The sequence below is a fragment of the Rhizobium leguminosarum genome (assembly GCF_010668065.1).
Lineage (GTDB): Bacteria > Pseudomonadota > Alphaproteobacteria > Rhizobiales > Rhizobiaceae > Rhizobium > Rhizobium leguminosarum_S.
Window position 1 is genome coordinate 225,507 of the sequence record NZ_WUEN01000002.1, and the last position, 57,671, is coordinate 283,177.

General features: G+C 56.8%; 38 protein-coding genes and 1 pseudogene (1 of these 39 only partly in view). 15 read left to right on the forward strand and 24 right to left on the reverse strand.

All coding sequences use genetic code 11. The features are described from left to right. Positions 1-152 precede the first annotated feature (152 nt). Complete coding sequence (locus GR198_RS05670; protein ID WP_164067790.1) at positions 153-500, forward strand: hypothetical protein; 348 nt, start codon at positions 153-155, stop codon at positions 498-500. Positions 501-760: 260 nt separating this feature from the next. Here the strand turns inward: GR198_RS05670 and GR198_RS05675 are convergent, their stop codons facing one another. After that, entirely contained in the window at positions 761-2,011 is a 1,251-nt protein-coding gene (locus GR198_RS05675) for a YncE family protein (RefSeq protein WP_164067792.1), read from the reverse strand. Between the two features lie 429 nt (positions 2,012-2,440). Next, positions 2,441-8,572, reverse strand: a complete 6,132-nt coding sequence (locus GR198_RS05680) for a hypothetical protein (protein WP_164067794.1) — start codon at positions 8,570-8,572, stop codon at positions 2,441-2,443. Between the two features lie 713 nt (positions 8,573-9,285). Between GR198_RS05680 and GR198_RS05685 the strand changes: the two genes are divergently transcribed. After that, positions 9,286-9,570 (forward strand): DNA cytosine methyltransferase, encoded by a 285-nt coding sequence (locus GR198_RS05685; protein ID WP_164067796.1) that lies wholly within the window; start codon positions 9,286-9,288, stop codon positions 9,568-9,570. A gap of 295 nt (positions 9,571-9,865) precedes the next feature. Continuing rightward, a complete protein-coding gene (locus GR198_RS05690) occupies positions 9,866-10,378 on the forward strand; it encodes a hypothetical protein (RefSeq protein ID WP_246711047.1) in 513 nt (170 codons plus the stop codon). Positions 10,379-10,461: 83 nt separating this feature from the next. On the opposite strand, the gene GR198_RS05695 is transcribed toward GR198_RS05690, so the two are convergent. The 6 genes from GR198_RS05695 to GR198_RS36335 all read right to left on the reverse strand — a co-directional run bounded on the left by GR198_RS05695 (position 10,462) and on the right by GR198_RS36335 (position 22,880). After that, on the reverse strand, positions 10,462-11,772 hold the full coding sequence (locus tag GR198_RS05695; RefSeq protein WP_164067800.1) for an HlyD family type I secretion periplasmic adaptor subunit: 1,311 nt from the start codon (positions 11,770-11,772) through the stop codon (positions 10,462-10,464). Continuing rightward, complete coding sequence (locus GR198_RS05700) at positions 11,769-13,520, reverse strand: type I secretion system permease/ATPase (protein ID WP_164067802.1); 1,752 nt, start codon at positions 13,518-13,520, stop codon at positions 11,769-11,771. Before GR198_RS05700 ends, GR198_RS05695 begins: the two co-directional genes overlap by 4 nt. 13 nt (positions 13,521-13,533) lie before the next feature. Continuing rightward, complete coding sequence (locus GR198_RS36075; protein ID WP_164067805.1) at positions 13,534-20,013, reverse strand: calcium-binding protein; 6,480 nt, start codon at positions 20,011-20,013, stop codon at positions 13,534-13,536. Then, positions 20,010-20,228: a hypothetical protein gene (locus GR198_RS35685; protein WP_246711048.1), complete on the reverse strand. Its 219-nt coding sequence runs from the start codon at positions 20,226-20,228 to the stop codon at positions 20,010-20,012. Before GR198_RS35685 ends, GR198_RS36075 begins: the two co-directional genes overlap by 4 nt. A 510-nt stretch (positions 20,229-20,738) precedes the next feature. Next, on the reverse strand, positions 20,739-22,010 hold the full coding sequence (locus GR198_RS05715) for a hypothetical protein (RefSeq protein ID WP_312876436.1): 1,272 nt from the start codon (positions 22,008-22,010) through the stop codon (positions 20,739-20,741). A 465-nt stretch (positions 22,011-22,475) separates the two neighbouring features. Continuing rightward, entirely contained in the window at positions 22,476-22,880 is a 405-nt protein-coding gene (locus GR198_RS36335) for a hypothetical protein (protein ID WP_409514050.1), read from the reverse strand. 407 nt (positions 22,881-23,287) lie between these two features. Here GR198_RS36335 and GR198_RS05725 point away from each other — a divergent pair, with 407 nt between their 5' ends. Both GR198_RS05725 and GR198_RS05730 read left to right on the forward strand, forming a co-directional pair. Continuing rightward, a complete protein-coding gene (locus tag GR198_RS05725; protein WP_037063579.1) occupies positions 23,288-23,551 on the forward strand; it encodes an AbrB/MazE/SpoVT family DNA-binding domain-containing protein in 264 nt (87 codons plus the stop codon). Then, complete coding sequence (locus tag GR198_RS05730) at positions 23,517-23,867, forward strand: type II toxin-antitoxin system PemK/MazF family toxin (protein ID WP_164067809.1); 351 nt, start codon at positions 23,517-23,519, stop codon at positions 23,865-23,867. The genes GR198_RS05725 and GR198_RS05730 overlap by 35 nt, the downstream gene beginning before the upstream one ends. Positions 23,868-23,974: 107 nt before the next feature. Here GR198_RS05730 and GR198_RS05735 read toward each other — a convergent pair whose 3' ends face one another. The 3 genes from GR198_RS05735 to GR198_RS36080 all read right to left on the reverse strand — a co-directional run bounded on the left by GR198_RS05735 (position 23,975) and on the right by GR198_RS36080 (position 26,905). Continuing rightward, entirely contained in the window at positions 23,975-25,090 is a 1,116-nt protein-coding gene (locus GR198_RS05735; RefSeq protein ID WP_164067811.1) for a DUF4238 domain-containing protein, read from the reverse strand. A 145-nt stretch (positions 25,091-25,235) separates the two neighbouring features. Beyond that, a complete protein-coding gene (locus tag GR198_RS05740) occupies positions 25,236-26,360 on the reverse strand; it encodes a hypothetical protein (RefSeq protein ID WP_164067813.1) in 1,125 nt (374 codons plus the stop codon). A gap of 419 nt (positions 26,361-26,779) precedes the next feature. Further along, positions 26,780-26,905 (reverse strand): hypothetical protein, encoded by a 126-nt coding sequence (locus tag GR198_RS36080; RefSeq protein ID WP_281412126.1) that lies wholly within the window; start codon positions 26,903-26,905, stop codon positions 26,780-26,782. A gap of 443 nt (positions 26,906-27,348) precedes the next feature. On the opposite strand from GR198_RS36080, the gene GR198_RS05750 reads away from it, so the two are divergent. After that, the gene (locus GR198_RS05750; protein ID WP_164067817.1) at positions 27,349-28,335 is read left to right on the forward strand and encodes a hypothetical protein; all 987 of its coding nucleotides are present in this window, start codon (positions 27,349-27,351) and stop codon (positions 28,333-28,335) included. Further along, the gene (locus GR198_RS05755; protein WP_164067819.1) at positions 28,329-29,006 is read left to right on the forward strand and encodes a hypothetical protein; all 678 of its coding nucleotides are present in this window, start codon (positions 28,329-28,331) and stop codon (positions 29,004-29,006) included. Before GR198_RS05750 ends, GR198_RS05755 begins: the two co-directional genes overlap by 7 nt. 188 nt (positions 29,007-29,194) lie before the next feature. Here the strand turns inward: GR198_RS05755 and GR198_RS05760 are convergent, their stop codons facing one another. The 6 genes from GR198_RS05760 to GR198_RS05785 form a co-directional block, all read right to left on the reverse strand. Continuing rightward, positions 29,195-29,437 (reverse strand): hypothetical protein, encoded by a 243-nt coding sequence (locus tag GR198_RS05760; RefSeq protein ID WP_164067821.1) that lies wholly within the window; start codon positions 29,435-29,437, stop codon positions 29,195-29,197. A gap of 4 nt (positions 29,438-29,441) precedes the next feature. Next, positions 29,442-29,891, reverse strand: a complete 450-nt coding sequence (locus GR198_RS05765; RefSeq protein WP_164067823.1) for a hypothetical protein — start codon at positions 29,889-29,891, stop codon at positions 29,442-29,444. Then, a complete protein-coding gene (locus GR198_RS05770) occupies positions 29,845-30,351 on the reverse strand; it encodes a hypothetical protein (RefSeq protein WP_164067826.1) in 507 nt (168 codons plus the stop codon). The genes GR198_RS05765 and GR198_RS05770 overlap by 47 nt, the downstream gene beginning before the upstream one ends. Before the next feature lie 20 nt (positions 30,352-30,371). Next, positions 30,372-30,914, reverse strand: coding sequence for a hypothetical protein (locus GR198_RS05775; RefSeq protein ID WP_164067828.1), 543 nt, complete (start codon positions 30,912-30,914; stop codon positions 30,372-30,374). Positions 30,915-31,810: 896 nt separating this feature from the next. Continuing rightward, complete coding sequence (locus GR198_RS05780; RefSeq protein ID WP_164067830.1) at positions 31,811-33,568, reverse strand: ATP-dependent nuclease; 1,758 nt, start codon at positions 33,566-33,568, stop codon at positions 31,811-31,813. Positions 33,569-33,646: 78 nt separating this feature from the next. Next, the gene (locus GR198_RS05785) at positions 33,647-34,789 is read right to left on the reverse strand and encodes a hypothetical protein (RefSeq protein ID WP_164067832.1); all 1,143 of its coding nucleotides are present in this window, start codon (positions 34,787-34,789) and stop codon (positions 33,647-33,649) included. Between the two features lie 425 nt (positions 34,790-35,214). Between GR198_RS05785 and GR198_RS05790 the strand changes: the two genes are divergently transcribed. The 4 genes from GR198_RS05790 (at position 35,215) to GR198_RS05805 (ending at position 43,749) form a co-directional block, all read left to right on the forward strand. Beyond that, on the forward strand, positions 35,215-38,151 hold the full coding sequence (locus GR198_RS05790; RefSeq protein ID WP_164067833.1) for a UvrD-helicase domain-containing protein: 2,937 nt from the start codon (positions 35,215-35,217) through the stop codon (positions 38,149-38,151). Positions 38,152-38,546: 395 nt separating this feature from the next. Beyond that, entirely contained in the window at positions 38,547-41,537 is a 2,991-nt protein-coding gene (locus GR198_RS05795) for a GTP pyrophosphokinase (protein ID WP_164067835.1), read from the forward strand. A gap of 3 nt (positions 41,538-41,540) precedes the next feature. Further along, the gene (locus tag GR198_RS05800) at positions 41,541-43,148 is read left to right on the forward strand and encodes a hypothetical protein (protein ID WP_164067837.1); all 1,608 of its coding nucleotides are present in this window, start codon (positions 41,541-41,543) and stop codon (positions 43,146-43,148) included. 67 nt (positions 43,149-43,215) lie between these two features. Continuing rightward, positions 43,216-43,749 carry a hypothetical protein gene (locus tag GR198_RS05805; RefSeq protein ID WP_164067839.1) on the forward strand — a complete coding sequence of 178 codons (534 nt, stop codon included), beginning with the start codon at positions 43,216-43,218 and terminating at the stop codon, positions 43,747-43,749. A 1-nt stretch (position 43,750) separates the two neighbouring features. On the opposite strand, the gene GR198_RS05810 is transcribed toward GR198_RS05805, so the two are convergent. After that, positions 43,751-44,002 (reverse strand): hypothetical protein, encoded by a 252-nt coding sequence (locus tag GR198_RS05810; RefSeq protein WP_246711051.1) that lies wholly within the window; start codon positions 44,000-44,002, stop codon positions 43,751-43,753. 289 nt (positions 44,003-44,291) lie between these two features. Between GR198_RS05810 and GR198_RS05815 the strand changes: the two genes are divergently transcribed. Further along, positions 44,292-44,744 carry a hypothetical protein gene (locus GR198_RS05815; protein WP_164067640.1) on the forward strand — a complete coding sequence of 151 codons (453 nt, stop codon included), beginning with the start codon at positions 44,292-44,294 and terminating at the stop codon, positions 44,742-44,744. 37 nt (positions 44,745-44,781) lie between these two features. Here GR198_RS05815 and GR198_RS05820 read toward each other — a convergent pair. Both GR198_RS05820 and GR198_RS05825 read right to left on the reverse strand, forming a co-directional pair. Further along, positions 44,782-44,862, reverse strand: a pseudogene (locus GR198_RS05820) (transposase domain-containing protein); the annotation flags it as partial. A 304-nt stretch (positions 44,863-45,166) separates the two neighbouring features. Next, positions 45,167-47,590 carry a DUF4238 domain-containing protein gene (locus GR198_RS05825; protein ID WP_164067841.1) on the reverse strand — a complete coding sequence of 808 codons (2,424 nt, stop codon included), beginning with the start codon at positions 47,588-47,590 and terminating at the stop codon, positions 45,167-45,169. Positions 47,591-48,027: 437 nt separating this feature from the next. Between GR198_RS05825 and GR198_RS05830 the strand changes: the two genes are divergently transcribed. Further along, positions 48,028-49,236 (forward strand): hypothetical protein, encoded by a 1,209-nt coding sequence (locus GR198_RS05830; RefSeq protein WP_164067844.1) that lies wholly within the window; start codon positions 48,028-48,030, stop codon positions 49,234-49,236. A gap of 424 nt (positions 49,237-49,660) precedes the next feature. Here GR198_RS05830 and GR198_RS05835 read toward each other — a convergent pair whose 3' ends face one another. From GR198_RS05835 to GR198_RS05850, 4 genes are all read right to left on the reverse strand, one after another. Continuing rightward, positions 49,661-50,323, reverse strand: coding sequence for a hypothetical protein (locus GR198_RS05835; protein WP_164067846.1), 663 nt, complete (start codon positions 50,321-50,323; stop codon positions 49,661-49,663). Between the two features lie 546 nt (positions 50,324-50,869). Continuing rightward, entirely contained in the window at positions 50,870-51,490 is a 621-nt protein-coding gene (locus tag GR198_RS05840; protein WP_164067847.1) for a hypothetical protein, read from the reverse strand. Between the two features lie 212 nt (positions 51,491-51,702). Further along, positions 51,703-52,095, reverse strand: a complete 393-nt coding sequence (locus GR198_RS05845) for a hypothetical protein (protein ID WP_164067849.1) — start codon at positions 52,093-52,095, stop codon at positions 51,703-51,705. A 442-nt stretch (positions 52,096-52,537) separates the two neighbouring features. Continuing rightward, complete coding sequence (locus tag GR198_RS05850) at positions 52,538-54,403, reverse strand: hypothetical protein (RefSeq protein ID WP_164067851.1); 1,866 nt, start codon at positions 54,401-54,403, stop codon at positions 52,538-52,540. Positions 54,404-55,018: 615 nt separating this feature from the next. On the opposite strand from GR198_RS05850, the gene GR198_RS05855 reads away from it, so the two are divergent. Further along, a complete protein-coding gene (locus GR198_RS05855) occupies positions 55,019-55,663 on the forward strand; it encodes a hypothetical protein (RefSeq protein ID WP_164067853.1) in 645 nt (214 codons plus the stop codon). Positions 55,664-55,957: 294 nt separating this feature from the next. After that, positions 55,958-57,671 carry the 5' portion of a DNA cytosine methyltransferase gene (locus tag GR198_RS05860; protein ID WP_164067855.1) on the forward strand. 323 nt of this gene lie beyond the right edge of the window, so 1,714 of the gene's 2,037 nt are visible here — the first part of the coding sequence; its start codon is at positions 55,958-55,960; its stop codon lies beyond the right edge, outside the window.

The following is a 57,671-nucleotide window of genomic DNA, read 5'->3' on the forward strand; positions in this document are numbered from 1 at the left end:
AGAAGGATGCTTGGACGGACGTCGAGTTCTTGTCCAGGACGTTGACGCCGGCATCGTGCGGTACCAGCATTCTTGAAATGAACGGAGATGATCATGGATAAGCGCAGTGAGGGCACAGGGCTGGTGCAAGCCGTCGGGAAACGATAGGCGGGATGTTCGAAGATGTGGCGAAACGTCGAAGTGAGATCGTTTCCGAAATGTGCTGGACAAGGGAAATCTCACGACTTTCTTTGGCTTCGCTCCTAGACATGTTGTCGATCCTTGCCTTCGACCGGAACGCGACGCAACGCTCGACACTCAACGAGTTCTATGGCGGAGATGACGAGCGTGGCAGGGCCACTGAAAAGGAAGTCATCGAAAGGCTCTACCGCGAATATGACTGTGACAACAACGACATCAACAGTGCTATCGGCCGAGGCTGCAGCTTGAAGGACGGCTATCTTCGAGTGGACGAGGTTTGGCAACGCGACGTTCGTGCTGAACTTGCCCAAGCCACCTAACCGGTGCGGCCGCATTTCTCTGGCGTACCTCCGCGTGATTTCCGGGCGTTGCCCTTCCCATCAGCATATTTTTCGCCGTCCTACTCAACGGATGGCGCAACGCCCATGCCCCACGATTCGACCTATTGCCCGTACAAGGGCGAGTGGGCCTATCCATCCCTTCATGGGCGAACGCGCGATCAACGCCGTCTGGACCACGAAAGCCCTTATGAAGCCGTAGAGGACATACTTTGATATCTTGCCTTCTATCCAAACGACACTTATTCGATCACGGCGTATGTAGCCACAATCGTTCCACCAGTGACGAATGCGAACTTACTGTCAGCGGAGAATGACAGGCCTATCGGCCCCCAACCCGGCTGCCGGATTTTCTGAATCACTTTACCAGATGTCATCGAAATCAATGCAAGTGCGGCTCCTTGCTCGTCCGGGAGCGATATCAAACCCCAGCGGCCATCTGGGCTGACGGCCGGGTGTAAACTCCGGGAAAAATACGAAGCAGTGCCAAAAATCTTCCACTTCGCGAGACCGGTTGTGAGGTCCCGGAGTTCGGCGATCATTCCCGATTGTGGCGTCGGCTGAGGGCAACGGCCTGGTAGTTCACAACTCGAACCAGTCGCGCTCAAATTGCCCATCATCAGGACGCTCGAGGCATCGCTCGAAAGAACGAACGGCGACCAGTGGGCAGTCTGCGGCAAAGGAACGATTTTCGGTGATTGACCTTGAACCCAGAGCAACCATTTGCTGGGTTCCCATTTCACGAGAACGTGTGCCTTCCCGGATGGGTCGATCTTGGATTTAACAGCTTCCAGGCTTCTTTGATCGGCTAGCCCTGGCACGCTTGCCTTTTCCACTGCTTGTAAAATCGCTCCGGTATGAGCGTCAACGAAAGCGAGCGTTTGTCTATGCTGGTCTTCCTTTTCGTCGCCACGCTCGTCCATCCCAAAGCCCGCAAGTGCTAACCCCGAACCATCGATCCAGTAAATCTTATCGAGTGAGCCACCTGGATGAGTGAGTTCGGGCAGCTTCGTCTGTGAGCCGTCCACGCTGAAGAGATATGGCCGCAGAGAACTATTCGAGACGCTGCCGGCCACGGTCGTCTCACGCTTCACGCCGATGACTGACGAGGAGTCATTCAGCCAGGTAAAGGGAGCCGTCAGTGTGAAGAGGTCTCCAGGAAGTCTTTCATTCACCGTGTGAGCGCGACCACCACGCGTCACATCACCGAGCCACAAACCTTTCCAGGAACCGAACGCGTAGACAAGCTCGCCGTTTGGCGACAGCGCAGGCGGGACCATCCTCGGCCAGCCTTCTGGGATCGGCGTGCACCGCAGGGTCTTGAACTTCATCGGACCGGCGGGCGTCGGCTCAAGCATGGCGAGAGTGGGACGCCAATTGTCGCCGTAGCAGCCAATCCGTTCAGGAGCAGCGATGACCGCATCGACAGCCCCAAATGCCGCGATTGCTGATCCTATGGTAACGGCAATTACTGACGCTGCTTTCAAATTCATCCAATCCCCGCTCCGAGCCGAATCGCAAACATTTCGCCGTTACCGACTGAGTTTCAAGGCTTCCTCGCTCGCCGGTGAGCCATCAGCGCTGTTGTTCCAAATAACTGTTTGCGGGACGTCTTCGCAACGGCAACCTGCAGGCCAGCGATCAAATGCCTGCTCAACTAGCATTGATAATCCCAGACGGGTCGTTTCCCTGATCTCGGAAAATCTTAACGCAGAGGGACAACGTGGGGACAGAACACCGGTTACGCTGAACGGCAGCTTCGCAAAAGTGACTGCAAATTGCGCGTTTGATAACAACCTGACTGCCCGCGCATCTCCGGCAGGAACATGCCCTGAAGATAGTCATGGGACAAAAACGGGATGGAAGCTGGCTGTCGATATCAAATTATCGTTTGCGATTTCTGAGTTATGTCGACTTGCGGATTACCGCGACCGTAGTTCGAGGAGCGTTGGCAGCAACGACTCCGACGCGACCTCGACCGTCGCCTGCTGAGATAGGATGTCGAGACAGGAGATCATGACGCCGGTCGTTCCAGGCCATGCGTTCGCAATCACAACCAGGAGTTCGCAAAGGGTGCCGACTCGTTCTCTTACGGATTCGCCTCCGGTCCAAGCGAACACGTAGCATGCGTTGACGAGCGCTGCGAGTGCGACCCCGGCTTCGCTCTGTGTACTCAAGCGGACCGTCCTGCCTGGCCACCTTTCGTCGAGGCCGCTTGCAGATTTTCCGATCCATGCGCTGAAGCCCGCGCTGTCATCACGAAGACGGCACACCTTTGCCCGAACGATCGCGAAGGCGTCATACCTCGGATCGGAACTTTTGATCCCGTCTGTGTTCGCGATGAAGTCCAGCAGCTTTTCTAGCGCCGACAAAGCCTCAGCGTCGACCCGCTCGAGATCAACGAACATCTCGATCATAGATACCAGCACCGACCACTCGAGTTCCTTTCCCTGCGACAGGGCCTGGAGTAGGAGCGCAGTAGGATCGCGCTCGACAAATGGATGGTCTGTACTGAGCCAGCCGCAAGCAACCAGCTCGGGAACGTTGTCCTGTGCCACCCAGTAGTTGGAACTTGCAGGTCGTCGTGGCACAAGCACGTCGGTGTGAATGATGAATTCGGCAGGCCCGTCCTGTCCAATGAGATGCTTGAATTCATCTGGCAGTGTTGCGCCCCTGCGCATCAGCTCGCAGAGAGCCGCTGCGATGAATGTCGGCGCCGACATTCTCGTCGCGCACTGCACGATCCAGTCGGAGCGTCGGACCTCCTTTTCTCGATCAAGCACCGGCGTAGGCGTTCGCTCGGCGATCCATTTGGCGACCTCAACAGCATCCAGACCGTCGACGGAGAGGTTTTTCGCCATTTCGTTGGCATGAACCCACACGAGACACAGCATCATCTCATCGGGAAGTGCAGACCATTGGACGTTCTGGAAAGTCTGGCGTGCCACATGCCGGAGGATCGTGAGAAAGAGCCACGTGCGCTCTTGCGAAAAAAGCGCCTCGGCGCCGTTCGGAATTTGCTTGCCGGAGAGAACTATGCCCGCCATCAGCGACAGGGACATCATAGGAGAGAGGAAGTCTGTCTCCATTTCGTCTTCCGCTTCGATTTGCTCTCCCAGCTCACGCAGGAGGTCGTCTGGAAGGCGCAGAGGCAGCCCCGACAGCCTGGAGACGGCTTCATCGATCCCGAGTGCGTCCTTCAGGATCGGTAGCGCAGCGGATAGCAGCTCGCTTCCATCGCCTCGAAAATCTCCTGGCAGTCCGAGGAAGTTCAGGATGTCTTCCGGAGGCGGCACCGCGAGGTCGGTGATATGTATGGCTCCGCCCGTGGATACCTTCTCCCACAAGGTTTCCCGCGTCCTTGCATAGTCCGCCTTGATACGTTTATGAAAGATATCGACGCGCCGGTCCACATCCTGCTCGCGGGCCACCTCTGTGAGGAACTCACGCGTCATCGGGTTGCCGACATTCGTGCCCGCGGTCAGCGCTAACAGCAGACTCTCACGCTCTTCCTCGTCGGGACTGAGAAGCGCAACCGTACTCTCATGGAGACGCCATGTTCCCTCGCTGGAAGCGATGACGATCACGGGCGATCCTTCGGAACTGCCTGTGGCCGTTAGCATGGCTTGCAGACCTCTCGGGTACAGTTCAATCGGCGTTTGCTCGCCCTTCCTACGGCTCTCGGCGATGGCGTATGATATGTCGCGAACGACAACCTGGTGTCGCGTGTCTAGATCGACGAGGAGCATGGTCTCGCGACCAAGGATGCCTCTGAGGCCCATCAGCGATGTTATACGAGTGTCCCACTCGTGCGGAAGGAGATCGAGGAAGCTGCCCACCATCCGGCTGAGGTGGTGCCGAAGGTCGTTCTCGAATGCAGGATCTTCCTCGCCCGCGAACTTAAACAAGCTTGCGATGGTGCTAGCCGCCATGCGGACCACCTCGTCTCCGGCTTCCTCGTCCGCTAAGTTCAACGGCCTGACGATCTTGCCCATCGCCCAATCGACGAACGGCTGCTGTGCGTTCTTTGGAAGGCGATCATTTCTCAGATCCGCCTGGAGTGGAATCGTCAGCACCTGCATCGCCGACAGGCTTGCCATCTGACGTCGGGCGGTGTCGGTGCCAGCGAACGGAGGGGATGGCACGAAGTCAAGCCGCAGGGCCGTCCAAATCCAATTCGAACGCGCCGTCTTCTCCTCGGTGGACGCTTGCTCCGATTTCCAGACCAGCTCGATGAGATCTGCTGCGAAATGGCTCAAATCGATCGTACGACGCCCCTCGCCGACAAAGCGTCCCTCCTCGTCGACGACCGGAGTCTGATCTAGGTATCGGAGGTGCAGGACGTCTCGTGCGAACCACCTGCGTAGATCCGCGAGCTCCACGTTTTCCACGAGAGAGCTTCGATCGACGGCGGCTCGTTCAATCGTCGCCACGACTTCCTTCGCATCCATTGGAACGAACAGATACCCTATGCGACGCAGTTCCAGTGAAAGCTCGTCACGCCTGCGTGGTTCTATGGCGCCCGCGTCCGCGAGATAGGCGATCACGCCCGGAAGATCGAGACCACCTCGCAGCTTCTGCTTCGATATGGCTCGGTCTTCGATCCAGAACAGCCCTCCCTCCGGTCCTTCCTCCTTCGGGAGCGTTTCCAGCAGGCACCGCATATGGGCAGAAAGACCTGCTGCATCGTCGAGGTCACGATTGGGAGTAATCGACTTCCACTTGGAAGAAGAGAGCCGATCCGCCACGATCTTCCGCAGCGCGACCAGACGCCCCTTCACTCGGGCCTCCTCTTCAAGCCGGTCGATCGTCGTCACCAACAATTTAAGCTCGGACATGCGCATCTCGACCGGGAAACCACGAACGATGTCGTCCAAGACACCAATGCGCGCCAAAATGGCGACGACGTTCCCCGAAAGGAGGATCTTGTCCACGCGTCGCCGAGTATCCGTCTTCTCAATCTTGAATTCTTCGAAGATCGTTTCAGCACGCGTTCTTGTTAGATGACCGGCGCGGAATGCCTCGTCGACGACGTGTGCAAATGCCGCCTTGTGATCTTCGATAATTCCTTTCGGAGAAACCATGATTTCATCCGCATGGACGACTTCATCGTTGATGAGCACGGCGCGGTCCCCGCCGGTCAGCGACCGGACGGCGAGCGCGGCGGCCTGATTGAATTCCGCGATAGCGCCCGCCGCCTCCATCAGGGCTTCGGGAAGCGATTCTGGTACCTCAATGTCGAAGCAGCTTTCCAGCGGCTCCAGCAGTTCCAGACGGTCCGAAAGCAGCAGGCCGCTCAGATCAAGCCGAAGTCGTCTCCGGATCGCGCCAACCGGTTCGACGTCGCGGGCCGAAATGCCCGAACGCAACATCAGTGGGATCTTGTACGGAACCCCGTCTAACCGAGCACTAAGCGGAGAAAGGAGCAGCATTGCGAACTCCTTGCCGTCGCCGCCCATTGCCGAGACCGCCGGCAGACGCCCTTGGAGCCATTCCTCGACTCGCTGGAGCTGGTCTGCGGCAGCCTGTTTGACCATGGCGATGGCATCTTCAACTCTATCGAATTTGCGGAACATCGGTGTTCCGTCTCCACGGGAAAAGATCTTTTGCAACATCTCGTCCTGTAGCCCGGTGAGCCCCAGCTTGATGGAGACCTGGAAGATCGCTGCCGCCATCTCGTCCGTAATCTTCTCCTTCGGGACGGACTGAAGAGCGCGTCGGGCCGTATCCGGCGCGAAGTCGCGCAGCACCCACGCAAGCTTCACTGCGTTCTGAATGGCGATCGTGCCGGCCTCGATCCCAAGTTCCGCATGTTTTTTCAACTTGTCGAGATCGCCGACGCGCAGGTACGCGTTGAGAAGCTTGTCTCGTAAGAATTCGTCGTGCTCTTTTGAAAGTCGATGTTCGAGTTCGCGGATGACTTCCGCATGATTTCCAAGGGCCTCGTTTGTCATCAGTCGCAACCGGTGAAGTCGCGGATTCTCCTCCATTCCAACCGCAAGGGCTTCGTCGAGGAGCCGTTGACTACCTTCCGGATCATCGACATTAAGAGCCGCCGTAGCAGCGAGTTCCACGCCTCGATCGGTCCTGGTCGCCGCCAATCGATTGCGAAGGCTGTCGAGTTCCGCAAAGGCGTTTCGTCGTGCGAGCACCTCGGCGCCCGCGATGAGGTTTTCGATGGTCGCTCCGTCTGAGTAGAGAAAATCTACCAGCGGCATGACATCGCCAGCCTGAAGTGCGGTACGGACCGTCGCAGCGAAGTTCGAGACGCCCTCGGAGTTGACGGGAGCGAACTGATCTCGCCAGTGATCGAAGAAAAGGGACGCTTCCGGAAACTTCGGAGCAAACCGTTCAACGACGGCTAGACCCTTGTCAGGCCGGTCTGAAGCGGCCGAAAGGAGGGCGAGAACAGCCACATGGCCGGGCGAGCCTGTGCCGTTGCGCAGAATATCCCAGAGCTGCTTCTTGATATGGCCCTTCTTCAGCGGAACGCCGTATTGCATGCACCAGACGACGACAGCAGGCTCTAGCTCGTCTCGTGCTAATAGCCCTCTCGCGAACGACCGCGCCTCGGTGAAGGTTTCACGATTGAGAAGGAGCGCCGCCAGCTTCCAGACCTCGACGTTGCGCCTGAATTCGCCCTCAACGTTGGATCTAACTCGCTCGAATTCCTGCGCGGCAGCCGCGAGCTCCACTCGGGCCTCTCGTGCAGGCCGCACGAGCGCGCGGCTGATGGGATTGGGTACAGAACCGAATTGGAGATTGAGGCCACTTACCAGGGCGGACGCGAGACGGATCTGACCGAGCGCCATCCGTGCCATCGGCGAATCCGGATCCTTCGCGACGGCGGAGTTCGCAAGGCTCAAGGCGTCTCCGACCGAGCCGCCGGCGAGAAACTTGGCGATAGCTCGTAACCGCATGACGTCCGAGGAGGCGTCGTCGCCAACCATCGGAAGCAGCACTTCCAGGGCATCTTTCGGTCGATTGGATTCGATCAGAAATCCGGCGAGCGTTTCCCGCTCCTTCCTATCGGCGGGATCGGTCAGATAGGAGACGGCGGCGGCCATTCCTTCGGTCGCTCGAAGCAACATCGCCCTCGCCGTCCTGTCGGGAAGTTGCTGAAGGGTTTCCGACTGGTCGAGGAGCGCGCTGGCCTCTTTTACGTCGCCATCGGCAAGCGCGACCATGGCTGCTGCCCGCAATGCTTTGGACCGGATCTTGTTCGACGTGCCCGCCCATACGACATCGTTCCCTCTGGCGTCAGCAAGCCACTGAACGAAAGCCGAGCGACGGCCCTCCCTTAGCTCCTGGAGTGCATGCTCCAGGGTTTTCGCAGCGAGGTCGTTGAGCTGCGGAAGGTACTGCGCTTCTATCTGAGCAAAGATCCCTCCGACTATGACCGGGTTCTGTACCGCAAACGGCGCCGACGTCGTCTGGGTTGGAGCGCCTTCCGGAAGGTCTCCGGCGATCGCCTCGCGCCAATACTTGTTGAAGTATTTTTCGACCGTGGCCGGATCCCTTCGCAGCATCTCTGATAGCTCGACCGAATCCCAGATCCAGAACCGGATGCCTCTTTCGTGGAGTTCTTCCGCCAGCGCCCGCGCGGAGCCGTTCATGTCGTCGTCGTTGAATTCAACGCTTACGGCAAGTACGAAATGCTTGACGCCTTTCTTGGCCCAGTGGTCGTCCAGGTGCTTTCGAAAGTCTTCGATCCAGAGTCGGACTTCGAACGCATCGATCGCGCGATAGCATTTGCAGGACACGACGACTACCGGCCTCTGCAGTTCGTCAAATCCTTCAATGTCCGCTCCGAACTGTTTGAAACCGCTCCGCCTTTTCAATGCGACGCGACGTACGTCCTCCTTAAAGGCGTTTCTCAACAAGTCCTGACAAAGGTGCTCGAACTTGATGCTGCCGACGTCAACGATCGGCAGCAGTCGGTGGCGGGCGAGCGAGGGCTGCGAAATCGGATCGGTGGCAGGCGTGTCCTGAAGCCCATGCCACCTCGCCGACTTGGCCTGCTTCTTCTTTCTCGGGCTGGGACTGCGCACCATGACGACTTCCGGATTTCAATGAAGCGAATCCTTATGGGAACGCCGGTGTATTGGAAGAGGCATACCTGTACCGTATCGTATTGGACACAGGATTTGATGCGGCAGTTGCCATGCAGGCGCGGTCGGACCAGATTTCGCTACGGGAATTTCGGGTGCCGCTGATTGGGGTCGACTAGCCGTGACGCTATCGCGCAGCCTCAACTGACGCCACGCTTATGAGAGGGGCTGATTGAGCGGCGCATGGAACTCTACGTATAACTCGTCGGCACATCTTAGAGCCATACGCCAATCGCCGACATCTGTTTCTGTTGCCTGGACAGATGATCTGTCGGTCCAAGAAGTCCGGCCGCAGCGCGACGCGCGAGACTCATGTGCTGATCTGAATGCCCCCCCTTCGCCATGATGGATGCCAAGCCCATGCCCGGTGTTTTGGTCACGCTCGGCGTGGGCTGTGAGAAAGTCACGGTTCTCCCAAAAGCCGGCGGCTTTGGCGGAATCGGCAATCGCGTGGTGGAAGGAGGTGCCCTGTCCTCAACAGGCTTGATTTCTCCATCCTCATTTAGGCGATATCGTCTTCCCCGTACATGAGCCTGTATGGATTCATTAAGACGGTAAGCGAAGTGAATCCTTTGAGATCACTCACATTTTACCGATCCGATTACCGGCCTCGAAATATCCGGTCAGCTAAAGCGTCCCGAAAGGGGACACTCCGTATGGCCGACATCGACGCAAAGGCGCAGGCGCTTTCCGCCGCCCGAGCACGCATTCTGAAACTTCAGCAACAGATGACCGACCGCGTCCTGCAGATGGCAGCCGAAGTTGACAAGATGATGGAGATCGCCTGCCCGACCGGCGAGGACGCCGTGAACAAGAGATTCGTCCCCGGCTTGATGTTGCCCATGCGTGCGCGACTACAGGACTTCCCCGATGATTGGCACTTTGTTGGGGGCTTTGAAAAGGTAGCCGAGCAGATCGACAACGCAGTATGCTCAGGGTAGCAAAGGTGGTCGGCCTGGCAATGGTGGCGGCACTGAAAGGCCTGGAAATGGACTGGCAGAATTTGATCGGGCCGCCGCAGGGAACTTGGCGCCCAGTTATCGAAAGTCCACCTCTGTCTCCCGCCGACCACGCTGAAGAACAGAAAAACCATCGTAGCTTCACAACGGACCTGAATAGGATAATTTGATGCCAAGATTTTTTCCTGCAATCATTCTCCTTGTGTCGCTTTGGGCTGTATCCGCTGAGAGATCATCCGCAGCCATGTGGCTTGTGAGGGGGCCAGCCAATACTAGCATGGCTGCCGACCCCGCATGTAAAGTTCGCGACAACGAGCGCAGCGCGCCTGACGACCACCATCTGTGGATTGACTGCGGGATTGGCGAAAAGCATGTCACTCTTTTAATCTCTTCGGTCGCGCCTTTCGTTGCAAAGGACTTCACCTTCAAAAACGCAGTCCCGATGTTTGAGAAGATTACCGCCGGAACAGAATGGTCGGCCTTCAAGGACAAGGTTAAGTTTATAGGCGGTACATCTTTCGCAGGTTTCGAGCCTTTCGCTCAAATGAGATTGATTGGCAGGCTGTGTGACGTCGGGGAGCAATGCCCGAACCCACGGGAAAGAATCGTTGCCCTCAAGATGCTGGGAACTTCCAGGGTGACGGTTTCGCTGATTGTGATGGGAGACGTCGAGCCAAAAGACTACATTGTGCATGGGAAGCGCGTTGCAACTTACCGGTATTTCCCAGACCCCATTGCTACCATGGTTGACACATTTAACTTTGCGACGATACAAAACGCGCCATACTAGACGCAGCGCACTCGAATCCCGCGAGGCAAAAATTGCCGTGAATCTGGCCTTAAGGGTCCTGCTCAGATTGCTGCAAGCCACTGTCATTCCTCTCTAAACGCCCGAACTACCTGATCGGTAAGAGGCTTCGTAAGATAGGCGAGTGCCGTCCTCTCCCCCGTCTGAACGAAGGCTTCCACTGGCATGCCGGGCACAGGCGTAAGATCGTCAAGACGGGTCCATTCAGCGACGGGAATGGAAACTCTGAGGCGATAATAACTCTGGCCGGTCCGTTGATCGACGGTCAAGTCTGCTGCGATCTTAGTCACGTGGCCATTTAACTCCGGCGTCGTTCTCTGGCTGAAAGCGGAGAACCGCAGCGTGACATCCTGTCCAACTGCTACCTGGTCGATATCCTGAGGTGAAAGCCTAAGCTCCGGCGTCAGGGCATCATTGTTGGGCACGATCTGCGTGATCGCTTCGCCTGGTGTCACGACCGCGCCCGGCGCGTGGACAGCTAGTTCATGGACGATCCCGGCCTGCGGCGATCGGATATCGATATGCCGTAACTCATCCTCGGCTGCGATGAGCCGTTCGGAATATTCTCCAATCTCACTTTCCGCCTGGCGCAGTTGGTCCGATACCTCGGTTCTCTGATCATCATCGACCTGAATGATCTGCAGCTCGGTTTCGGCTATTCTTCCTTTTGTTTGTGCTTCGGACGCGATGAGATTTCCAAGCTCGCCGGCGAGGTCGGCAGCATCCCGCTGCAAAGCGTAGACGCGTGTTGCTGGGATGATGCCCTGATCGAGCAATGGCTGTAGGCTGGCCAACTCTTTATCAATGATGGCAATCGCCTCCCGTTTGCCTTGCTGTTGCGCCATCAGCCCCTCCGCCTCCTTTGAAAGTTGCCGAACGCGTTCGGCGAGTTGCGCCTTGCGTCCCCTCGCCGATGAACGTCGATCGTTGAACAGACGCTGTTCACCATCGAGCATCGCAGCGACTTCGGGATCTTCTTGATGCGTGAGGAGCGCCTTTGGAAAAGATATCGCGTCGCTCGCATCCCGTTCCGCCGTCAGTCGTGCGGTCCGTGCGGCCAGCTCTTTCAGCCGCTTCGAGACAATCGCCAGACTGGCGCGCGTCTGCGTGTCATCAAGATGCACGAGTATCTGGCCGGCTTCGACAATGTCGCCGTTTTTGACGAATACCTCACCAACCGTACCACCCTTCTGATGCTGGACGGGTTTTACGTAGCTGTCGACCACAAGCGTCCCGGCGGCGATGACGGCACCCTGGAGCCGGATGGTCGCCGCAAGACCGCCGAGGACGCCGACCAATAGGACGATTGCTGCCAGAGCAAACAGCGTCAAATGGCGGATGGCCCGTTCTGCCAATGGCGCGTTGCCGGATTTCATTGAGCCATTCCCTCACCTGACACCATCAACCGAACAGGAGTGGACACTGCTGTGGGCGGTGGCGTTACCTTTTTCAACACCTCGTCTTTCGGACCGAACGCCTGGGCCTGACCATTGGCGAGAATGAGAACCAAATCGACACCCGCAAGCGCGCTCGGACGATGAGCGATTACGATCGCAACGCCGCCCCGTGCCCGGACACCAAGGACAGCCCTCGTCAGCGCTGCTTCTCCCTCCGCATCGAGGTTGGAATTCGGCTCATCGAGAACGACCAAGAAAGGATTGCCGTATAGGGCTCTTGCCAACGCAATGCGCTGACGCTGGCCGCCTGAAAGCGTGGATCCTTGATCACCGATTTTGGTGTCGAAGCCATCGGGGAACTGAACGATCATGTCATAGACGCCTGCCGCCCTTGCTGCGGCAATGATCTTTTCGGAAGATGCTTCAGGCTCGAAACGAGCTATGTTTTCTGCGATCGATCCGCCAAAAAGCGAAACATCCTGGGGCAGATATCCGACATGCTCACCGAGTGCCGTTGGGTCCCATTGCGACAGCGAAGCGCCATCCAGGCGGACCGCACCCGCAAGCGGCTGCCATAGTCCGACGAGGCCACGCGCAAGCGAGGACTTTCCCGAGGCGCTGGGACCGATGACGCCGACCGCATCCCCCGCCCGCAGCTCGAAGGAGATTCCGCGCAGGATTGGGCTCTTTGAGCCGGGCGCGCAGAGGTGCAGATTCTCAACCTTCAACGCGCCCGCGGGGGCAGGCAGACATACTTCACGCTCACTGCCCGGCATAAGTTGGGAAAGCTGTACCAGGCGTGACCAACTACTTCTTGCCGCGGCGAATCCCTTCCATTGGCCGATCGCCAATTCGACGGGCGCGAGAGCGCGACTGACCAGGATGGAACTGGCGATCATGATCCCACCGGAAGCTTCCTGACGGATCACAAGCACAGCCCCTACGGCCAACACCGCAGACTGCAACATCATTCGAAGGATCTTCGAGAGTGTTCCAAGTGTACCGGTGACGTTCGATGCGCGCAGGTGGTTGCTGAGATACCGCTGATTGACTTCACGCCACCTCCCCCCAAGGCGATGGCCGAAACCCATTGCCAGGACAGCTTCGGAGTTCCGGCGGGTCGCTTCTGCAAGAGCAATTCGTTCGGATGCGATTTTCGCTGCTTCCTTCGCGGGCTCACGGGATTTTTGTTCCGCCAGGAACGTAAGCCCAACGAGCACCAGAGCACCCGCGAGAGCGGTCCATCCGATCCAGACATGGAAGAAAAAACAAAGGCCGAGATAGAACGGCATCCAGGGAATGTCGAACAAAGCGGTTGGCCCAGGACCTGATAGGAAACCTCGCACCGTATCCATGTCGCGCACCGACTGGAGCCCGTCGCCGGGTACCTGCATGCGCGATGGAAGAAGCACAAGGGAGTCGTGAACTGTCTCTCCGAAGCGCTCATCGACAGAAAGCCCGATACGCACCAGGAGCATCGAGCGAACGAGTTCGAGGACACCCTGAAAGACATACAGAGTGGCTGCGATGATGGCGAGGCCAGCCAGGGTCGGAAGACTTCGGCCGGGAATGACGCGGTCATAGACCTGCAGCATGAAGAATGAGCCGGTCAAAGCCAGGATATTGACGATGGCGCTGGTCGCCCCGATGCCTAGAACGGCCTTCTTCAGCGAGAAAAGCACCGCCACAAGAAAAACCTGTGGCGGCTTTGAGTTACCTGTCGACAAACTCGGACTCCGCTTATGCTGCCGCGACGAAGCGGAAGTCGTCCTGATGCAAATTCGTCAGAGCAATATTTTTCAGCACTATCGAACTGTCGCCGTCGTTCGTGATTAGCGTGTCAGAACCCGACTGCGCGGCGGCCGCGATCACGGATGCGAAGTCAGCGAAGATGTCACTCTCGATTTCGATGACGTCGGCCGATCCGGCGCCTGCGGAAAAATCAACGATCGTATCGTGGCCGAAATTGCCCCGGAAGATGAAGGTGTCGTCGCCCTCCGTTCCTACAAGGACGTCGTCGCTGCTGGACGGGGATGCCGGGCTGGCCGGAGCGACCATTGCGCTCGGCGAACCGATACCCATGATCGCATCGCGATCCCAGACGGTACCGTCCGCGAACTCGATCTTTTCGAAGCCCCAATAGTCGGTGTCGGCATAGTATTGCTCGTCGAGCGTGATCGTATCCCCAGTGCCGACCACTGTTAGCTTCAGGTTGATGCCGTCGCGTTCAGCAACGATGTCCGACTGGTTTAGATCGGTGAATTTCAGAACATCGATCTGATTGGCGGCATTGGCTTCATCGTCGATGTAGTCGGTACCGTCTCCCGCTGCATAAAGATAGGTGTCGCTACCATAACCGCCGAGAAGGAAATCGTTCCCGACGCCACCATCAAAAACGTCATGATTCGAGGTTCCATAGAGCGTGTCGTCACCGCTTGTGCCAACGACTGTAATCTTGTCGATGGCATTCATACCGAATTCGGTAATCGCATCGCGGTCCCAGGAACTGCCGTCGGCAAATTCGAACTTGTCGATACCCCAATAACCGGGATCCCCGAAAAGCTGGCTCTTCAGCGTAATCACGGCGCCTGTCGGCACGACCGTCAGCTCGACGTCATCTCCGTGACGAGCAGCCGCAAGATCGGATGCGTTCAAATCGTTAAAGCGCAGAACGTCCAAAGCATCGGTGAAACCGACATAGTCGTTCAGGGTGTCGCTGCCATCGCCTTGGTTATAGATATAGACGTCACCCCCCGCGCTGCCATTGATTACATCGTCGCCCTGACCTCCGAAGAAGTAGTCCTTGCCCCAGTTGCCATCAATCGTTTCATCAGAGTTGGTGCCATAGATCCAACTGGTGTCGGGTAAGTGATCCAGGGCAAGCGAAGTTCCGTCGGCGAACTCCAAGGTCTCGAGCGACCATCCCTGTGCCTCGTTATAATACTGCGTGTTGATTGTGATCACGTGACCGGTTGCATTGACGGTAATGAACAGGTCTTCCCCAGTGCGCGATATGGTCAGATCGCCGATGCTGAGATCGGTGAAGCGAAGCACGTCGGTATCGCCCAACGCAATCGCCTCGTCCGATATCGTGTCATTGCCGTCGCCAGCAGCATAGTAATAGGTATCGTTGCCTTCCAGGCCATCGAGCAAATCGTTCCCGACGCCGCCATAGAGAGAATCGTCTCCTAGGAAGCCATTGAGAACATCGTTGCCGGCCGATCCTTTGATAGTGTCATCGCCCGTCGTCCCGGTGATAGCGTCGTCACCTGCCGTCCCCGAGTAGGTCAGGGAGCCATCGGCACCAACCGAAACGCTCATGTCGCTGAACTGCAGTTTCTCGACGTTGGTGATTGTGTCCGTGAACGAGCCATCGACGACCAGGACCCGACCATCCGCCACCGAGATCGTGTAGGCGCTGAGATCGTACTCGAAGAGTGCCACGTCGGATCCGGCGCCGCCATCCATCCGATCGCTACCATTGCCGCCCTGAAGCTGATCGTCGCCGGCGAGACCAGAGATGACATCATCTCCCCCCGTACCGAGTAGCGTGTCACCCACACTTGTACCGATCGTGGGTGCAACGGTATTCGTAATATTCATAAGGACTTCGCGATTCCAGGAGGATCCGTCCGCGAATTCAATTTTCTCGAAGCCCCAATAGGCAGCATCGCTGTACCACTGTTCATCAAGTGTGATGACATCGCCGGTCGCAAGGACCGTTATATCCAGGTTGACGCCGTTGCGTGCTACGGAAATATCCGACGCATTGATATCGGTGAAGCGAAGCGTGTCGACCGCGTCGGACTCATTAGCCTCATCGTCGATGTAGTCTGTCCCATCACCCGACGTATAGACATAGACGTCCGCGCCCTGGCCACCGAGCATACGATCGTTACCCCGTCCACCGATAAAGGTGTCCGCGCCAGACGTTCCGGAGAGCGTATCGTTTCCTGCCGTTCCAGTGATCGGTCCCACCGGAGTGGCACCAATGGCCATAATGTCAGACCGGTTCCAGGAACTGCCGTCTGCGAATTCGATCTTCTCGAACCCCCAATAGCCGCTTACGTCGTACCACTGCTCATCGATGGTGATGACGTCGCCGGTCGCCAGAACGGTTATGTCCAAATTGACGCCATTGCGCGCTACGGAAATGTCCGACGCATTGATATCGGTGAAGCGAAGCGTGTCGACCGAGTTCGGTTCGGTCGCTTCATCGTCGATGTAGTCGGAACCATCGCCCGATGCATACACATAAACATCTGTTCCCCCCGCGCCATACAAACGGTCGTCGCCCAGTCCGCCATTGAACACATCGTCGCCGGAGGTACCGTTCAAAATGTCATTTCCACCCGTCCCGGTAATCTCGCCGCTTTCCGCCGCCATGATAAATGATCGGTCCCAGGAACTTCCGTCAGCAAACTCAATTCGCTCGATGCCGGCGAAGTCGGACTGGCTAGAGAATTGCTGCCAGACCGTAATTTCGTGCCCTGTGCTCAGGATTCTGACCCTGAGATCCGGGCCGGCGCGCACCAGGGCGACGTCGGATGCGTTCAGATCGGTCAGCCGAAGAACGTCGACATCGCTCACCCGGTCATCTTCCCTGTCGGTGATGTTGTCATTCCCATCGGCCGACGCGTAGATGTAGACATCGGATCCGGCCTTGCCATCCAGCCAATCGTCACCTTGTTTGCCCTGAAGTGTATCGTTTGTAGATCCGCCATTCAGAAAATCCACTGCGCTTGTTCCAATCAGCGTCTGACTAGGTTCGTTGACCGCCAGCAAGTCAGCGCGAGACAAATAGCTGCCATCGGCGAACTCGACTTTCTCGAGTCCGTAAGACCCGGCTGGATCGAACTGGTCATCGACAGTGATTATTTCGCCGGTCGCCAGAATCGTAATCTTGAGATCCAGACCGCTTCGAGCCAACGAGATACCGACTGCGTTGATATCCGCCAGCCGCAGGACATCGTTGTCTGAGGAAGAAGAGTAGAAATCGTCGATGCGATCGTTACCGTCTCCCGAGCTATAGACGTAGGTGTCGCCGCCGGAGCCTCCCCTTAGCAAGTCGTCACCCAGGCCGCCGCTGATCGTTTCGTTGAACCAAATGCCGTCCAGAGTGTCGTCTGCCGACGTTCCCACGATATTGGGAATCCGCCCAAGCTCCATGAGAGCGTCGCGGTTCCAGGAGCTTCCGTCAGCAAATTCGATCTTCTCCAAGCCATAGTAGTCGTACTGAGATGAATACTGCTGCTCGATTGTGATGACGGCATTCGTACTGATGACTCGGAGCGTAAGGGCCAAGCCGTCACGCGTAGCGACAATGTCGGCGACGTTAAGATTTGTCAGTCGAAGGACATCGACACCTCCAATATCGCTTCCTTTATCATCAAGAACATCGTTGCCGTCTCCAGAACGGTAGACATAAACGTCGCTGCCAAGTCTTCCACTCAGATGGTCATCACCGAGGCCGCCAGTGATGTTGTCGTCGTCTGTCGTTCCTTCAATCGTGTCATTACCATTGGTGCCGACGATAGGGATCGCTTCGATCGCCATGATTGTTTCACGGTCCCACGTCCCGTCAGCAAACTCGATCGACTCGAGACCGGCATTCCCCCAGGTCGTGTACCACTGATCTTTGACGGTGATGACGTCGCCCGTGCTGGTGATAGTGATCTGGAGGTTCACACCGTTATGTACGGCGACGACATCGCTCGATCTGATATTGATCAGTTTCAGGGTATCGACGTCGAACGGCCAGTCCACATCGTCGATGAGATCGCTGCCATCGCCCAGGTAGTAAAGATACGTGTCGCTACCCCTGGCGCCAACCAGCACGTCATTTCCCAGCCCGCCGTCGAAGATGTCGTCATCGTACGAGCCATTCAGGGTTTCGTCCGCACTTGTGCCAACGATCGTCGGCACATCGCCGTTGCTTTCAGGAATTGCCAGAAGTGCAGCTCTGTCCAAGAAAGTGCCGTCAGCGAAGCGAACTTCCTCCAATCCTGCACCATTCGGAGAGGCGAGGAATTGACCGGTGATCGTTAGTAGCTCTCCGCTTGCAACAACGGTTATCTGGAGGTCATTTCCGGCGCGGCTCAACGAGACATCGGTCGATTTTAGACCGAATAGCCGGAGAACGTCCGCATCGCCCGCTTGGCCGGTTTGGTCGTCGATGCTGTCGGAGCCATCGCCCGCCGCGTAAAGGTAAACGTCGGAACCGATTCCTCCGAGCAGATGATCGTTACCCTTCCCACCGTGCAGCACATCGTTCCCCGACGTGCCCTGCAAAGTGTCGTCGCCCGCTGTTCCGTTGATTAGGGGGTTTGAAATTCTCTCGTTTATTGTCGCCTTGTCCCAAACGGTACCGCTAGCGAAGACGATCGACTCGACGCCATGCCCCCCAGTTTGTGAGGTGAAATGGCCGGCGACGGTGATGGTTTCGCCTGTGCTGCTGACCGTAACCACCAAGTCGTCGCCGTTGGCCGCTAACGTGATATCGTATTCATATAGATCGGCCAGATTGAGAATATCCGTCTCCTGGGCGAAGTCAGCTTCGCCCTCGATTAGATCGTTCCCGTCACCTTTCTGGTAGATGTACGTATCATTTCCGGTGCCTCCCGCGATGACGTCGTCGCCGGAATTTCCGATTAGAGTGTCATCGTCCTCGTTACCCTCGATAAAGTCGGCTCCATCGCCGCCAGAAATTCTGTCGGAACCCTCGTTCCCAAAAAGCTGATCATCCCCCTCGTCACCGCGGATTTCGTCAGCACCGCCGCGACCGTATGCAATGTCATTGCCTGCATCCATATGGATACGCTGATCGGAATCCGGATCTGAGCCCGAAATCTCATTGTACGCCGCTTCAGCACCGCTCACAACCAAGAGACTATTGCTTGGTCCGCCGCCTTGATACCGATCGTCGGCACGAGTGCCTTCCTTTCGCCCGACAAACCCCTCCAATGTTATCCCAAGGTCACCCTGCCGGAAGTCGCGTATCGCGGCTATTGGTTCCTCAGCATAGGGATAAGCCTGCATAATAAAAACGTAAGGAATATCCACGCCGTTCTCAGAGCGAACGTAGCTCGTCAGATAGTATCCTTCGGAGTTCCCATAGTATGTTACTGTGGGCTCATGCGCACCAACGCTCGTGTCGCCAGGAAGCAGACGATACTGAGTATATTTGCCTTCGATCTTGAGGTTTTTGAGCTCCTGATAACTTCCAAAATCGGTGAACTGTTGCACGGTAACGTGCCCCACACCGTCTGTCTCAGCAATGGTGTCAATCTTAAGGAATACGGCTTCAATGTCGGCCGTCCAATCCTGCGTCTGGCCATTGGTATGGTGGATCAGGTACTCATCAAGACCCTGTCCACCGGCCAGGAGGTCCCCCACGCCGTCGTCCCACTCAGAGTGATTTTGGCTCAAATCCAGTGCCGACAGGTCAATGGGGGCGCCTTTGTTTCCGACCAAAACATCGGCGCCATCATTGCCGAAGACAAAATCGGCACCCTCTGAACCCAGTAGGGTATCGTCTTGAACACCGCCATATATATAGTCGACGGACTTCCCCCCTGTGATAAGGTCATTCCCCCCTGCGCCGACGAGTATGGAAGATACGTCCTTGTCTGATATATCTATCTCATCAAAATTAGTGGTGTATGCGTCAACAATTGCAACTTTCACTTCATTTCCGAAGCTTAGACTATCGCCGATTTTCACTCCGATTGATGCCAAAAACGCATCATCGATGGCCGCAGTGTAAGAAACTCGATCTCCAGGAGCCTTAAGCTCGGACATAATCTCGTTTTCTTTTTCGACTGCTTCGCCGGTATAATCGAATTCGGGTGTTGTCAGGTTCGGGAGGCTGCTGTCGGCAGGGTCTCTCAAATTAAGTATCGCGTGAGTCAATTCATGGGTAATCGTCCTGAGCAAACTCAATTCCAGTACATTTCCATGAGAATCTATGATATTCGTCGACTGTATCTCCGTCTGATCATAATATACTTTGTAGTTACCCCTCACGGAGCCATTTCCGAGAGCCGGATTGTAGATGAACTCCAACGTGTTTGGAATGCTCTCCAACATGTTCCTCCCTGTTGTAGAGCCGGTATAAATTATCTCTATGGCTTCCCTTATGAGCTGGCTATCCAGCGATGGGAAAGGCAGCGTGTCGAATGGGGTAAATACGAGTTTCGACAATACGGACTGCAAGCTCATTTATGACGCTCCTTGTAGCGGATCATGTGATCTAAAACACGATTGAGAGTTTCCTTGTCGTCGTCTCGTATTACGCCCATACCGACTAGGTCGGAGAACGCGTTGAGAAGACGTAGCGTCTTTTTGCAACTCGCGTCGCGGCTGCCGTTCGAAAGGCCGATCGCCACCTTGCAGCGGGCAAAGGATTCGTCGAAAGGGTTGATAGCCAGATACATCCTGGCGAAGCTGTCCGGCCTCGAATAAAGAGTATTTCCAATCAGGTTTGCGTGAGCTTCACTTTGGATTATCGATAATGACAACAATAACCACGCGAGAATTGTGAAATTAAACTTTATCATATCAATTTAAGGGGAACCCTTCCCAATACTGGTCACCAATAATGACGCGTACGCCTTGTCGCAGGGCTTGCAGCATAAGAATGCGAAATATAGCCCCCGCTGACTCGGATTGCTAAACCTGCCAGAATGTATTGCGTCGCCCACAGCTCACCATTGCAAAAGGCTCACGGGGTGTGATCTGCCGCGGTTGCAAAATTACGCTCTACTGTCTGCCGTTGTTAAACCTATAGGTTGTTTTTTTGAAATTCAAGGCGGTAGCATCACCTGTACGAGAAATATTTTCAGTTGCGGTGATGAACCTGGAAGCCCGACCATCTGACTCGTCATCAGCGTTCCAAGCTTGATTTCGCCGGCGCAACAGCAAGCGGTCGAGCGAGGAGACGGACTTTAAGGCCGATCTGAATCCGGGCCGCATTCGTGCCACTGATGTTGGTATCCGGCCTCGCCTTCGCGGCCGTAGCACCAACCGATTTTATCGAGCTTCGCGCCTACAGCTTCCCGTCGCTCACAAGCTTTCCAGGTTTCTGGAACGTCGCCGGAGTTGCCTCGACAGCTTCCGTTTTCCTCTCCCCACTGAGCGATCAGTCGGCTCGGCTCGGTAAGCCCCTTGTCCGCCTTCAAAACTTTGCTGCTCTCGGCGAGAATTTTCTTGGAGGCCGGATCCCACACGACTTCGAAGTCGGCGATCCCGGAAGACGTCTTGCCGCGTCGGACGCTGCGCGAGAACCATTCGACTGTCCCGGTGACGCGGCAGGTCACGATGCAACTCACGGTCTCGCTGCCATGCCTGATGTTGTACGCGCGGTCCGGCCAACGCTCTGCAAAGGTTTCCTTGTCCGTGAGGACATCGGTGATCGATACCTGCTTGCCGTAGAAGTCTACGCTGTCGGCATAAGCTTGGCGCATGAATGCCATCGCCTGGCTGTTCGGAAGCGACCATGCGTCATGGTACCTGGAGACGAATGCCAACGCCGCCTGGGAAGGGTCATCCGACTTCGACGTTGGGTTCGCGTCTTCGGACGGCGATGTAGTCGGAACCTGTGCCGGAGTGGAGGACGGTGTGCTTGCGACATCGGTCCCGCCTACAGCACCCGGCGTCGTGACGCCCCAGTTCGCCATCTCGCTAGAAGTGAGGTAGCGCATGTCCGAGCTCTCGACCGAAAGGCTCAACTGAAGCAACTGCGGGCTGACGCCCATCTCGGTGAGATAACCGATGATTTCCCCGGTCATCGCCTGCACGGCGGTCACCGCAGTCTTGCTATCGAGCGCGGTGTCGTCCGAAAAGGAAGCTTGGTGGACGCCGATGGACCCAGCCTCGGCCGAGCGCCGGACGCCGCCCACGAAGGCGAGAGCACAGGCTGAGGCGCACTCGGCCGACCGGATTTGCAATGTCGAGATGCCTAGCGCACGGATCATTCTTCCGATCTTCATTGCAGAGGTAACGTTTCCGCCGACCGATCGGAAGGTGATGAATGCCGGCTTGAGCTGGGCGACTTCTCCGGCGAACGCTACTGGATCGTCCGAGATCTCGAACTCACCGCTCACCACCAGAGCACGCATGTCACCGGGCAGCGTCATGCGCTCATAGGTTATGGCAGCATAGGACGGTCCCGCGAACAGGCTAGCGAGAAAGACAAATAAAAGAAGGATCCGCGGCACCAGGACTACCCCATGACGCAGTCAAACATACGCCGCTAGAAAACCCCCGCAACACTTTCACTGACATTTGGTAAATCGCCCTCGCAACCGGGCCGCCGGTGTCCCGCCAAGTGGAGGCCTGTCCGAGATCCGGATGGCCAAAAATGAGCATCTATCGAATGCTGTTACTCAGCGAGTACTCTGCCAGCAACGGATCATCTGTTCAGGCGTGTCGATATGGGCGCTCAAACTCCCGGCGGGAGAGCGCCCCGGTTTACGACCTCGGAGTCCAGCGCGCGAAGGGCGCGATCCAGGGCCTCAGGCCCACTTCTTTCGCTGATCCGCGTCCCTCCGAGTGTCGACGCTGCCAATCCAAGAAAACCCCTCGAAGGCTGGATAAAGCCGATCGAGAGTGCGGAGCAATTCCAGGAATACCGGGCCTGACGGATCAACCTCCATCCGACGCTTTCGGATAAAGGTATTACGTCAATCGAACTGCTCCTCGTGGCCGATTTGCGCCTGCACAGCGTCGCTGACATCGGGATCGTCCGCGTGATCGGGATCGGAATCGGCGCTGGCGGCATCGTTCAGCGAATTTGCCGCCTCGATCAGCGCGACAACGATCTCCCGCGTCGCCCAACCAACATCGTTCGCCGATGCGATAATTTCCTCCAACACGTTTCGGGCCACGGCCTTCGCTTCAACCAACCGATCCGCCGAGTCTTCACTGATCGGCGCCGGGAAGCGGCAGCCGACCGGTTCTATCCATGGCTCGGTCAGAAGCCGTAGTTCGTCTCGACCGATGAACTCATCGGCGCCGGCTTCGCGATCCGGGTGCGATATGGAAACGTCCATCCCCTGCGGAAGCGAGAGCGCTTGATTTGTGTTCACAATGCCTACGGGCACCTGTTGACCGCAATCGTTTATCGCAGTCCCTTCGACGAACTTCTTTTCCTCGGTCGTGGGTTGGGTCTCCTACCGAGGGCAAACTCATTGACTCACCTTCGGTTCCGGACGGACTTCGGACGGACGCCGCAAAGAAGTTTGCGAATACCCCCTTCAGGGCAGGCAATTAATATAACAGGTTCTTCGAAGTCTTGGTGGTAGACCTCCGAAGTTATCGACGAAATCCTGCGTGATGCCGCCGATGCTGGCAATTTCATCGTGGATGGTGGCTAGCGCTAGTAGTTCGCCAGGACCTTCGAACCGATTGGACCCGTCGCGCCACTCAGCCTTGAAGGAACCTTGCTTCATTCGAGGAATGTGCCATTTAAGTAGCATAAACTGGAGTTCATCAGATGAGCAACACAGCAAAGATTCGCCGCCAGGGCGGCGCGACCGTATTTAGCATTCCTCCCGCGCTTTTGAAGATGCTCGGCGTCGAAGTCGGCACAGAGTTGACCTTGGTTGTCAATAATGGGTCTCTTGTGGCGACGCCGAAGCAGGGGAAGAAAAGATACACGCTAGCTGAGCTGCTCGAAGGAGCAGATGAAATGGCTGCGCTCAATAAAGAAGCGGCCTCCTGGAATGTTAGCACGCCCGTCGGTAACGAAGTGTTCTGATGGTCTCGTCGACCTCAATCCCGTTGTAGGCAATGAAATGAGGGATGATCATCGCTGTGTCGTGATCACCCCTCGTGAATTCAATCTGGTCGGCATGTGCCTTACGGTTCCCATTACGACGGGCGCCCGCAAAACCGGTCTTGCCGTCAATATCTCAGGCCACAAAACGACCGGTGTGGCTCTCTGCAATCAGGTGAGAGCACTCGATATCCTGGAGCGGGTGAAGCAAAAGACTGCCAAGCATGTCGAAACGCTGGACGCCTCCACCATCGACGAAATTGTCGCCAGAGTGGTCAGCATGATCGACCCTGCTTAGTCGGCCAACACACGTCGCCGAGAACCATCACCTTAAATTTGCCTATCCCACCTCGAGGTGCCATGAGCCTTTAATCAGGTTTGTGGCACCTGCTCCATAATGCCGGATTATTCCCACAGACTGGCCTGGTCGACGCCGCGTCTGGCGCGGCGGGCGTGCTCCTTATAGGTCAACAACAAAGGCCACGCGGCGGGCTCGGGTATGTTGCGCTGTGTACGGAGTAGTTCCCTGCGGTCAGGGTGGTGTACCCAGCGGCCCGCTACGCCAACGAAGGTGTTGCTGCCGGCCTCGGTCTCCTGCAGGGTCTCCACGTCATACCATGTCGCCCTGCGGCGCGGTTTGGCCTTTTCGTATATCGACGCGACCAGCGCCCGGTCATCCCAGTCCCGAAAATAAAGATTGGCGTGACCGCGGACCGCCTGCAGGTCGTTGAAGGCGGCCACGTCCGAGACACGGTCGATTACGCCAAGTTCGCCAAGCTTTTTCTCTAGGCGGTAGATGGCCGGGTCGAACGACAACAGCAGGAGCTGCGGCGTCAGCGGCATGAGGAGCATGGCGCCCGGACTGCCAAGGCCAGCCCCACCCAGCACGTCCTTTTGCAGGTGGAAGCGGTTGGTGTAGACCACCGGATCATCGGACGTGAAGAATGGCACCGCCGTGCGATTGAGGATAATCCGCGTCTGTAAGTGGGCCGTGCCTCCAACGCTGTTCCTGAACGCGTCCAGAGCGAGCTGAAGGGCCATCTCGTGCGTCATAACCAGGCTTTCCAGCAGTTCCGGTGTGGCCTCGTCGGCCACCATCGCCCGTTCCGCCTCTGCTAGCCGGATTTCGCCCTCGATCCACGCTGCGCTCCGGTAGGACTGCAGCAGCATGAAGGCGTGGAGGCGTAGAATGTCTGCCTGTGTCACGGAATTGGGATCGTCGACGACGCGCCGCATGATTTCCGCGTATTCACCTTCGGGCTCCTGCAACGCCCGCTCCAGAGCGCCATCGCGCCCATAGAAATATGGTCTTGCGCACTGTCCCTTCGCCGGTGCCGATTCGATCGACCGCTCGCGGGCCATGTTGAACAGATTGATGGCTGCGCCTTCACCGTGCGCGCAGAAAGCGCGGAGATAACAACGGGGTACGAAGTGCTGGGACTTGTTGGCGGGCATGGTGGCCGGATGATGTCTCGCTTCGGCCGTAAACACAACGTGTTGTTGTTTGTCGGCGTGCGTCACCCTATCTCGCAAGCATCGCGATAAGGTTGACTAGGCCGACGGCTGTTTTCAGAAGTCTGTATCTTCCCCAAGACGGCAAGAATGAGAGCGCGAACCGGCCAAGCTGTCTTTCACTATCGGCGCTAATTAGACTGGCTTGCAACTCTTAGCCCTCACTCCATCGCCGCCCCTCCTGCCCAGAAAGTCCGATGACCTTCGGCCCCAGGTAGGTTGGTGGGACGAAGAATATGTCCGAGCGGATTTCCGCCCTGGCACATGCCCGGACGCTTTCAATAACCCGCAGGCATTCATTTATAAGCGCATCGATCGTCATCGGCCAGTTCTTAAGGTCTGCAGCCCATATGTCGGCGTCAGCGTCAACATGCGCGGTCACACGATTTCGAACTTCCAGCCGCCATTTGTCGATGTCTGGATTAACCGCTTGCTTGAGTCGGGCGAGGCAGGCCGCCCCCGCAAAGCCAGTTTGCTGCCAATGTTCGAGAACACAAAGGTCGCTCTGCCCATGTTCATTTAGAATTCCAGAACTAAAGAGCAGCTCCCAAAGCGAAAAGTAGTCGTTGACCATCATCTCCGCAAACAGCCGTTCGACCTCGCTTCCCCTGTCGACAGCCTGAAGCATGATGCGGACTTGGCGCAGGAACGTTGCCAGACCCGCGGCGCGAATCGTTACATCCTGCGCTGGATGGCCGCCTGGTACCGGCGCAATCACGCCCGCGGTCGCCAGCCCCGGATAGATATTGACCACGCGGAACCCTGACGGATCCCCCAGATTTTCGTTTTCCCGCCAGAAAAGGCGCCAGGCCGGGTCGATATTTGCGACCGCCCCCCCTGGGTACCAAAGGATCTTCGGATGGAGCGTTGAAAGGCGGCACAGCTCCTCATCAATGTCTTTGACATCGGATTCAAGAACCCCGAATGTCGTTTCGCCCATGAATTTCCATGTCTCGACGATTAGTTTGAGATCAAGGTGTAGTGCGTGCGCGCTGAAGGCATCTCGACCAATGATCAGGTGGCTCTTATCCAAATCGAGACGCAGCCTTGCGAGGAGCCTTTCTAGGGCGTCAACATTCCTTTTGTCCCTTGGAGCTAGAGATGAACGGATCTCGTTTTTTAATCGCGAGCCGAGCTGCAAAAGAGCATCTAGCTTAACAAGGGCATGACGAGCGACGATCCTCTTCTCCATTTCATGCTCAATCAGGCGAACCAATTCGCCTACAGTCAGCAGATCAGAGATTATTCGGGCAACTTTGCCAGGAAGATGTTTTGCCATTATGATTTCGATCAATGTGAGACACGTTGTTGAAATTCGAACCCTATTTGAGGGCTGGACTTCCGTCCAGGACCGCTTGGTGCAATCCGGTAGCAACCTGTTTTGTGCTGTATGCCCCCGAAGCGGACCAGATGCTTTGGGCTACACCTGGTCGGGGACTCAAAGCTCTAGTAGGTGTATCCACAGGCAGACCCGACACTCTACTCCTTGAATGCCTGGCGGCAGCTCTATACCGGCTCGGAAAGCTGGGCTATTCGGAATCTCGACGCCGTTTATTCTGGGCGGCGCGATTGGCGTCGGCTGCTTTCTCTGGTTGAGAGATGGCCCTCGGCGCAGTAACGGCGTCGCGCTGCGACGGCGTGCGAGCGTATGAAGAGCCGCGGGCGAGTCCAAGTTGCGGCTAGTGGGGCGGCGACAGGTCAGACGAAGCCCACCGACATCGACGACCGAAAGCCCGTCTCATTGTCTATCTGAAATTCCGCGTCTTCACCCCGGATCTGGTCGAGATGTTCATAGGGATCCACGATATCCCGTACCTTCGGCATTCCTCGTGGATCCGGCCTCGGAGCACCGTGATGGAATTCGTCGCCGCGACCATGCGGAGCTTGAAACGTGCTGTCCCGGCCACCGACGCTCGCCAAATCGGAAGATAGATCCGTCAGACGATGCGCCACAAGATGCACGACCTCGCCCTCGCGCTCTTGCCCTAGACGCCCACATCTGGGCCTGCTCTGATTTCCGTTCGTGAACTCATAGCACATGAACGAACTAGGGCGCCTGAGCATGTTGTGCTACCCAGCCCTACAGTCGATGCTGGCGCCTCTTGCGCACGAAGAACAGGTATTCGGGGCAGTTCTAGGCAAGACCGGACGGCTCCAACGTCTGTCTTGTAAACCGAACTAGCCAGGCGGTGGGGCATTCTGCCTGTACAGCGATCGGAGCATGTGCCGCTTCTTTTCCAGCGGTTCTAACCATTTAGTGACGATCGATGATCTACACCCACGGAGTGTTCAACTATGCCGGGCAGAAAATGTATCCTGATTGGCCAGACTTCGCCGCACACACGACACCCCGCGAGCAGACATACCTTCGCAACAAGGAAATCGGAGGAGACAGCGGCAGGAAGGGGCTGATCTTCGAGGGAAGGTACGCCGCGTTTCGCCTTGTCGAACTGGCGGCTGCCCTACTGAATGGCGACCTTGAGGCGGCCCGCGTGCACCTGAAGATTCAGGTGCGGTCTTTCGTGGATGATTTCGCGATCATATTCGACGACCAGATCGAATGGTACGAAATCAAGTCCGGGAAAGTGTACTGGGGAAAGGTGCCTGACGCGGAAGTGGAAACTGGTGTCGTCGAAAGGAAGGAGCGAACGGTAGCCGACAACTTTCGAAGCCAGGCCAGCGTCGATCAGTCGATTGGATATCCGTCGACGCTTACTCTGGTAGTTGCTGATGGGGAACTCCGGGACAAGCTCAGAAACGAACGCCGGCATCATGACCTTCCCGGTGTTGAGGTCCATTGGATACCGGACAGCCATTCGCCATCGGAAATCTGGGAGATCGAGCCTGAATTCGAGGAGTGGCTGCGCGCATTGAGTCCGCTGACGGAATCCGAGGAAGATTTCGAGGTCGTCTACGACGCCTTTCAGGGTGCGATCGCGAAGCTAAAGCCGGGCGTCGCGTTAAATTTGCTAGAATTGGGGAAACTTGCAGCAAAGCGATATCATGGAGTGCTTTCCATCGGGCGCAAAGGACGCTTGAATCCGGAAACCTGGGGCATCCTTGAGCTGTTCAAGGCGGACGTGCAGTTTGCGGTAAGCGGCACCACGCTCCATTATCAGTGGAAGGGCGATCACGGCATCGTACCGGCGGAAATCGGCACGGAAGCTGGTCGGCGCTTTGAGGCGGCGGTGAAGGCCATGCCGAACTATGATGTGCAAACGCTCATCGAGCTCCTCTGGAGGTTCAAATGGTAGGGGATACCGATATCGAGATCGAAATGGACATAGAAAGTCTGCTGCGGGAGGGGCTCGAGGATGAGGTCACGTTGTTCCGCCTCGGTGGTCACTTGGCAAATCTCCTCCTACGAAAGCTCGAATTTCCTCTCGGGGCCGTCCATGTCAGCGTCTCTGCTGTGGACGTCGACGTCATCTTCTCCGGGTTTGCAGACCAGATGCGAGAAAGCAGGGTCGCGGTCAGTGTTTCTTGCTACTGGAATAAATTTATTCCCTCGGCTCGGAAGACACTGCCAAATTTCCTTCCCGACATCGCTCCCGTCTTCCATCAATTTCACGAGAGCGACGTCGGCGCCGTTGATCATCTCGTCGCGCTGTCATCCACATCGCGAGAAGCAGCGGTAGTCGTCGAAAACCTGCGGCGGACGGCCGCCCGGTTTCGCGCTCCTTCCCAGATCGCGCTTCTTCCGACCGCGTCGGCCGACGACCTCCTCGATCTCATGAATCATGCGAACTATCGCCAGGCGCCAATTCCGTCGATCTATCTCGGAATCAACTCGGGGAACGAATGGTCCCCGAGTCTCGCAGATATGGGATGGGGCTGCGACAAGGAAGATAGTCCGCATCAATTTGGCATGCCAGAAACGCTGAAACCTCTCCTTCAGCAACAGATCTTGTCGCTGGGTCCGTGAGACGCCTAGCGGGGCGGACTGGTGAGGCCTCTCGAAAGTTCTCATCTCGGAGCCCGGCCGTCCTTCATCACTTCTCCCAGGGTTGGCGACGCGTCCATAACGATCTCCACCAGATCGTCGAGTGCGATCAGGCAGACGAACCCACTCCAGGATTCTTCTTCTTCGAGATGGCTACATGTCGTCTCTCCTCAGCGGACAGGGCGATCCTTGCTGATCCCGTACCTGTTGCCGACAATTCCGCCGACGAGAGCCAATATCAGTGCTGCCGGCACACCCGCAGCGCCGCCCATCGCGGCTACCCCGACGCCCCCGATAAGCAGGCCGAGAAAAACTCCGACCACCGCTCCAATCAGCGACCAACGCGTCTCAGCAGGGCGAGCCTTGGCCGCTGCTGCGACCTTCTGAGCACCGGATGACAGTTTCTGTTTCATAGCGTTACCTTGAAATGAGAACGACGAAGATAGCCGCGAGACCAATTCCTACGGTCATGGCGATGTTTTTTAGATGTTTTTCGATCTCTTTGACCGCCGCAGCCGACACTGGCTCGAATGGGGTTGGCGGCTGATACTCCCCATCCTCATCGATCGTTGCTGTAGGTGAGCGGGGAACGGCCACCGGCCGATAGTCAATCTGTATCCTGTCCGCCCGCGCTCTTGTCCAGGCATACAGAGTCTTCTCACCCTTCATCAGCAGGCCGTACTGTTTAGGGTGCCACGGTTCCGATAGCGTCGCATCGACTTCGTTTTCGAAAAGCTCGGCTGTGATCTGCAGCCTTCCATTTGCAATGGGTGCGGAGGTGACCGACAGCCTCTGCAGGAGCGAATTGAATTCAGCTTCATCAATGTACGCTTCGAGCTGGCTCCGACTTCTTGTCCCACCAGTCATCCTCGGGATCGCGGTAAAATATCCTGCCCGGTTCGCCGTCCATCAATCCCTCCTCGGGAACGGTCGTCGAGGACATGCCCGAGAACTTTACGCCATCCATGGAGGACGCCTGAGTCTTGCCACCAACAATGCCTTTTCGCAGTGGCTTGATTTGGATCTCGATTTCTTGGAACCCCCCCACCTCCCCCTCGGGCACTCGGAAAACGGTAATCGTGTCGATGGTCGTGCCGCGGGCATTCAGCGTGGTCGCGAGCTTGAAGTTGGGCGTCTCCGGAGTCTTCTCGACGAAATCCTTATCCTGCCATTCGGCGGCATGAGTGATTTCGATGCAGTCGAGATCCAAGTGGACCGTCTGCGGGACACGGGTTGAAATGAACGGCCTGCCATCGTTCTTCGCGCTCGCGTGGTGCAGCGTGAAGTGATTGACGAGTGTAGCACCCTCAAGCTTGTGATATCGCATTCAGTCCCCCAGAATGGTTCTTACAGTTCCACAATTGCAGAATTGGCTCTTATCCTGAGCACAACGTTCGCGATTGAAGCGACACACGCTGCTGCAACACCGAACGCGATGATGGGCGTAGCCGGGTAGACCACGAAATAGGCGCCAGGAAACTGGCCCATGCCGGAGTAGTTGAAATATCCTGAAACTGCGATGACAGCGCAGAATGTGAGCCAGCCGCAGAAGAGGTATCTGACAAACACCGACCGGTCCATTGTCGCGGCGATCATGCCAAAGATGACCGTTCCTACGATCGCGGCAACGAGCATATCGAGCCAAGGCTCCGGGTAGACAATGACGGCGGGTATCTTATGGCAGGTCGATGGGTCGAATTGCATGAACTTCGAATAAGGAGCGCATTGGGTTCCAGGAGGCGTGTAATTTGCACGTCCGTAAGCGTAAGACACTAACATTGCGACCGCCGCCAAGCCTGTCGATTGCAACAGTATCAGCCGTTCTCCCATCTTCGAGAGATACTGCCCAGCTTTATCCAGAAATGTTGCCGCAAGTTGTTTGATGTCCATCTTCCCGCCCCGATAGATAGTCGACGGACACTATCTGCGGTCGCAATCCGCGACAAGCTGATTTCCGCCGCCGTTTGCGCCGTGCCCCGCCAGCGCACACCATTCTCGTAGGCACCGTTTACGGGTTGTGGTGAGCGTGGCCGTATCCTTGAATATTGGACTTGGCGAAACGCATCGGATGGGACGACGCCATCGAGCCCGAAGCAGCCTAATTCACCTCGCGACCCCGATCCGCCGTCAGCACAACACTGGCGGGGATTTGCTTTGCGCGGCGCCGATCGGTGAGCTACGCCTGTGCTTAGAGGAGCACACAGTGTCTGCAACGGCCCGCGACGACCCTGGACCGCGTTATGCTCATGACGCCTGAGAACATACATCTCAACGCTTTTATGTACGAACCGGTATTGGATATGTCGGATGAGCACCTGCGCAAGCTGTATGTCGACGTGAAGGCCTTGACGTAGCCGAGCCCTGCGCCCCTGGCCGGACTGGGGGTTCTATCCAGCGGGCGATATAATCACCTCCATGACCTTCTTGCTATGCCCTCCGCCGGCAATTGAATAAGTGCAGTCGACCTCTTCAATGAGGGCTGCGCGACGCGGCTGATGTGGCGACTGTTTATGAGCTGGCGTAATCGCTCGGGCTGGCTTTGAAGTCCCTACAGCTTGCCTGAAGTCGGCAAGGAATTGTTCAAGCTTCAGGAGCATTTAGTTGAGCCGGTAGGTTGTCACCCTTCTGCTCCTCACCTACTTCGCCGGCCGCTTTGGAGAAAGGGTTCTGCACAGCAGGTTCTCCAATCTTTTTCTGGGATGAGGCAAGTGCGAAGGTCCGTGTCTCGGACCAGCGCAATAGCGATACGTTTGCCTAAAATTGATGCGTGGACGCTTCCGGAAGACTCAGTCGCGGAAGAATTTCTCGAAAGACTGGAAGATTTCTCGGACATCCAGCCCGATGTCATCCATCGTCATTTCCTCAATCACACGCGTCTCTGTCAAGTTGACCCCGAAGATGTCTTGGACCTGCTTGGCGAGCCCCGAGAACGCTTCTTTCCCCCCGACGACGGTCCGGCGGTACTCCTGACTCGCCCAGTTCTTGCGGAACCGCGCCGCTTCGAGCTGGTAGACGCTATGCATATTTGAGGCAGGTTTCCTCTTCATCTCCTCCTGAACCCCCGCGATCACGATATTCGACGACGTTTGCTCCTCAAGTCCCTCGAGTATGTTGCTAAAGATCGCTTCCACCTCCTCCTGCCAACCGACGGGGAGCTGTTTGCGGGTGTACTTGGAGATCACTTTCTTGATGGCCTCCGGAACGAGAAGTATGTTTTCGATCTCCTTGAACGGCAGGACGTGACATAGGACGTCGTTCCCGTTCAGTTTTCCGATGAAGTCCTTGACCTCGTGATCCGTCCTATAGTCTCGGTCGAACAACGACGCGACCTTCACGTCGAACTCAAAGAATTCTTTGAAGACCCATGCCGAGGTCGACACCCTGCTCCAGTTTGCAAAACCTTCCGTCTTCATTAGCGTTACCGACGAGTCGGCTAGGAAGTCGGAACCGCCTGCAAGCTTTCCGATCTTTCCGAGAAGCCGTGCGTCCTTGCCTTCCACATAGAGAACTTTCTTGGTGCGAGCCAAGCGTGCAAACTGCGCATTCTCAGAACTACCGATCGCGTCGTAAACAGATCCAAAACCTTCTTCACTCTTGATGCGTTTTGCTGATCTGGCGCCGGGCCTCAAGACTAAGACGTCTCCGGGATCGACGTCGTTGATGATCTCTGTCGAGTGGGTGGCAAGGAGAAATTGGCCTACGCGTTGAGACACGATCCTGAGAAGGCGATGCTGCAAGTCGGGGTGCAGATAGACGTCCGGCTCGTCGAGGACCAGCACTGAGTTCTTTCCCGCGGTCCGGAGGTGCATCATCGTCTGCATCCAGACCTGAAAGCCGAAACCTGCCCACTGAACCTCCCTTACCTTCTTACCCTCACGGAAATACATCCTCACGATGGTTTTGCCGCCATCGTTCCCTTCGAGGACGGGCTTCTGTATTCGAACGCCGGGCCATCCAAGTTCCACTAGGTCGGCAAAGTCTTCGAATGCATTGTCGTCCTGGCGGTACCAGAAGGTGCGAAAGCTTCGACTGGCCAGCCGACCGAAGCGGTTCCGGTCGACGGTAGTCTCGGTGACGAGTTCCTCGTTCTGTTCCAGGGGACTGAGAGTCGGTACGACGACGATATCAAGGGGGAACGCCTTGCGAAGGTGCGCGGCTGATCGCTGCACGCGCATGTCTGAAACTAGCCAGCATTCCACGTCGGCGTGCGGAGCAACCTTCATCTTCAAGGTCGATCCGTTGGCGATCTTGATTTGGATCCGCGCCGGCCCTTCGCCGAAATCATGCACGCAGTAACGCAGGTCAGTCTGTATCACGCTGGGCGGCACCATGTATGTCGGGCAGACACCATCACCTGTCTGATCTTTTAAATCGGGTGCGAACCTTTTTGCATACCGAAGAACGTCGAAAGTGATACGCAGCGCATCGAGAGCGGTCGATTTACCGATATTGTTTGGCCCGACGAGTACATTCCGGTCTCGCAAGGAGATGCCAAAGTGCGGATAGGTCTTGAAATCGAAGAATTCGAGATTTTTAATCTGCATAGAGGAGCGCCAACTGGGATCTTTCAATCGTTATACGGGTGATTCTTCCAGAAATGCACTACCTGTTATTGTCTTCGATTAGAGCTTGAAGTCATCAAAGCCGAGGAAGTCACTGCTGCGCAGAGTGCCGAAGTATGTCCCATCCGGCATCATGCTGCCATCCGGCTGGCTACCGAAGTCAAGCACGGGCACGCCGTCGAAAAAGCTGCTTTCCGATGACGGCAGGCGAGCGATTCCTTGGAATTCGAGCAGTTCGCGTTCATCTCCAAACAGGGTTGCTTGCAGACGTCGCAGCGTCGAAACTTCGATCCCTGAACCAATGAAATCGAAGGCTCCCAATGGATCCCATGACGGAACCGCGGCGACCTCGAATTCACCCACCCGGAAAACCGGCAATTGCGCCAACCGTGGCGTCCGATCTGCTACGTTCAGCAGCAGCGTTGCGCTATCCCTAAGACCCATGACATCGAGCCATGCAGCGTAGTTTCGCCGTCGGACCCAGGATTTCTCCAGCGGGGTCGGATCGTCACCGCCCTGCCCAGGCGGATCGACAAAGATCAAGGCGGAGTCCTCAAGCTGGCTGATACCCCGAATGCATGTCAGCGTTGCGAACCCTTTGGTTGCCGGCGGCGAGATCATACCCAGCCAAGGCTTCACTTGCCTCTCTAAAGCCAACTTTAGAATAGATTTCACCTTGGTCGGATCGTTCGTTTCGACCGAAAACGATCCCTTCGACTCTAGGATCATTCGGGTTCCGGCCCCGGTCTCGAAAATGAAGTCGGCCGCGCTGGCGTTATTAGGAACAGCAGGATCCGAGGCTAGATGACCGGCAAAAATATACCCGTACTTGTTCGCGAAAAGTAACGATATGCCCTGCGCGATTCTTCCATTGTAGCTCGTCAACGCGAAGTCATTCAGCACCCCGGCGATATTATCGACAACTCGGAGGTTTTCGCTCTTTGTGTCGATGAGGTCGGCGGACTGAAGAAGAAACGCAAGGCCAGGAAGTAAAGGGTTTTTCAGGTTGAGGAAATCCGCTTTCGCGATCGCATGAGCGAGCTGCCATCCGGAAAAAGTCAGCCGCTGCCATTCTTTCGCGTAGTCACTCCACATTGGACCGTTCGGCAACCGGGGCAACATTATGTGCGCTTCATCCCATTCCCAAACTTGAACGCTCTTGTTGCCAAGTAGCGCAGCCAGTCTGAAAAGGCCGCCAATCATGGAGCGCTCCGGATACGATTGAAAATTGCTTCTCCCTATCCGACTCGCGTCTACAGATCGAGCGCGATCTGTATATTCGGGCGGACGCCGAGCCTTGGAGGCGCCGCATCGTGAACTTGGGGGCCTCGCGGCGCTTCGCTCGAGCACCATGAGAGTGTGGCGGTCTATTTTTCCGCTTCTCGAAGTTCCTCGATCCGCACCCCTTCGCAGACCAGTAGCTTGTCGAAAAGTCGGCGTTCAAAATTGCCACGATCCGCAAGCTTTTCGCCATTTCGGGTAGGCACCAGTTCTCCTTCGACGAGAAGACAACATTAGCAATTGCGCAATACAATTCGTCGGGTCGAAGGAACGCCCAAACAGACCACGCCATCGTAGCCCGGTCTTGATCGCCGGGCGGAGGAGTGAACCGTAGTGGGCAAGTATCAGTGACTAGGCTGCGACAACGCCCATTTGTTCGGTTGTTCGTAAATCTCCTTACGACGACGGTTCGGGAACTTGAACTCCAGCGGAACGACCTTCATTTCACGAAAAGCGGTCGGACATCGTCAATTTCGTTACATGCGATGCGGTCCCCACCATTTCTTCGGAGAGGCTTGTTCGGCACCATGTTGACGGTGTCCGTCGACGGGCGCGAAGCGATTGTTCTTCGCGGCGCTCGACACCGCGATGCGTCGGCATTCGCAAAGGAACTGGAGGCGTCATGGGTCGCCGTCAACATCGATGCCCTGACCGGGGAGGCTGACCGCTTCGCCCGACTACATCGAGCCATATCTGACCTGTCTCGCCCTGTCCGATATCCCGCAGCATGCGAAATTGAATCTCTGCTGCGGGATGCCAGATCCTTCCACGGGAGCATTCTATCGAAATTGCGGCCGGAAGCGCTCGGCGCCGAAGCGGCGCAACTTATTACGGATGTGAAGCGCTTCATCGACGATCCCAGGACCGCGCGAAACGCCGCTATCGCTACCTTCGTGTCAAGTGAACTGGAACGCAGCAGAGACTTCTTCGAAACTATCGAGAGCAAACCCCTTACGCCCGAACAGAGGCTCTCGGTCGTGGTCGACGAGGATGCTACTCTGGTTCTAGCGGGCGCCGGTTCCGGAAAGACGAGCGTGATAACCGCCAAGGCCTCCTATCTCGCAAAGGCCGGCATCCGCCAGCCTGAGGAAATCCTGCTACTGGCGTTTGCGAAGAACGCCGCCGAGGAGATGTCGGAGCGCGTCGAGGCGCGATCTGGGGTACCGTTGGTGGCCCGGACTTTCCACGCGCTCGCGTACGACATCATCGGAGAGGTCGAAGGATCGAAGCCTGCTCTTGCCAATCACGCCACCGACGATGCTGCCTTCATCGACACCATCAAACAGATTCTGAAGGATCTGGTGCGGACCCATCCCGAGGTCGCCAAAGCGATCATCAGATGGTTCGCCCACTTCCTGGCAGAGACCAAGACAGAGTGGGATTTCAAGACCAAGCACGACTACTACACCCACATCGAGAAGCAGGATCTGCGTACCCTTCAGGGTGAAAAGGTCAAAAGCTACGAAGAGCTGCAGATCGCGAATTGGCTATACGAGAACGGCGTCGAATACGAATACGAACCACTTTACGAATATAAGGTTTCCGGCGGTGGATTCCGGGATTATTGTCCCGACTTTCGTCTCACTGAGAGCGGCGTCTACCTTGAGCACTTTGGCGTGAGACGCCAGACGGCGTCCGACGGCGTTGAACGGCTGATTACGGCGCCCTTCGTCGATCGCGATAAGTATCTCGCCGGCATGGACTGGAAGCGCGAGATCCATACTACGCACGAGACGACACTCATCGAGACGTACAGCTACGAGCGGCAGGAGGGACGCCTGCTGACCGCCTTGGCGGAGAAGCTCCAGAACCATGTGACTCTCAAGCCCCGCCCAGTCGAGGAGATCTTCGACCGCGTCGTCGAACTGAAGCAGGTCGACACCTTCTCGCAGTTGCTCGGCACTTTCCTTCGTAAGTACAAGAGCGGCGGCTACGCGATTGCCGGCTGCGCAGCCAAAGCGGAGAGGTTAAAGCAGGGCGCTCGCGCGCAAGCTTTCCTTTCGGTCTTCGCGCCGGTGTTCGATGAATACGAGACGCGCTTGAAGGGGCGCATCGATTTCGAGGACATGATCCTGAAGGCTGCGCAATATACGGAGGCCCACCAATATCAAAGCCCGTTCCGTCACATCCTGGTCGACGAATTCCAGGACATCTCGCAGAGCCGGGCTAGACTGGTAAAGGCCTTGAAGGCCCAACATCCGGACGTCCGCATCTTCGCCGTCGGTGACGACTGGCAGTCGATCTTCCGTTTTGCGGGATCCGACATCCATCTGATGCGCAATTTCGGCGACGAGTTCGGTGGAAGCTTCGACGGAGAGACCGGCGTGCATCGCACTGTCGATCTAGGACGCACCTTCCGGTCCGTAGACCAGATTGCGTTCGCAGCAAGGACCTTCGTCCTCAAGAACCCGGCGCAAATCGAGAAGCAGATCATTCCCGCTGGGACGGCGGCTGAACCCTCGATCAAGATAGTTGCGGCAGCAGCGGGTGACGATGGGCGGAGGCTCTTCGAGATCCTTGCCTCGATTTCAACCGGCTGCGGCGTCGGGGACACGGCCAGCGTACTGCTGCTAGGGCGCTATAGGTTTCTCGAACCCGACATGCGGGATGTTCAGCAACGCTTTCCGCAATTGCGTATCAGCTTCAAGACGATCCATGCCTCGAAAGGACTCGAAGCCGACCACGTTGTTCTTCTGAAGGCCGACAGCGGCCGCTTGGGCTTTCCTTCAGAGACCGTGGACGACGCCCTGCTCTCCCTCGTCTCGCCCGAAGAGGAGTCTTTCGAGAATGCTGAGGAGCGGCGGGTGATGTACGTCGCGATGACGCGGGCGCGCCGGACCCTGACCATCCTTACCTCAGTTTCGCGTCCTTCGTCATTCGTAACCGAATTGCGAAACGACCCCGCGTATGGCGTTGGGGCGGCGTCGTCGGGACCCGAGAAGACGCAAGAGTGCGGAGAGTGCGGTGGACGGTTGCTTATCGCGCGGGGTCGAGATGATCGAATATGGTATCGTTGCGAGCATGTGCAGCACTGCGACAACGTGCTTCCAGCATGCCAAGCCTGCGGGACCTCCCTGCCCCGGCCGAAAGACGGGTCACAGGAGGTTTCATGTGGATGTGGGGCGAATGCGCCGAAATGCCCGCAATGCAAGGACGGCTGGTTCGTGGAGCGAAGCGGCCGGTATGGTCCATTCCTGAGTTGCATCCGTTATCCATCGTGTGACGGAAAGGCTAGGAGCAACACACTAAAGCAAAACAGAAGTTCGTCGGTGCACTCAACGTAATCTTCGAGGAGGCCGTTCGGACTTCGAGTTTCCCGCTGCAAGGTTCATTCGGAACATCGCATCGGCGATGGAAAGAGCGATACAGACGATCGTGGTCCCGAAGCCTACAAGGCCGCTTTGGTCGATAGCGGAAAACCGGATCCGCAGTGGCGAGGCCGCGCGCATGATGCTTCTCAATTGTGGCCTGGCTGATGGACCGACCTACAAACCTCACGACGCATCTCGGTTAGTAGATGGATGTCGTGCGAGATCGCGAGGGGGAATCACGGACGATCACGGAGCACCCGCTCTTAACCCTCTGTAAAGTTGTGAGCAAGCAACACGGCCCGATTGAAGAGTGTGGCGCGCAGCCCTGCTAACCTGTATGAAAAGGCTATAGAACTCAAGGTCTTGCTATGAACATCGACGAATACGAACGCTCATACTTCGGCCGGTATCAATCCTTTGCAGAGACCGTGCGTCACCTACTCGAGAGCGCTATCGCGGCAGCGGGCGACCTACCTCGGCCACAGTCCATCCAAGCGCGTGCGAAAACGCCGGCAAGCCTTCGAAAGCGCCTGGAAGAGACCGGCAGCCTGGAAGCTGCCGACGTCGCGTCCATCCGACGCGATCTCGCAGGGGTCCGGCTGATCTTCTACACGAACAACGACGTGAATCGTTTCACGAACTCGAGCGTCGTCTTCGACAACTTCGACGTTGATCGCAAGGCGACCAAGGTTCATCACCCCGTGCAGGAAAACGGCGAGGTACGTTATCAGGCGATCCACTATACGGTCTCGTTGAATGCGGCGCGCGCCGAACTTCCCGAGTACCGGATGTTTGCCGGAATGCGCTGCGAGATCCAGATACAGACCATCCTGATCCACGCCTGGGCGGAGACGTCGCACGACATCGTCTACAAGGCCGACAACCGCGAAGGATTCGGCAACGAAGCGCTTCAGCAGATCAGGAAGCGCTTCAATCGGATCATGGACAAGTATCTCGTTCCTGCTGGCTACGAGTTCCAACGCGTCCAACAGGACTACGAGCGGCTTGTCGCCGGAAAGCAGCTATTCGATCAGGACGTGCTCGAATCCCTGAAGACGGCCGAGGACAACAATCGACGTTACGAACTCGTCCAATCCCTCTCCGACGATCTCCTTCCTTTGTACGACGACACAACTTCGATCTTCCCTGAGATCCTGGACGTGCTCGTCGACGCGACAGAAGAAGCCCGGACAACCCCGCCAAAGGCCCTCGAAACGCCGTTTGCTTCGTTCGAGGGCTACGATAGCCAACAGATTATCGACAAGGTGATCGACCTCATCGATCAGTACAAGTACGCCTCCGTCGAAAACTCCTTTCTCGCATTGAAGCGTATCTTTCCTCGGGAAACCGATGAGCGACGCCGGACGCGGATCGTCGAAATCGTCGGACGGCTGGCTGGATATCACCTCGGAGCCTGGGAGCAGGTCGGCCCCGGAATTCAATATCGCCTCGCCGACGTCGTCGGCGAACCGAACGCCGTCGCCACGGATGTCCGGCCCCTAGTCGTAGAGGTGTGGAAAAGCCTTCTCGATGGCGAGGCCACTTCGACGACGTGGTCGGCGGATTCCGTGTCGCTGAACTCGGGCGAAGTGCCCGTGGCCCAGGTGCGCGAACTCAGACAACGAGCCTTGTCCGCGCTCTTCACTCTCTTCGACAGCGCCGAGAACGACCGTGATCGACGAGAAGTCTTCCATGCGTTGCAGAATGCCACCCGATCGGGCTGGAACGGACCCAGCGCGGAATTCGTGCAGCAAAGTCTGGCCGACAATCTCAGGATTGCCGAATTCTTCGCGGGCCGGGCCGATCATCTGTCGTACGAGCTTCGGGAAACCATAGAGCACGCCGCGCTCTACGACTTCTATCGCGCGTCCGAACTGCTGGCAGCCGAGGCTGACCCTTTCGAATGCCAAACACAGGCTGCCGCGTTAAAGAGCGCCATCCTTGTGTTGCGGGACCGTTTCAACGCGGACCAAACCTACGAACGATACAAGGTGCTCGTGGGCTTCGAAGGCGTCATGCCATGGCAATGGGACGATCGCGAATATGATCACGAGCGCGTCGAGACCTATAGGGACGAGCAACTGGAGTTGATGCTGGCAGAAGCCGGTCCGAAGACGCAGACCGACTGGCTCGCGTTCCTCGAGCGCTGCGCGGCAACTAGGTCGAACGACGGCGCGACGTTCCCCAGACTGGTTGCCTTTCTTGACCGCCTGTCGCAACGGTCGCCGGGCATCTCTGGTTTCATGCTGGACAACTGCAACGGTGATTTGTTGCGATTCCTTGCACCGTTCCTCAACGGACTGTTCAAGGCGGATGATCAAACGGTCTACCGACGAATCCTTGAGCGCTTCCTATCAGAGCGCGGGCAGCTCTGGTCTTTAGCTGCGCACTGGAGCAGTTCCAAGCCGGACGATATCGACACGCTGACGCGTCTGCTGCACCGAGCTATCGCGGAGGACGATCGGGCTGCCATCGCCGAATGCATGCTTTTCGCCATGCGGAACTTCCCCGATGGCACGCCCTCCCACGACGATTTCTTCCGTCCTGCGATGCGCCATCTCATCGCCGCGAGCGATCCTCGGTGGGTGAGGATCTCGTTCATGCCGCACAGGACGCGGTTCTTCCAAGAACTCGAACGAGGCGATGCAGAACTGATCCTCGACAACCTCCTCGAGTCCCCGGAAGTGACACATGAAGTCGACCGCGTCCTCTCCTATGTGGGGGAGACGCATTTGGATTGCGTGTGGGACTACCTTGGTCGTCGGCTCGACCACCCGAAGGAGGGAATAGAGGGATCGCGATACCAGGCGGCTCCTCACCGCCTTAATCGCCTTGTCGTCACACTCTCTTCCGACGCGGCACTCGCAGTCGCCAAGGTCCGAGGGTGGTTCGGCAAGAGATCCACCTTGTTCAGCTACTATGGCGGCCGGGTGCTAAAGGCCGCTTTTCCCAATGTGACGGAAGCATTCGCGGCGGCTCTCTTGTCCGAGGTCGCGAAGGGGCGACCCGAGGATGCGAAGTTCGTCGTCGCCGTGATGCAGAACTACCGCGGGGAAGCAGAGACCCATGAGGTGCTGAAGGAACTGCTCCGAAAGTTCCCGAACGACGAGGACGTCGAGGACGGCGTCGCGAGAAGCATTCGAAACAACGGAGTGGTCCACGGAGAGTTCGGTTTCGTTGAAAGTTTCAGGAACAAGAAGGCTCTTCTCGAACCCTGGCTGTCGGAGGATGAGACTGTCGCGCGGTTCGCCAGGCAGCAGTTGGCGGAGATGGACCGCCAAATTCTTTCCGAAAAGCGCCAGGCTGACGCGAGAAGGGCGTTGCGAGAGATCGAATATGCCGACGATGACGAGGACTGAACGGTGGCGAGCATGACCCCTCAAGGGGAGGAACTTGACCGGATCGGCGACCTCGGCGAAGGCGAATTCAGGACCCTGTGCAGAAAGGCGAGGCTTCATTGCAGCAAGGTCGATCCCGATCGGACAGGGAAGGACTTCGTCGTCGAATTTCAGCTTGCGAAACCCGGCGGCTTTGTCTCGCTCGACAGGCGTCCTCCTCCCATCCAGATCGTCGTCCAGGTAAAGACGATTCTTGCGAAAAATTGCACGGCCCGGCTGTCCTTGTCGGTCGCCGAACGCCTCGCAAAGGACACCCGGCCGGCCGCCATCGCCATATTGCGGATCGACGAGCAAGACGAGATCGTCGATCTCCACCTTGTCCACCTGATCGACGGGCCGCTTGGTCGCATTCTCAAGGCGCTCCGCCAGGCCTCGAAGTTGGGTGCTCCGCGGCTGCACGAGCGAACGATTTCCTTCAAGCTAGATCCTAGCGACCGCGTTCAGCGCAAGGCGCCGGACGTGTACGCTGCCTTCGCGGAATTCGCAGGAGGCGGCATGCTCGCCTACGCTGCCGAAAAGCGACGGCAACTGGAAGAGCTCGGATTCGAATCCAATCGCTATAGTATGAAGTTCTCGCTACCACATGCTCCTGACGACATCGCCGAGACCCTGCTTGGGCTGAAGCCACTGGAGGTCAGCGACGTCGCCATTACCGAGCGTCGTTTCAACATCGACCTGCCCTGGGATACGGTCAAAAACGCTACCATCGAGTTTCTGCCAACCGCTCACTTCACAGGTTCGACGGTGATCCAAAACTTCGCCGCCGACGAACCGGGTCGGGTGGTTCTTCAGTCCGACTTCACGGTCGTGCCCGAGAACTTATTCGAAGGAGTGCCGCCGGCCCTCATGGCACGGACGCTGTACGGCGATTTCGTGATCAGGTCGAAGACCTGGGTCTTTACGCAGGCTGAGGAATACGGCCCCGGAACCCGGCATACGCTCAGGGACTGGATAGGATTCGTCGAACTGGGTCTGATCCTTGGAAAGTCCGAGTTCTCGCTGATGTTCGCCACGGACGGCGCGCCCGGCACGATACAGTTCGATGTTTCGGACACCGACATGGTGTTCGACACCAGACAGGAAAGACGGTTTCTCAAGATCCTCGAGCGTCTGCGAACGATCTCCGTCGCAGCCAGATGGATCGATAGGAGCTTCACCCTTTCCGAACTCCTGTTCCAAGGCAAGGCCATCGGGCTGATCGCCGGGATGCTGAAGGATGTCAACGCGACCTTCCAATGCCGAAGCACGGGAGACGTGACCCCCGACCTGCCCGGCGACCGGGGAGCACTTGTCTGCCCGGTTAACGTTCTGGGAAACTGGATCGGATTCTTCGTACCCATAGAGGTAAGCGCGGTTGCAGACCATGACGGCATCCTGTGGACGGGAAAGCAGACCGTCAAAGCCTTCGTCGAGTGCCTGGACGCCGACGACGTGCAAGGCTCGTTCGAAGCCTTCCGCCGCAAGTACTGCGAACTGCGCGAAGTATCCCTGGCGTTCGTTCAAAAACCCGGCGACTTCCTGACCGGCGAAACGAACTTGATGGACCTCCGCGCCGCGGCGACGTCGGTATAACGGGGGCGGAATCGTCAACATCTGGAACGGCGATCCTTGCCGTCCCAGACGCGCGGAGGAGGAGCAGATGGCACGGGTCGGCTACGATAGCCTGGAAGGCATTCTGAGAGTGACAAATGCTGGCGAAAAGGAGCCGGATAAGTTCGTAGTTGACGTGCTGACCTATCACGCGGCGCTCGAAATCGAGATGGACCAGCTCCTCGCGAGACTTCTACCGAGGGCGGAGTGCCTCAGGGCCGGTGGTATAGGATTCAAGCAGAAAATCTCGATCATCAATGCAGCGTGGCCGGGACTCCAGGAGGCCGGGGACCTGCTGGTTGATGTTCTTTTCAGGTTCAACGACCTGCGCAATGCAGTTGCACATGCGGATCAAAGACGGGGCGTCGAGGCCATTTTCGGCGGTCTTGTAGCAGCATGCGCCCGGATCAATCCCGACCAAGGAGCTGACCCCTCCCCATACGACATCGCCGTGAGCGTTTGCGGTTTCATGGGCGACGATGCCGGCGCCCAACGGGTGTTGCGGATGCTCGACAATCTCGACGACGTCATCAACCGGCGACTACCGCGTAGCTTGGGAACATTCCGGGACGAGGACGACTAGCTCACCAAGCGGCGAGCTCGTGCTTCCTGGCAATTTCCGCCGTCGTCTTCTCGATGCCGGGGTATATCGTGCTCGACTTGATATTGAGCTTGGCGAGGTCCTGTAGGATCGCGCCCTTATTCCTAATCGTCATGCGCTGCACGTTAAAAGAGCTGTAGCCGGTCTCGGGCAGAACTGAATCCTTCCCAAACAGCAGGAAGGCGCCGGATTGAGACGTGATCCGTTCGTTCGTGCTGCGCCCTCGGACGAACATGATTCTCTCGAGGTCCGTCGACTCGATCCGGGCCTCGAAATACGGCTTCTCCCGTCGGATGAAATGCAGGAGCTTCTTGCACTCGTCGCTCTTGTTGAATGTAAGCTCTGTTTGCCTCGCACATTGACCAGGTACAGTCGGCCGATTCGAACGCTACCGCCGTGACAATCATGGCAAGAAAGCGCCCAAAGAAGACGTTGACCTAGTTGCGCAAATCTCTTCTAGGTTCCAGTCGACGTGTTATGCGATGCGTCTGTCGTGAGGACTTCAGCCGGGGCCGAATTTTACCATGGTGCACTTGGATGCCTACGGGCGAGCAGTTGATGTTAGCGTGTGGTTTGATACGGCCAAGAAGACGGGATCGCCGCCTGACTGGTCGAAGATGAATGACGTGCTTTACCACCAAGGAGATATCGATACGGCCTCATATGCAGTTGTGCCTTTAGTCGTTCCGTATCTGACCGACAAAGAGAGTAGCTGGGAGCCATTTGCTTTAATCGCGGCGATTGAGGAGGCGCGACTGCTGGGCAGAGCACCTGCGATCCCCGCCGAACTTAAAGAGGTTTACCATGATGCTATCGCCTCAAGCATCGATCACGCTTTACGGGCATTTCCTCACGCTTCGGACGCCCTATTAGTCAGAAGCATAATTGCGGTTCTCTCGGTAGCTAAAGGCCAGGTCGCTATCGCAACTTTCGCTCTTTTGGACCAATCGGAGCAGGCGGAACTGCTATCTCTTTAACATCTGGGATAGCGGACTTCAGCCGTGGGTGTTCCGAGTAATTCCACGGCAGGAGTTCTCCTATTCGGCTCTGCTTATGGCCGTTGACGATGGCGGTCAGGGTGCGGGTTAGGTAGGCGATCACAGATCACGGTGGCGACGACAACGTGGGGGCGGAACACCGCTTACGAAATACTCCCATCAGGATCTTCTTCACAGTGGCTTGTGCTGCCTCGGCCGCAGCGCTCTCCGCACCTTGCCGCGAGCTTTATGCCGTTTCAAAAGTTGACTGTAGATCGTTTACTGGTTCAATTCCAAAGATGACGAGATGTAGGCCAGTGGCGGGAAGAGCCTCACTGTGGACCACATAAAACGCATGACGAGTGCGCTGGCGTAGCTGCCCCAAAGCCGAGAAACCGGCGACCATTCTGAATTGCGTCCGGTCATCCCTGATTTCCCTCCGGCCACCGGCTGATGTAAGTGGCCATAGGTACTGACGGAAGATGATGCTCCGAGCTCGACATGAGGAGCAGACGATTGACAGTGTTGTCCTGCAAGCCACCAAGCCGAAAGATGCTGCTGATCCTCGCGAGCGCATGCGGAACTTTCGCGCTTTCGATCGCGGCATCCGCCAGACGCTTGCCGCGTTCGAACCGGGCCGCAAGCTGAGATTCGAAGTTAGGCTTCGCGCCGCCGGGCTTGGTTTTAAGAAGATATCGGTAGGCACTGCTGAGAACCGATGAGACCCCGTCGAATGCTTCTCCGCTCTTGAGTTCCATGATTGGAGAGAAGCCGACCGGAAAACGGATCGGACTGGAGCGTATCGTGGTCCGCAGTTCTTCCAATGCAGGCGCGGCGCCGAGATGGCGACGGTTCAATGCACCTTGGAGCTCCATCCATCTGAAGGCACTGTCGGTGAGAATTTGTGCGCCGGTGGCCTGGGCAAGATACATCGCCATTTCAAAGTTCGGCGCCATCTTCATGATATTGAGCTGCCCGCCATCACCGACATTATCCTGGAGCACGCCCAACGGATCCTGCCTGCGCATCTCCCTGACGTGCGCAATAAAATCTTCCGGACTGATCGATGAAGCCAGGTTTGGTACTTTCACAAGTTGCGACAGGAGAGCTTCATCCGGCAATCCCATGAGTATGCGTTGCGCATCTTCTTCGATGACCACATCCATGCGTGGGTCGCTGCCATGATCGAATCGGATACCTCTGCGGCGCGTCTCAGCCATATTCATCGTCTGGTCGCGCAGGTGAAGGTCGAAGTCCCAGGGATCGGGCACGAGATGTACCAAACCCTGCTTCACAAGTGGAAAGACACTCACGAAGGTCAACAGAGACTTCAAGACCTCACCACGGTATGCGCGGGGATCGTGGGTCGGCCTCATCTCCTCCCGAAGCGACATGGGGTTGGTAAACGGGTGCTGGATGATGATCTCGCCGAAATACAGCGCTGATCCAAGAGCGAACTCGCTTATGAGCTTGGGATGCAGTGATCCGGTATAGATCGATCTGAAGGTGCCATCAGGTTTGGGCAGAAGCGATAGAAGATCGGTCTCGCGAGGCCAGAGAGATGCATAGATCTTGTAGAGCGTTGAAATCTTATCATCGGTCATTTCGGACCGGACATCATTCCAATCCTTGCCATCCAGCTCCAGCAGGTTCTCGATGCCCGTCATGAACATCAGGTTTCGCTCTCGGATGCTCTTCTCGCTCCAGCTCGTTCGCAGTCGGGGAGGTTTGAGTTTGCAGCAGTACGAGAATTTCAGACCACTGCCGCAAGGGCAGATGTCCCTGTTGTTCGGCGACGCTTCCGGCAGGGCCTTGGTTAGCCAAGGTCGTGGTTCCTCCTCTCGGCCAAATTGATCCTGGTAATGCACCCCACCACCTTCGTATCCGACGTATATTTCCCCGCCAAAATGGAAGAGTTCGTCTTCGGGAGGCAGCAGCGTAGTGCGGAGATCCCGCCAGGGCTTTGTTACAGACGCTTCCGGATGGAGCCATTCATTCCGTCCGGCGGCGATGTATCGATTGGCCCGCGACTTGGCGATAAAATTGATCTCGATCACCTGCGTCTCGGTGAGGTGGCGGGTCCGGATGAAGTTGATGGTGTTCACCAGCGCCCGCTGGAAATTCCTGGCGAATGTTCGCTTTTCCAAAGGATTGGTGGATGGGTCCTTCGCATACTCGAGATTTGTCAGGATCAGGCAGTGATCCAGCCCGAGGGGATAGATCGTCTGCGAAGCCTTCAGTGCGATGGAGGGGTCTCCGGGAAAGTCATTCCGACGATCTCTGGGAGGTGCGGCGTGGTTGTAGATTGTGACGGGATGGTCCGTCAGTATGAATTTCGTGGGCGAATTTTCGGCCGAGACAATCTCGCGAACCCCGGTAGTCCACGTCGCCACATTGAGCATCCGGATGCCTTGCATCTCCTGCATCAATTCGTTCTGCGATAGTTCGGGATACTGTGTTTGCAACCACGACAACCCTTTGGGCGTGCGCAGTTTCTGGATGTCGAGATACTGGAAGAGGTTTTCGAAATTGTCGTGCCAGGCGGTCTGATCGGTGCCAGAGAACGCCCGAATAGCGTCGGCGCCGCGAGCATCGATATTCCCGAACAGGCGACGCTCGATCTCATCGTTGACGTCGGTTCCGAAAAACGTCGAGTACAGATCCCGTGTACAGAACGCTCGTACTGTCGGCGTCTGGAATAGCGATTTTCCGGGAACTAGAGCGCCGTCGCCCTTGGTATGCACAGTCGGCTTCAAATCGAGATAGGAGAGCGTATTGCTTCCGGGCTGCATGAACCGCGTCTGGTGCCATTGCGGCACGTAGTGATTGTTTCTCGTGACAGACACTACGTTTCAATCCGCATTTGGCGTTTTTCACGCCTTCCATCGTGAAGACAGTATGTAGCAGACTGTTTTGAGTCGGCGAAATTAGTAGTGTGCAGGCGGATCACCATTCATGAAACGAGCCGCCGACCCGTCCGATGTCTACTTAGGGCCCGATATCGGAAATGATTTCCGCTTCGCACCTGCATATGGCCATAGAAAGGATCATCGTGCTCACCCGAGAGCGGAAGTACCGGCAGGCGCGTCACGGCTCCTTTTCGCCTTCAAAGCCGGTCCTGGAAGCCACCGTCGCACCTGCCTGAAAGCAGAGAACTTCTTGGCTACGGCATCAGAGTGTTGAGCAGGTAGTAGGTCGTCGTTGTATATACGCGAATCTTCTTTCGGCATTGCAATCTCTGCTATCAGATAGAAACCATTTCCCTGCAAGATTTGAGAGCAGCATGACGACAGCAGCGGACGGATCCCAAAAAACGACGGACGCGCTCGCAGTCCTGAAAACGCGGCTGCAGAGAGGCATGAAGGGCTTTACAGACGACTATCCGGATTGGTCTGAGCAGGATCGGGACGCAAAGATGTCTACGTTCAAACCCGAGCCAAGCGACTTCCCTGTGCCTGATCTCATCTACTTCATGATGCGATACGTCATGGAATGGAAGGCGAGCGGACACGAAGAGAAGGTCCGTTGGACGATCTATGGTAGCATCGATGGTACGCCAGTGCTCTTGGAGATGCGGAAATCTGGGTTCACTATCGGCATCCAGGAGGGCGGCACTGTATCTCCTGAACGCGTGGTCGGTCAGTTGCAAGCGGGGTTGAAGGACGTCGAGAAATTTCTCGAGCCATTCGCACAGCATCAGGTCCAGAACGGCCACGTTATGATTGTCAATCGTCTCTGGGAATTCGAGGACCGGTACCGCTTCTTCAGGGATCTGGCGGATAAGGCGTACCGCAGGGCCAAGACCCGGAAGAAGAAAATGGCTGTCGTCGACGGCCGTCCATTGGCTGGCTTGATGACCAACGCTGTTGCGGAAATCAATCGCACGACCCAGGCGAACCGTGAGGGCTTCTATCATTCCACGGCGATGGTCGACGCATACTTCAGCGCCTTGGAGCATCGCCTTGTGCTTCTCCGGGCATTCACGGGCAACGCGTTCACAGACGGCGCTGTCCTCTCGCTGCTGGCGGCACGATGGGACCAGAAACTCAAACTGGTCGTGCCGGTTACCGAAACCAAGAAGTTGGCACCCATCTTGGGGAAGATGAGGGACATCAAGGAACGCATCAGGAACCCTTTCGCACACGGCGGCAATGAGAACGATCGAGGTTCGCTTTTCTTTCATCTGCCGCGAGTCGGTGCCATACCGGGCAACTTCTCAGGCTTCGGCCGTTCGGTGCGCTTCTCGGTCGTCCCGATTGAAAGTCAAAGCCATACAGAAATCTGCCGTACATTCGACGAGCTAAGCGCTCTGCTTGAGACAGGCCCACTCGAACGGCCGCATCGGATGGTCAAGGGTGGCATAGACCCGTCCTTTGATGCGGCCGTCATTAAAGAATATGCAGAAGCGATATCAGGAACTGACGCAGATCTCGATGACTACATTGATTGGTGGAACCACCAATATGACCGTCATGCGAACATGGATTTTTAAGCCGGTGGCGTGAAGGGACGTTCGTGGGCGAGCGTTGAATGACCTCCAGGTAACGATGTTGGATTTCGCATGAGTGTCCGTCTCCACTTGCTGTTTCTGCGATCGTCGCTTCATGATTTCGCCGGCGCAACGCGAGGTCGGGTACGAGGGCGCAACCATCTCATGGCCGCGCCGGCATCCTGTCCCGAAAGGACTCGCACCAACCGCGGCCTCCGTAGTGCAGCCATTTGTCGAACGACGCTTCGAAATCGGCAAGCAAAATATCGGATAGGTCTGTTCATTCGCTGCCTGCTCGATGCGGGCACCGCGAGGTTCACTCTGCGCCAGCCGTTTGGCATGGTTCGCCCATGAATTCCAGATCGGACTGATACGCCGAAATCCATATACTGGGATTCGATCCGCGAGTTTCCGGTGGGACGACTATTCATTTCGAGACGATCTTCACGAACGTAGTCAGTTTCGACAGTGCGCTTGCAAAGCGTGATATGAGCTCGCATCCCAAAACGGCGTGGCAGGTTATATAGGCAACCCAATCGGCCCGATGCTTTTTCTTGCATTCATTAAATTGGTCGACCAACAGGAACGGGTCGGATTTCGCTCGTCTCCCAGAGGACAGAGATTTGCCAGTTTGTTTTCGAACCGTATTACCATCCACGACTGCTGCGTCGACGCTCTTGGCTTGGCGAGCCTGGACCTTCTCCATCGACAGCAGGTGTTGCTCGAGGTAGTCAAGGAGCACGCTAGCTTGAATGAGGCGCCAGGCGAGGTCCTCGCTCAACTGTACCCAGGTTTCGACGGAACCTTCTCGCTGCTCCTCGACGGCCGAAAGCTCGTCATCGATCCAAGGGGGCAACGGGATTTCAAAAGCAGTTTCCTGCCCGAAGTTCTTTCGCCACGACACCAGAGCGGGAACGTGCGTCTCGGCCGCGAAATCGAAGAATCTGGCGACATCGACGACCAAATCTCGAATACTTCCATTTATATTGGGAAGTGCCGCTAATTTGTCGGGCGGAAAATCGCCACGCCACTGTCTCAGTGCAAATTGATACGCGCGCAAAGCGGCGTCGAAACGCTCGATGTTGTCCATGCATCCCCCGCTTGCGCATGTTATAGCAAAGAAGCTTTCCGCCAGAGAAGTGTTTTTATCTGAGCAACGCCGGATCTGTGAGCAATGTACTCGCTTCATTTGCAGTCACATCAGCTTCACACTGCTTGTAGATGCCGATGCGTTTCCGTTGTCGTGGGGCCGGACTTGGATTGCAGTCCCCTAGACCCCACAGCAGTCGACGCCCTGCAGGTGATGACCGGCCGACTTGTGAAGGCTTTCGGACTCGCCCACTTCCCCAAGGGTCTGACCGAGTTGCCGCCGAAGAGATATCACCTGAGGGTTCTGGAATTGTGCGCCGGAGGCGGCGGCATGGCCCTCGGTCTCGAGCGAGCGGGGTTCCAGCCGGTGGCACCGATCTAAATCGATAGGCAGGCCGCGGCGACGCTCCGAAGCCCGACCTGGGCCGTGGCAGAGTGGGTTCGCTAAAACTCTCTGTGGAGGCCATCATGCTCTTGCCAATCGCCCTAAGGAGGCCGCCGCTACGCTCCGATAACGTTGTCGTAGCAAGCGGCATGGAATCGTCGCTCACAGCTCGAATGGCCGCGGTCTTCGGCGAAGCAGTATCTGCCACATCAGAAAGACAAGGCCTGACGCCGCAAGTAGTGCGAAAAACATGAGGACGCCGTCCGTCAGATACAGAATATATTCGTTCACTCCGAAAATGGGATTGTCGTCCGCATCGACCCGCTGCGACGGCTGGGCGTCGCAGCCTTGCTCGAACGCCCTTGCCCGACTTCCGAGAAAGTTGGGCTGAAGAGGCTGTTGATCGTTCCATCCGTGGATCCTACTCTCCGAATACCTGGCGCCGAACACGGCGAGCGATGCCACAACCGCCAGCACGAAGATCGCGACCGTCCCCCAGGAGATGATGCGGTTTCGGGATTCGTCGTCCTCGAACGTCGTATTGGGTGGTACGAGGATCGGTTTGTCTTCGGTTTTCGCCAGATGAACGTATAGAGCTACCGTCCATACCATCGCGGCCGCGGCCGCCAGAGCTATCAGGACGCCCCAATAGGCCCGTGAAACCAGAACACCGTCCGGTGGCGGCTTGTCGGCGAGGCCGTTGCGCACATAGACGGCCCAGCCTATCGCGAGCGGGACGAACAGGTTTCCGATCCATGTCCAGAGTCTTGCTAACGCCTTCATCGTTACGCCGGCCTTTCACACCATGACCAGGGTCCGCGCTATCGCGGTTCTTTCGGCAATGGCCGCGGACTTGTTTTTCAGCCGTTCCTTGGTGGCGAGATCGATTTCTTCGAGATCAGCGGAATGTGCGTAATCTAGCGATAAACGCCCAAGCTGCGGACACGGCTGGAATGAATTTTCTCGACATCTGAAAAGCCTCCATTGAGCCCGTTCTAGTCGTTGATGCTCTTGCATTCCGGTCTGTCGCCGCCGCCGTTTCCTCGGCAGTTTTCTATATTCTTGCCCCAGGCCGTGCATTTATTGTCAGCTTGTGCCTGCTGTACGAGACTCGCCTTGACACCATATACGGTTACGTCCGCGTCCACCCAGCTTCTTCCCTGGCCAACACCGCGCTTCGGAGTCCAGGTGTAGAACGTCATTCCGTTTTCAACGCTGGACGCACTAAAAATCGAAGCCCTTTCTCCATCGGCCGGAACGACGGAATTCATGCGTATCTGCGATCGGCAGTAGACGTATCCAGCAGGGAAGGAGATCGTGAACCTACCCTCCTCGCTGCCGGACGGCTTGTCTCCCGCTACCAAGGCGAGCGCGGCTGAAACCGCCATGGTAGGAACTCCCAACGTACGCGGCGCCGGCCTTGGCCACCGCCGAGCAAGCATCGTTCCGTGCGCACTCCCCGAGAAGGTCTCCGGGCCCTTTTGGGTGCTCTACTGGGTTTACTTTCGCAGATACAACCACGTAGTCGGTATCGGCAGATACGGCGGGGCTGGTGGACAGCGCCATGGATAGAGTTGCGCAAGCTAGCGTCGTGAGAGATTTCATACGCATGTCCCTCCCCTAAGATGAGGACATTACTTTAGATTGTATAAAATCAATTTACTATAGCTAAAGGGGTGAAATTCCTACTACAAATGGGTGACCGTCCGGTCAGGGAATTCGAACCACGGGTAGCCGCCAAGGATGCATCGGCGGAGTAGATCGATATGGGCGGCGCCCGCAATCGGATGTTAACTCCAGCACCACTACTTCGACTGAAACAAGCTTGGATTAACACCATGGAAGACATATCCGGGTGTTTCCGATCTTGCCGATCTGAATCGGTTGGGGCGCAAGCTGACCTGGGTTGTTGAACACGGAGTTCGGCCCGCCCCAGATCTGGCCCGGATTCCTTACAAAGGAGTTGTCGCCGCCCCAGATCTGACCGGGGTTGCGCACGAAGGAATTGTTCCCGCCCCAAATCTGGTCTGGATTGTTTATGACGGAGTTCGGTCCCCCGGCGAGGTCTTTCAGCCGTTGAGCGACCCAGCCGTTCTTTCCAACCAGATCGTTGCTATCTCCGAAGCAGCCGCGACCACCGACGCCATCGGTGAAACATTTCGTTAATTCCCTTGCGGTCAGCCTCGTTGCCATGCACCCTGCGGCGGCATAAGGCTGGCCGCCGCTGGACACGAGGCATTGAACAGCAATCTGCTGTTCGGGATTTAAATCGAGCTTCATATTGAGCATGTTCGCGCCCGCGCAGACGCCCATCTGCTCTATGTCCCCTCCAGATTCCGCAGCACACTTCAGCGCGACCTTCTGCTCGGGGGTAGCATTTCGTCCAAGAATGTCCGTTGCGGCACAGGTGGCGAAGTCCTCCGCATCGCCGGAATCGACGCCGCACCTAAGGACCGCGGAAGCATCGCGTCCGATGTACTTTTCAACGACATCGGTACCGGCGCAGCCCATGAAATCAGATGCGGTGCCTTCCGATTGAACTGCACACTTCACGACAGCCTGTTCGTCGTCAGAGAGGCCAGACTGATCGACGGCGCACAGCGCGAGATCCGATGCGTCGGAAGACCTGGCGACGCAGGCTATCGCCTCCTTCTGGTCGGATGTAAGCGCATCCCCAAGGAGCTTTCCTCCAGCGCATGCTGCAAAAGCTTCGCCGTCGCCGTTGGCGTCCTTGTAACACTTCAGGGTACCCGAAGCACGCGAGCCAAGGACGGCGGTCCCAGCGCAGCTCTGGAAATCGTCCATGTCGGCTGAATTCTCGTGTGCGCAATCCAGTAGCTTCTGCTGGCGGTCATTCAGGCTGAAGCCCATCGATTTTGCCGCGCACGAGCCGAACGCAACTTTGTCATCGGAAGTACTCGCGCAGTCCACGATTTCCTTCTGCCGCTCCGTAAGGATCATTTCCCGACCTGTGCACGATGCGAAGTTCACGACATCGAGGCCGGCTCGTTGAGCGCATTGTTTTGCGAGATCTTCGAGCGGCAGGTCTTGTGCGTTGGGGAGCATTCCGATCGAGGGAGGACGACCGGAATCGACCACCGACTGCTGCAGCAGCGAGCAAGGCTGTTGGCCCGTTGGACCGCTACACATCGCTTCGACGCCAGGCACATCGCTGGCGGCGACCGTGACGTCACCGAAGTCGCCCACAACCGATGGCGATGGCGCCGCCAGCCGCGCGAGATAAGCGCGGACCGCGCCGCAGGGCCCAGGCCCAAGTGGCCCCATGCAAATCGGACCCACGTTCGGATCGTCGCCAATCTGAGAAACCTCCGGCATGGGTTGCCGCTGGATCGACGGCAGTTGACCATATCGTTGCAGGATATAACGAGCGACGGCCCCGCATGGGCCTGGTCCCAACGGCCCTGCGCAGATAGGTCCCAGATTGGGGTCATTTGCGATCTGGATCAGTGGTGGAATGGATTGAGACGGCGGCGGGGACCCAGCGTTCCCCAGCATTCCGTGGTTAGCCATCCAGTCCCGAACTGCGGGACAAGGTCCAGGACCGACCGGTCCCGTGCATATTGGCCCGAGATTTGGATCGATAGAGATAACTTGAAGATACTGCGCATTCGTTGGAGATGCAGACAGCATAAGTGATGCAAAGAACACCAGGCATGAAATAATTCTGGCTTTCATTTCCGTTGTCTCCCCAAATACTAAGTTCGTTGGATCACTGCGCTCAACATCGATCGAGCATACGAATTGGTCTGCCTTCCGAGTAAATATCGGCAGGCAGTGAATCCTTCAGGGAATTAAAAACTCTAGTAAGAATAAATCCGCATATTGTGCAATTATTGATGCATACAGTGGACTACGGACTAGAACTGAATAGTTATACATTACTATCGCCTAGATTGTAAGATCGATTCTGTTTTATTTCACGGAACGGAACTTCTGGTTCCGGCTGGCGACCTCATTCGAATTCAGTGACGGTGGCATCTCTCACGGCGATCATCGGTGAGCTTCGCCATTCGTGTTCGAAACTGCCACCATCGCCACGACCACGCACTCGGGCGTCCAAGTCGTCAGCACCCTTAGCGAGAGACATCCGAGTGCAAACCATGCAGGCGCCGACGATTTGACCTATTCGGCCGATGGCGAAAGACTCCGACTAAGTGGATCAGAAATTGGGATCAGCGTGTCGCTCGATGACACAGAATCCAATTTGAGGGAGATCATCCTGTGCTCCTCCGGCGTCGGTCATGGAGTTCATGGCAAAGTCGGCGATGTTTCAAGGGGGTGACGAACTTGATGACCGCTAGCGATGCTGTAGATACCCTCCTTCATGGACTTTACGATAGAAGAAATGTCGAGGAAGCAGTTTCTACACTGATCGGCTCCCACATCTCGCGCGCAGGCAGAATAGTCGGTCCAGTCTATGTTGTAGGAAACGGTGGTGACTTTCGCGAAGTCGCTGTCCCGATCGCGAAGAGTCTTGGCACTTCCCTCGCCGGCGTCGCCTGCTTGTGGACTCACCAGATGGAATACCTTCGTCCTGATGGACGTCCCGCGTTCAGCATACCCAACGAATGTATGGAGCGCTCAAAATCGGCGGCCCCAACTCTCCTGTTCTGTCAGACAATCATCGCTACCGCCGAGGAGATGATTGCGATGATTTCCCGTGTGCTGAACACACGTTCGGCCGAAGCGATTGTAGTTTCTGGCATTCTGATGAACGCTGACACGAAGGAAGAACTTCGATCGTATTTCGGCACCGATATTGACATTGATTTCTATGGCATCGACGTCGATCAATCGCTCCTCGATATACGGGATGCCGTGTTCTGGGCGCTTGACGACCGGAAAGTCAAAGTCGCGCCGCTGGTATCACGATGGCTGGCGAACCGTCTATTCGCGCCGAAACCTGAGCTAAAAAAGGCGGACGGTCAGGGTTAAGGCCGAGCACCGCGATATCCTTACGTTTACGGCCGCGCATCGACCTCCTGCGGCATCTCATCTCTGGTCCTGGGAGATCGAACTCAGTCTTGGGTTGGAAACTGCTGTCGGACGCATGTTGCCATCACCTTTTCTCGAGACACCCGGCGCATGACGTCAAGTGACGCCTCCCTGATGGCTTCGCGCCGCTGATATTTTCGGAGCTTTGATTGCATTTTAGGGAATGAATTTCCGCTCGGGAAATTGGTGCAGCTTTAACAGTGTGCCGACATGGTACATTTGGACGCTGGTGAAATGAATAATACCGCAGCAGTTTTGAGCGAGACCCGGACAAGGATCGCGAAAATCCGGGAGACGATGACTAACAAGATCATCGAACTCGCGGCGCAGATCGAGATCCTAGAGCGTCAGGTCGCGCGCCCCGATGCTCGCGAGTTTCTAGTTTCCCGCTGCGGACTAACCACCGGTGAGATCTCCACCCTCTCCAAGTTTTCGAAGACGCTCAAGGGATATGAAGGCGTCCTTCGGAAGAGCAACGCGTCATGGTCCGTGATAAGAGGACTCGTTTCGACAAACCAGACCGCACGAAACCTATCGCTTGCAAAGATGGCATCCGGCGCGCGTTTCGAACTGTCGGATCTCCGAGCCATACGAAACGACGTGGCCGAGCGTAAACTGTCGCCGGTGGAATCGGCTCTGAAGCGTCGCGAGAAAGCACTCACCAAGCAAGCGAGACGGCGCGCCGACAATTCGATACGAGAGTTCAAGGCGGGGACTGCGGTTCTCCTTGAAAAGATCTACGATCTTTCCAGGAGTGCACCCGCCAAGCTTGCTCAATCAAAAGCGATGGGTGAGATCGCCGGCGACGCCCAAAAGCTTTTGCCGGTCTTCGAAGCCGCCTTCGGGACAGACCATGCTCGTCCGGGCGAAGCCGCCTGGCGGAACCTTAAGCCGGCGGCGCAGAGCGCCGCCATGACTCACTCGTTGCTGACGTCACTCGCGGCGCCCGGAGACGGTCCGAATAAGAAATTGTTCGATTGTGCTGAGAGGCTAAAAGCGCAAAGCACTCGCTACCTGAACAATCTTGGCAACTTCGTTGGAAGCCGGAAGTTCTTCGCGATGGTAACGCCGCCCGATAAAAAAGTTGGTCTCAAGTGTCTTCCGAAGAAGCGCCTCACGACCTTGGAGCTGTGCGCGGGGGCCGGTGGGATGGCGCTCGGTCTCGAAGCAGCAGGCTTCGATCACGTCGGACTTGTCGAGCTAAACCCTGACGCAGCGGCGACGATGCGGTTGAACCGCCCGCATTGGCCGGTTGCCGAACAGGACATGAGAACGATAGATTTTACCCAGTACGCGGGGAAGGTGGACCTGCTTTGTGGAGGTCTTCCCTGCCAGCCGTACTCGGAGGAAGGCGACGGCAATGGAAAACACGACGCCCGCGACCTGCTTCTGGAAGGCGCTCGGGCGGTTCGCGAGATCAATCCTACAGCTTTCCTCTTTGAAAATGTTCGCGGAGCACTGTTCGGCAAGCACGCTGACCAGATCGCCGCGTTTCTTGCCGAACTGGCCGATGCTGGGTACGAAATCCAGATCATCGAGGTAAACACACAAGACTACGGGATAGCTCAAAATAGGCCACGCATTCTTTTCATAGGTTTTCGGGGCAAGACCAGAAACCACTTCAAGATGCCTCCGGCGTTTCCCAACCGCCGTGCAAACGTCGGTGACGTCCTCTACGACCTGATGGCCGCCAACCGCTGGAGCGAGGTCGACGACTGGGCCGAATATTGCCGGTCGGTCAATTTCGAACTTCAGGACGGAACAATCGTCCAAGGTGCACAGGCGTCGACATTGACGGGCTACAAGGGTGCTACGCGTGAAAAGGAAGGGTTGCGATGGGCTAAAAACGGCCTGACGCCCGCCGGCATCCCGGACCACGCGCCGACGGATACGATTGCCCAGGCTCGTAAAGGATTCGTTCCCGGCTTGACCATCCGCATGCGAGCCC

What these genes read in the sequence shown, in the direction of transcription:
- GR198_RS05815 (WP_164067640.1), top strand. Translation starts at nt 44,292, where the DNA reads ATGGTGCACTTGGATGCCTACGGGCGAGCAGTTGATGTTAGCGTGTGG.
- GR198_RS05845 (WP_164067849.1), bottom strand. Translation starts at nt 52,095, where the DNA reads ATGGCGGTTTCAGCCGCGCTCGCCTTGGTAGCGGGAGACAAGCCGTCC.
- GR198_RS05795 (WP_164067835.1), top strand. Translation starts at nt 38,547, where the DNA reads ATGAACATCGACGAATACGAACGCTCATACTTCGGCCGGTATCAATCC.
- GR198_RS05830 (WP_164067844.1), top strand. Translation starts at nt 48,028, where the DNA reads ATGACGACAGCAGCGGACGGATCCCAAAAAACGACGGACGCGCTCGCA.
- GR198_RS05835 (WP_164067846.1), bottom strand. Translation starts at nt 50,323, where the DNA reads ATGGACAACATCGAGCGTTTCGACGCCGCTTTGCGCGCGTATCAATTT.
- GR198_RS05855 (WP_164067853.1), top strand. Translation starts at nt 55,019, where the DNA reads ATGACCGCTAGCGATGCTGTAGATACCCTCCTTCATGGACTTTACGAT.
- GR198_RS05695 (WP_164067800.1), bottom strand. Translation starts at nt 11,772, where the DNA reads ATGAAATCCGGCAACGCGCCATTGGCAGAACGGGCCATCCGCCATTTG.
- GR198_RS05750 (WP_164067817.1), top strand. Translation starts at nt 27,349, where the DNA reads ATGATCTACACCCACGGAGTGTTCAACTATGCCGGGCAGAAAATGTAT.
- GR198_RS05770 (WP_164067826.1), bottom strand. Translation starts at nt 30,351, where the DNA reads ATGCGATATCACAAGCTTGAGGGTGCTACACTCGTCAATCACTTCACG.
- GR198_RS05670 (WP_164067790.1), top strand. Translation starts at nt 153, where the DNA reads ATGTTCGAAGATGTGGCGAAACGTCGAAGTGAGATCGTTTCCGAAATG.
- GR198_RS05840 (WP_164067847.1), bottom strand. Translation starts at nt 51,490, where the DNA reads ATGAAGGCGTTAGCAAGACTCTGGACATGGATCGGAAACCTGTTCGTC.
- GR198_RS05725 (WP_037063579.1), top strand. Translation starts at nt 23,288, where the DNA reads ATGAGCAACACAGCAAAGATTCGCCGCCAGGGCGGCGCGACCGTATTT.
- GR198_RS05730 (WP_164067809.1), top strand. Translation starts at nt 23,517, where the DNA reads ATGTTAGCACGCCCGTCGGTAACGAAGTGTTCTGATGGTCTCGTCGAC.
- GR198_RS05685 (WP_164067796.1), top strand. Translation starts at nt 9,286, where the DNA reads ATGGCCGACATCGACGCAAAGGCGCAGGCGCTTTCCGCCGCCCGAGCA.
- GR198_RS05740 (WP_164067813.1), bottom strand. Translation starts at nt 26,360, where the DNA reads ATGGCAAAACATCTTCCTGGCAAAGTTGCCCGAATAATCTCTGATCTG.
- GR198_RS05760 (WP_164067821.1), bottom strand. Translation starts at nt 29,437, where the DNA reads ATGAAACAGAAACTGTCATCCGGTGCTCAGAAGGTCGCAGCAGCGGCC.
- GR198_RS05675 (WP_164067792.1), bottom strand. Translation starts at nt 2,011, where the DNA reads ATGAATTTGAAAGCAGCGTCAGTAATTGCCGTTACCATAGGATCAGCA.
- GR198_RS05765 (WP_164067823.1), bottom strand. Translation starts at nt 29,891, where the DNA reads ATGACTGGTGGGACAAGAAGTCGGAGCCAGCTCGAAGCGTACATTGAT.
- GR198_RS05805 (WP_164067839.1), top strand. Translation starts at nt 43,216, where the DNA reads ATGGCACGGGTCGGCTACGATAGCCTGGAAGGCATTCTGAGAGTGACA.
- GR198_RS05680 (WP_164067794.1), bottom strand. Translation starts at nt 8,572, where the DNA reads ATGGTGCGCAGTCCCAGCCCGAGAAAGAAGAAGCAGGCCAAGTCGGCG.
- GR198_RS05785 (WP_164067832.1), bottom strand. Translation starts at nt 34,789, where the DNA reads ATGATTGGCGGCCTTTTCAGACTGGCTGCGCTACTTGGCAACAAGAGC.
- GR198_RS35685 (WP_246711048.1), bottom strand. Translation starts at nt 20,228, where the DNA reads ATGTATCTGGCTATCAACCCTTTCGACGAATCCTTTGCCCGCTGCAAG.
- GR198_RS05690 (WP_246711047.1), top strand. Translation starts at nt 9,866, where the DNA reads ATGGCTGCCGACCCCGCATGTAAAGTTCGCGACAACGAGCGCAGCGCG.
- GR198_RS36080 (WP_281412126.1), bottom strand. Translation starts at nt 26,905, where the DNA reads ATGCCGAAGGTACGGGATATCGTGGATCCCTATGAACATCTCGACCAG.
- GR198_RS36075 (WP_164067805.1), bottom strand. Translation starts at nt 20,013, where the DNA reads ATGAGCTTGCAGTCCGTATTGTCGAAACTCGTATTTACCCCATTCGAC.
- GR198_RS05775 (WP_164067828.1), bottom strand. Translation starts at nt 30,914, where the DNA reads ATGGACATCAAACAACTTGCGGCAACATTTCTGGATAAAGCTGGGCAG.
- GR198_RS05780 (WP_164067830.1), bottom strand. Translation starts at nt 33,568, where the DNA reads ATGCAGATTAAAAATCTCGAATTCTTCGATTTCAAGACCTATCCGCAC.
- GR198_RS05810 (WP_246711051.1), bottom strand. Translation starts at nt 44,002, where the DNA reads ATGTTCGTCCGAGGGCGCAGCACGAACGAACGGATCACGTCTCAATCC.
- GR198_RS05850 (WP_164067851.1), bottom strand. Translation starts at nt 54,403, where the DNA reads ATGAAAGCCAGAATTATTTCATGCCTGGTGTTCTTTGCATCACTTATG.
- GR198_RS05755 (WP_164067819.1), top strand. Translation starts at nt 28,329, where the DNA reads ATGGTAGGGGATACCGATATCGAGATCGAAATGGACATAGAAAGTCTG.